Genomic DNA, 55,039 nt, shown 5'->3' on the forward strand with positions numbered 1-55,039 from the left:
TCGACATCGCTACCATCAACGAGGACCCGGCCAAGGTGGCCAATATCGGCGATGACTTCAGCAAGCTGTGTCAGGTCAACCCCGAGGTGCAGAGTTCAGCCTTTGGCGCTTACTGTGGCGGCGGCCAGACTATCGCCTCCGTGCTGGAGAGTCTGGATCCGCGTGGCGAACAGGCACAGTCGCTCTACGGCTATCTGCGTGGCGTCGACTCCTTCAACTGGGGTTATGATCCCTATCACTACACGGCGCCGGAAGGCTCATACGCCACCAATGCCGAGGGGAGCCAGCGTATCCTGGAGTTTCGCGAAATGGTCAAGGCCATCAAGCAGAACATCGGCATGAACGTGGTGATGGACGTGGTCTACAACCACACCAACGAGGCTGGCCTGGGTCCCAAGTCGGTGCTCGACAAGATAGTGCCCTGGTACTATCAGCGCCTCAATCCGGAGACCGGCTCGGTCGAGAACTCCACCTGCTGCTCCAACACGGCGCCGGAACACGCCATGTTCGCCAAGCTGGTGGATGACTCCCTGGTGACCTGGGCCCGCGACTACAAGATCGATGCCTTCCGCTTCGACCTGATGGGCCATCACCCGAAAGATCAGATAGTGCAGGCGCTGGCGGCGGTGAAGAAGGTCAACCCCGAGATCTACTTCTACGGCGAGGGGTGGAACTTCGGCGAAGTGCAGGATGACAAGCGCTTCGTGCAGGCGACCCAGAAGCACCTGGCCGGGACCGGCATCGGATCCTTCTCGGATCGGTTGCGGGATGCGGTGCGCGGCGGCAGTCCGTTCGACGGTGGCGACACCATTCGCAAGACCCAGGGCTTTGGCAATGGCGCCTTTGTGGATCCCAACGAGCTGGATGGCGTCGAGCTGGCCACCGCTTTGCATCAGGCCGATCTGGTGCGTCTCGGCATGGTCGGCAACCTCAAGGAGTTCGTGCTGACCGACAAGGATGGCATCCCGCTGAAGGGGGCCGAGATTGACTACAACGGTCAGCCTGCCGGCTATGCCCAGGATCCGACCGAGATCCAGAACTATGTCTCCAAGCATGACAACCAGACCCTGTTCGACAACCTGATCTACAAGGCGCCGGCAGGAGCCGATCTGGTACGGATGCAGGGGGTATCGTTGGCTACCGCCATGCTGGGGCAGGGCATTCCCTTCACCCACGCCGGCGTCGAGTTGCTGCGCTCCAAGTCCATGGAGCGGGACAGCTACGACTCGGGGGACTGGTACAACCGGGTCGATTACACCCTGGCTGACAACAACTTTGACAAGGGATTGCCGCGCAAGGATAAGGATGGCGACAACTATCCGCTGATCGATCAGGTGCTCGGTCAGCATGCCAAGCCGAGCGGTGCCGATATGGCGACCATGGTGGGCTTCTACCAGGAGCTGGCCAGGCTGCGTCAATCTTCTCGTCTGCTGCGTCTGGGCAGTGGGGCCGAAGTGATCAAGCGGGTTGATTTTCGCAATACCGGACCGGATCAGGTGCCCGGCCTCATCGTGATGACGGTGGATGACGGCATGGCCGCCGGTGCGGATCTGGATCCGGCCATCGACGGTCTGGTGGTGATGATCAACGCCACCAACCAGAGCCGGAGCATCGGTGATTTCCGCGACGGGGCGGATCAGCCCATCGATCTCGCCGCTCTGGTGCTGAGCCCGGCTCACGACAGCAGTGACAGCATAGCCCGCGGAGCCGCGGTGTCCGGTGGCCAGTTGACGCTGGGTGCCTGGTCTGCCGCCGTGTTCGTCAAGCCCCAGAGTGGGGCCCAGGGCACGGGGCTGCCAGTCGGCAAGAAGACGGACCTCAGTACGCTGCCACCCTTTGGCATGACCAATGTCTTCGTGCGTGGCTTCCTCGGCCAGTGGGATCCCGTCAACCAGCTGACCTTCAGTGGCAACTATGTGTATGAGTTGACCATGCCGGTTGCCGAGGCGCAACTGGGTGAGACGACCCTGAAGATTGCGGATGCCAGCTGGGGAGCGCTCAATTACGGCAAGTGTGAGGCCACCGATGTGCTGGCGACGGCGGCACCGCTTACCCTGTGCAAGGGAGGGGATGATATCGGCATGACGCTGGACAAGGCGGGCAGCTACCGGTTTGTCCTGAATGCCATGGACAAGGAGCATCCGACCCTGAGCGTCAGCGTGACCGAGTCCGCGGGGTAAGCAGACCCATAGAGCCCGGGGGATGGCTCGGCGTCCCCAGGTTGAATTCCACCTCGCCAAGGGTGGGATAATCCCGAGAGAGTAAGCAAAGCGCGACTGCCGACCGGCAGGCGCGCTTTTTCTATGTCGTCGTCCGATAAATGGGCAAAGAAAAGCCGCCCTGTCGGGGGCGGCTTGTGGATGTGGCGATTAATGCCTTGACGGGATCAGCGCTTGCGCAGCAGACGCAGGGCGTTGGCGGTGACCAGCGCGGTGGCGCCAGTGTCGGCCAGCACCGCGATCCAGAGCCCGGTGATGCCGAGCAGGCTGGTGACCAGGAAGATGGCCTTGAGCCCGAGCGACAGGGCGATATTCTGGTGGATGATGGCCAGCGCCGCACGGGAGAGGCGGATCATGGCGGCGATGCCACCGAGCTGGTTGTGAGTCAGCGCGGCGTCGGCGGTCTCCAGCGCCACGTCGGTACCGCCCCCCATGGCGATGCCGATGCTGGCGCGCTTCATGGCGGGAGCATCGTTGATGCCATCTCCTATCATGGCGACCTTCTGTCGGGTGGCCTGCTTGGCTATTTCCTGCACCTTGTCTTCCGGCAGCAGACCGGCGCGCCAGTCCATGCCGAGCTCGCCGGCAATGGCCTCGGCGGCGCGCGGGTTGTCCCCGGTCAACATGATGCCCTGCAGCCCCAGTACCCTGAGCTCCTGCAGCGCCGCCGCCGCATCCGGCCTGATCTGATCCCGCAGGGCCAGCAGGGCAACCGGTGTGGCCGCATCGTCACGGGTCTGGCAGAGCACCACCACCGTCTTGCCTTGCTGCTCCAGCGTGGCGATCCTTTCGTTCTGCTCGCGGCTCAGGGTGGCCACCCGGCTCGGTGCCAGCAGTTGCCAGAGGGTGCCGTCGATGCGCCCTTCAACCCCCATGCCTGGCAGGGCGCGCAGGTCCCGGGCTGCAGCCAGGGTCAGCACCTGTTCACTGGCCGCCGTCACCACGGCCTTGGCCAGCGGGTGATGGGACCCCTGTTCGATAGCCGCCGCCAGCGCCAGCAGCTCGCTCTCGGCCTGGCCATTGAGGCTCACCAGCTCGGTCAGTTGCGGCTTGCCCAGGGTCAGGGTGCCGGTCTTGTCGAAGGAGACGGTATCGATATGGGCCAGCCGTTCCAGCGCCGCCCCACCCTTGATCAGGGCCCCTTGCCGGGTCGCGGCCGCCAGGGCAGAGGTGACTGCCGCCGGGGTAGAGATCACCAGGGCGCAGGGGCAACCGATGAGCAGCAGCGCCAGCCCGCGATAGACCCACTCGTCCCAGGGCTGGCCATAGGCGAGGGGAGGGATGATCACCACCAGCAGGGCGACCAGCATGATGGCCGGGGTGTACCAGCGGCTGAAGCGGTCGATGAAGCGCTCGATGGGGGCGCGCTGGCTCTCTGCCTCCTCGATGAGGTGCAGAATGCGGTCGATGGCGTTGTTGCCCGGTTCCGAAACCACCTCGAGACGCACCACCCGATCCGCCGCCAGACTACCGGCGGGCACTTTTTCCCCCTTGCTGCGCTCTACCGGAATGGATTCCCCGGTCAGGGCGCTTTCGTCGAAGGTACCAAGGTCGTCGAGCAATCTGGCATCCGCGGGCAAACGGGCTCCGGGAGAAATTTCGATGATGTCGCCGGGGCGAAGATCTTCGGCCGCCACCTCTTCCCGGATTTCACCTTGTGGCTGACCCTGTAAACCGGTGCGGATGCGCACCGCCTTGTCAGGCACTAGCGCCATCAGGGCTGTGACCCCAGCACGGGCGCGGGCTGCGGCGTAGGACTCCAGGTGCTCGCCCAGCATAAACAGCAGCAGCACCATGGCGGCTTCGGCGGTTTCGCCGAGAAACAGGGCGCCAACGGCGGCGACCGTCATCAGGGTCTCGATGGCGAAGGGGGAGCCGCTCCTAGTCAGTGACCAGGCCTTGTGGGAGATGGGCCACAGGCCCCACAGGGTGGCCAGGGTAAAGAGAGGCTGACCGAATTCGTCCGGCAGCAGGGCTGCTACCAGCATCAGGCTTGCCAGCGACAGGGGTTGCCAATATTTACTGAGCAGGGTCATCAGGGGGCCGCGGCTCTGCTCATCTTGCTGCCTGGCCTGGGTGGCATCCCTGAGCTGGAAACCGGCGGCCAACACGGCGGCGGTGACGGGATCGGGGGAGAGGCCGGGGGCCAGATCCACCACCAGTTTTTCGGTGGCAAAGAGTACGCGGGCCTGCTGCACCCCCTCGACCCGACCGACGGCTGTCTCTATCTTGCGGGCACAGCTGGGGCAGTCCATCCCCAGTACCTGCCAGCTGTGGCGCTGGCTGTCGCCGACGGGGGCCGTCAGCGGCTCGCCCGAGTCGGTAGCCTCGCCGTGTTCATGATGCTCATGGTCATGATCATGGGATGAGGGCTGGCTACAGCAACCCTGGCCGTGACAGCTCCCTTGAGGAGGTTCGGCCTCGTCCGGTGACTCGCCGGTCGGGTGCGCCTGATGCTCGTGGGCGGCCTTGCCGGAGCAACTGCTGGCCGGCGCCACGTTGTCGCAGCAGTGGCTGTCGTGCCTATGTTCAGATTGGCCACTGGCCGTCTTGCTGACGGCCTTGATGGGAGAGGTAGCATGCTGATAGCTGCAGCAGGATTTGCTCATACAGGGTTCCTCTTGGCGGGAGCTCGCCCCAGCGGGCTCCTTGATGACTGGATTCAGTGTAAACCTTGGTGTTATATCCAAGGTCAATCCCCCTTTATTCTTCAGTCAGTTTCTGGCGGCAGTTTGTCGGCCCGGTACCTAGGCAAGAGTTCCCGATATCCCTGATGTTGGCGGGTGTTTGTCGGGCCCTCGCCCGCCTATACTGGCGATCCGGATAGTTACAACACCCATAAAGGACATAACACATGAGCCGTTCAGTCACTCTGCAAGGCAACCCCGTCGCCGTCGCCGGTCACTTCCCGGTTGCCGGTGAGCAGGCCAAGCCCTTCTCCCTAGTGGCCAAGGATCTCTCCGATGTGACCCTGGCGAACTTCGCCGGTCAGCGCAAGATCCTGAACATCTTTCCGAGCGTTGACACTCCGACCTGCGCCACCTCGGTACGCAAGTTCAACGAGCAAGCCAGCGCCCTGGACAATACAGTGGTGCTCTGCATCTCCGCCGATCTGCCGTTCGCCCAGTCCCGCTTCTGCGGCGCCGAAGGGCTGGACAAGGTGGTAACCCTCTCCACCCTGCGTGGTGCCGCCTTTATGGAAGATTACGGCGTGGCCTTCTCCTCCGGCCCGCTGGTGGGGCTGACTGCCCGCGCCATCGTGGTGCTGGATGCGGACAACAAGGTGCTGCACAGCGAGCTGGTGGCCGAAGTCGCCGACGAGCCGAACTACGCCGCTGCCCTGGCCGCCCTGTAATTCGACGTTCGTTCTGATGGCCGACGGCCTGCCCTGTCTGCTGACATGGCAGGCCGTTATTTTTATGGCCAGCTGCGGCGCCAGGGCGCCTGCACGGCGACCTTTCTTTTACTTCTCCCCTTGCGCTGGCTAGACTTCGCCTCCCACTTCTTCAACGACGTAGCGCCATGACCTTTCGCGAACTTGCCCTTCATCCTGCACTGCTGGCCGCTCTGCCCGAACAGTTGCGTACCCCGACCCGCATTCAGCAACTGACCATTCCGGCGGCGCTGGCGGGGCGGGATCTGCTGGCGCTGGCTCGTACCGGCAGCGGCAAGACCCTGGCGTTCGGTCTGCCGCTGTTGCAGCGGCTGGACCCCGCCGCCCGCCAAGTGCAGGGGTTGGTGCTGGTGCCGACTCGCGAGCTGGCCACCCAGGTGAGCGTTGCGCTGGCAGGCCTTGCCGGGGCACTTGGCGTGCGCATGGTGACATTGTGCGGCGGAGTGGCGCAGGAGCTGCAACAGAACGAACTGGCGCAGGGGCCGCAACTGCTGGTGGCGACGCCGGGGCGGCTGCGGGATCTGCTTAACCAGCAGCTGCTGGCGCTCGACGAGCTACGCAGCCTGGTGCTGGACGAGGCGGATCGCCTGCTGGAGATGGGTTTTTGGCCCGATATCCGGATGATCCTGGGGTTGACTCCTGCCACCCGCCAGACCCTGCTCTTCTCCGCCACCCTGCCTGCCGAGCTGGACGGGCTGGCCAGCGGCCTGCTGACGGATCCGCTGCGAGTCGAGGCGGATCCGCTCAACAGCGTGGCGAGCGATATCGAGGAGCGGCTCTATCTGGTCAACAAGAGCAGCAAGGTACCGGCGCTCATCAAGCTGCTCGGGGAGGAGGCGTGGCCTCAGGTGCTGGTGTTTATCAGCGCGCGGGACGATGCGGACGGGGTTGCCCGCAAGCTTGCCAAGGCGGGCATCGCGGTGGCAGCCCTCCATGGCGAGAAGGAGCAGGCGCAGCGAGAACAGGCGCTGGCAGATTTCAAGGCAGGCAAGGTTCGGGTGCTGGTGGCCACCGATCTGATGGCGCGCGGCATCCATGTGGAGGCGCTGCCCGTGGTGATCAACCTGGATCTGCCCGCCAGCGCCCCCGTCTATGTGCATCGCATCGGCCGCACCGCCCGGGCCGGGCGCAGCGGTCTGGCCATCTCGCTCACCTGCCACGGTGAGGCCGAAACCCTGGCCGCAATCCGAACCCTCACCGGGCGCGAGCTGCCACTGGCCGAGCTCGGCGATTTCCCGGTGACCGACAAGCCCGCGAGCGGCGAGGGCAAGCGGGCACCGCGGGACAAGCAGGCCAATCGCCGTACCCAGGCCAAGCGCAGCATCAAGCAGTTCAGGGGCAAGCCCCCGCGCGGCTGAGGTTCAGCGGGCCAGCGGGTAGGTAAACAAGGCCAGGTGGGCGAAGTTCAGTAGAAAGTGGACGACGATGGCGACGCTCAGACGCCCGCTGAAATGGAACGCCAGCCCGTAACAGGCCCCCGCTAGGGCGGCAAACAGTACCAGCAGTGGGCCACCGGCCAGGTGCGCCGCCCCGAACAGCAGGCTGGCCACCAGAATGCCCAGCCAGAGCCGGCCGCGCCGGGCGATCTCCTGCTGGATCACGCCGCGAAACAGCGCCTCTTCCGCTACGCAGGTGAACAGCAAGTTGTTGAAGGCAAACAGCCACCACCAGTGAGGCAGTCCCACCTCGGGCCTCAGCGCTCCCAGCTGCCAGGCGCAGATCAGCAGCGCCGCCAGCGGCAACACCAGCAGGGCGATCGCGCGCCAGCGGATGGCGCCGCCCGGGCCCAGCAAACCGGGCCAGGCCAGCAGCAGGCCAAAGAAGACCAGCGGCTTGTCCAGATTGAGATACATGTTGAACGGCACACTGTCCGGCCCGGCAAGTACCTGATCCAGCACCTTGAGATTGTGAAAGCCTGGGATGAGGTGCAGCATCAGGGCGATGGCCCACAACAGCACCAGCCCTTGCGCACCACTTCGCCAGGGAGCGGGCAGAGCCGGGGTGCGCCAAGCCAGCAGCAATCCAGCCAGGCTTGCCAGCAGGGCGACGGGGGTGATGCGTTCCAGCCAGAGCGCCAGCAGCAGGGAGATGCCGAGCAAGCTCAGGCCGGGCAAGCGTTGGCGGGCAAGACAGAGCAGCACGGCCAGCGCCAGCGCAGCCCAGATGAGGGAATCGGGTAGGGGCAAAATTGAATCTCCTTGGCAGCGGAAGGTCGCACCTTAACAACGGGGTCTCCCGTGACACAAGGCTCAATAAGCTGGTCGGATCCCCACCCGTCACGGCCGCGCCAACATAAAAAAAGCCGGAGCATGGGCTCCGGCTTTTGGCATTCAGGGACGTATCAACGGCCGGATTCGGCGATCACGCGGGCGATGATGTCGGCACGAGCGTTGGCGTCCAGCTCGCCCAGGGCGATGAGGCCGGCCTTGAAGATCACGTTCTTCGGCAGGCTCACGTCATCCAGGGTGGTGATGGCTTCGACGTGCAGACCGTTCAGGCGGCTGGCATCGCGCGGGCTCAGGTTGACCTGGGTGTTGAGCACCTGTTTGCCCTTCTTCTTGGGCTGGGCGGGTTTCTTCGGTTGATCCAGCTCGTCTTCCGGCAGTTCGTCATCAAAATCGTAAATAGACATAGTCAATCCTGTTGGTTAGGCAGAGGGCATGCTTGCCCGAAATGGGGTGATCAGCCCATATCCTCGTTGCGGATAAAGGCGCGCCAGGAGACCAGCACCTGGGCAAAATCTTCCAGCCCGCACATGGCCAGCTGTTCATCATCGTAGTAGGCGAGATCGTCGAGATCCTCGTCCAGCTCGATATTGAGGGCGTTGGCTTTCACCTCGGCCTCTTCGTGGGTCAGCAGCAGGGAGTAGTCGCCGCCAAGCAGCCGGTACTCGGTGCGGGTGCGGTTGGAGAGCTGATCGATAATGGCAAACAGTTCGTCGATCTTCTCTTCATCCTTGCCTACTTCGTCGATCAGCCACTGACCGATGGCCTCGTGGCCCATGGAGAACCGGGCGCGATAGCCACCGAACGGATCGCGGCGAAATTCATAATCCATAGCAGAGTCCATATCTCGGAGGGATGGGCCGGCCTGGGCAGAGGTGAAAGCACCAAATTCCTGCTCCATGGCGGGGCACACATCGGGTAAAGTGGCCTATTCTAGCGATCCCCCTCTCGCTTGTCTTGATGATGTGGCATCTTTGCCTTCCCGCTGCGGGTTGGCGGGCCACCAGTCGTCCCTTGTCCGGAGATGTTATGCAGCTAAATGACACACTCGCGCAGCAGATTGTCAGTCGGGCGATGAAGATCCTTTCGTTCTCGGTCAACGTGATGGATGAACACGGACTCATCATTGCCTCAGGTAATCCGGAGCGACTCCATCAGCGTCACGAGGGGGCCGTGCTGGCGCTGGCCGAGAACCGGGTGGTGGAGATCAGCGAAGCCACCGCTCGCGAGTTGAAAGGGGTGCGCCCCGGCATCAACCTGCCCATCGCCTATCAGGGGGAGCAGTTGGGGGTCATCGGTATCTCTGGCGATCCGGACATCGTTCGCGCTTACGCCGAGCTAGTGCGGATGACCGCCGAACTCATTCTGGAGCAGGCGGCGCTCACCGAGCAGCTGCAGTGGGACAAGCGCCACAAGGAGGAGCTGGTGCTGCAGCTGATCCGGGGGGAGGGCAAGGTCGACCAGCTGTTACAGGCGGCCCGCTTCCTCGGACTGGATCTGGCCCAGCCCAGAGTGGTAGCGGTACTGGCGCTGGAGGAGGCGGATCCGGCCCGCTTGCGGGAGCTGGTCCATCAGCTGGAACATCCGGAGCGGGACAATCTGGTGGCCATCCATGGGCTGGACGAGATAGTAGTGCTCAAACCGGCCCAGATCGTGGACGAGGTGTGGCAGTCGGAGCAGGAGCGGGGCCGCATCAAGCAGCTGCTGGCGCGTATTCCCCACTTCAAGGTGCGCATCGCGGTGGGCGATTACTTCGCCGGGATTGACGGGCTGGCGCGCTCCTACCAAACGGCGCGGGACACCTTGCGCCGCGGCATGCGCCAGGCCCCCCGCAAGCAGGTCTACTTCTTTGAGGATTATCGCTTGCCGGTGCTGCTCGGCAGTCTGGCGGACTCTTGGCAGGCGGATCAGCTGCGCGCCCCCCTGCAGAAGCTGGCGCGAGAGGATGCAAAGGGAACGCTACTGAAAACCTTGCGCCAATATTTCTTGCAGGATTGTGATCTTCATCGCTGTGCCGAAATCCTGTTCATTCACCCCAATACGCTGCGCTATCGCATTGGCCGGATAGAGCAGATAACTGGCTTGAATTTCAACAAGTTAGACGACAAGTTTCTGCTCTATCTCGGGCTCAATCTCGACAACTGATTTGTTTTATGTGACAAATAAATCCTTTTTAAATAGCTGATATTTGTCTTTTTGAACAAAGCTTTCCGGTTTCGGATCACCATAATGGCCACCATTCACTCACATGCAAGGTGTCCGTCATGATCCCGGTTACAGCCCTTGGCGCCATCGCGGCGCTCTCCATCGCCATCTTCCTCATCCTGAAGAAGGTTCCTCCCGCTTACGGCATGATCGTCGGCGCCCTGGCCGGTGGCCTGATCGGCGGCGCCGATCTGAGCCAGACTGTCGCCCTGATGATCGGCGGCGCCCAGGGGATCACCACCGCCGTGATGCGGATCCTGGCGGCCGGTGTGCTGGCAGGTGTGCTGATCGAATCGGGTGCGGCCACCACCATTGCCGAAACCATCGTCAAGAAGCTCGGTGAAACCCGTGCCCTGCTGGCGCTGGCGCTGGCCACCATGATCCTGACCGCGGTCGGCGTCTTCGTGGACGTGGCGGTCATCACGGTCGCCCCGATTGCCCTGGCCATCGCCCGTCGTGCCGACCTCTCCAAGGCGGCCATCCTGCTGGCGATGATCGGTGGTGGCAAGGCGGGCAACGTCATGTCCCCCAACCCCAACGCCATCGCGGCGGCCGATGCCTTTCATCTGCCCCTCACCTCCGTCATGGCTGCCGGCATCATCCCGGGCCTGTTCGGTCTGGTGATGGCCTACTGGCTCGCCAAGCGTTTGAACAACAAGGGCAGCAAGGTTGCCGCCGACGAAGTGGTGAGCTTTGACGGGGTCAAGTTGCCCGGTTTTGCCGCCGCCATCAGCGCCCCTCTGGTTGCCATCCTGCTGCTGGCCCTGCGCCCGGTGGCCGGTATCGTGGTGGATCCGCTGATTGCCCTGCCCCTCGGTGGCCTGGTCGGCGCCCTGATGATGGGCAAGTTCACCAAGGTGAACCAGTTTGCGGTCTCGGGTCTGGCCCGCATGGCACCGGTTGCCATCATGCTGCTGGGTACAGGTACCCTGGCCGGCATCATCGCCAACTCCGGCCTGAAGGATGTGCTGATCAGCGGCCTGACCGCCTCCGGTCTGCCCTCCTACCTGCTGGCCCCCATCTCCGGTGCCCTGATGTCGCTGGCGACCGCCTCGACCACCGCCGGTACCGTGGTGGCCTCCAACGTCTTCAGCTCCACCCTGCTTGAACTGGGTGTCAGCGGTCTGGCAGGCGCCGCCATGATCCACGCCGGTGCCACCGTGTTTGACCACATGCCGCACGGCTCCTTCTTCCATGCGACCGGTGGCAGCGTCCACATGGGGGTGAGCGAGCGTCTCAAGCTGATCCCTTACGAAACTGCCGTCGGTCTGACCATTGCTACCGTCTCCACCCTGATGTTTGGCGTGTTTGGCCTCGCCTAAGGAATTGATATGAAAATTGTGATCGCCCCCGATTCATTCAAGGAGAGCCTGAGCGCCATGGCGGTGGCCGATGCCATCGAGGCGGGTTTCAAGCAGGTGCTGCCGGAGGCCACCTACGTCAAATTGCCCATGGCCGATGGCGGCGAGGGCACGGTGCAATCCCTGGTGGATGCCACCGGGGGCCGCATCCTGCCGGTCGAGGTGACTGCACCGCTCGGCAACCGGGTGCAGGGTTTCCTCGGCCTGCTGGGGGACGGCAAGCGCGCCGTCATCGAGATGGCGGCCGCCTCCGGCCTGCATCTGGTGGAGCCGGAGCGGCGCAATCCGCTGCTGACCTCCAGCTTCGGTACCGGCGAGCTGATCCTGGCCGCGCTGGAGATGGGGGTGAACCACCTCATCCTCGGCATCGGTGGCAGCGCTACCAATGACGGCGGTGCCGGCATGATCCAGGCGCTCGGCGGCAAGCTCTTGAAAGCGGATGGCACCCCCATCGCCCTGGGGGGCGCCGGTCTGAAGGATCTGGCCAGCATCGACCTGAGCACGCTGGACTCGCGTCTGGCCGGGCTGACCATAGAAGTGGCCTGCGACGTGAACAACCCGCTGTGTGGGCCCAAGGGGGCTTCCGCCGTGTTTGGTCCGCAGAAGGGGGCCACGCCGGCGATGGTGGCGCAGCTGGATGCCAACCTCTCCCACTATGCCGACTGCATCGAGCAGGCCCTCGGCAAGCAGGTGAAGGAGATCCCGGGGGCGGGCGCTGCCGGTGGCATGGGGGCCGCGCTGGTGGGCCTGCTCGGCGCCGAGCTCAAGCCCGGCATCCAGATCGTCATTGAGGCGCTGAAACTGGCCGACGCGGTGGCCGATGCGGATCTCGTCATCACCGGCGAGGGACGGATCGACAGCCAGACCATCCACGGCAAAACTCCCATCGGGGTGGCCCGCTGCGCCAAGCAGTTTGGCAAGCCGGTGATCGGGATCTCCGGCTGCCTCACCGACGATTGCGGTGTGGTACATGAGCACGGGCTGGACGCGGTGTTTGCCGTGGTTAACCGCGCCATGTCCCTGCCGGAAGCCCTGGCGACCGCCAGCATCAATCTCGAGCTGACCGCTCGCAACGTGGCCGCTCTCTACCGGTTGCCGCGCTGATACTCCCGGGCCGATGCGCATGCATCGGCCCTACCTCGCCCCGTCAGGACGCCGCTCTCGGCTATCGAGATCATCAGGCGCCCTTGGCACCTCTTGGCCGATCCCCTGCGATCGGCATTTTTTATGGCGGTTAGTGGCGGGGTTGCGCGGTTTTGATAGGCGCTCCCGCCCCTTTGCGGCATAGTTGTTCACAACAACGACAAGGAGAGAGCCATGATCCTGCTGACCCTGGGGGTGGCGCTGTTCACTCTCATCCATCTCTATCCCTGTTACGGCGCGGAGCACCGGCACCATCTGCGCGAACGGCTGGGGGAGAACCGCTACAAGGGGCTCTTCTCCCTGCTGGTGTTTATCGCCATCGCCTTCATCATCGCCGGATGGCGCATGGCCAGCCCCTTGCCCCTCTATTTTCTGCCCGCCTGGGGGCCGTTGGCCATGATGGGGATGATGCCCATCGCCCTGATCCTGTTTTTCTCCGGCCAGGGACAAAACCATTTCCGGCGTTGGCTGGTGCATCCCCAACTGCTGGGCACCCTGATCTGGGCGCTGGCCCACTTGCTGGTCAACAGCGAGGCCCGCTCCCTGGTGCTGTTTGGCGGCATCGGCCTGTGGGCCCTGGTCAGCATCGTCTGGATTTCGTGGCGTGACTGGCAACAAGCGCCCCGTCCCGCCGCCAACTGGAAGGCGACCGGGATCAGCACGGGTGCCGGGCTGGGGGCGACGGCCCTGCTAATCTTCTGGGGACACGGCTGGCTGACCGGTATTGCGCTCCGCTGAGGGTGAACCGGGATGAATGTCAGACAATCCCCAAGGAGGTGCGATGATGAAATGGAGTGTTCTGTGGTTGCTGCTGGGGAGCGGGATGGCTTCCGCCACCTGCCCCGATTATTTCAACGTGGAGATGCGGGAGCTTAATAGCACCCAACGTCACAACCTCTGCCAGTTGACCGAAGGCAAGGTGGTGCTGGTGGTCAACACGGCCTCTTACTGCGGCTATAGCGGCCAGTTTCGCGATCTGGAGAAGCTCTACCAGAACTACAAGGACAAGGGGCTGATTATTCTGGGGTTCCCCTCCAACGATTTCAGGCAGGAGGATGCCAGCGAGGGCAAGACCGCCGAGGTGTGCCGCCGCGACTATGGTGTCACCTTTCCCATGTTCAACCGGGTCGCGGTGCGGGGCTCCGATGCGGTGCCCCTGTATCGGGGGCTGACCGAGGCGGCCGACGGGGATGCGCCGAACTGGAATTTTCACAAGTATCTGCTGGGGCGCGACGGCAAGCTCATTGGCAGTTATGGCGCCAACCAGAATCCGGCCAGAGATCCCCTCAGGCGTCAGCTGGTGCAGGCGCTGGGGAACTGAACCTACCCCTTGGCGGGCGGCTCTGGAATAATGGGCCCCTGCCTCCTCCAACTGGTTATCCCGTGCTGCAACGTCTTCCGCAAATGGTGATCTTCGATGCGCTGGTGCGCGAGCAGGGCATCTCTGCTGCCGCCCGGCGCCTTGGCGTCTCCAAATCCCATATCAGCAAGCAGCTGGCGCTGCTGGAAACCGCCCTCGGTGCCCAGCTGGTGCAGCGCACCACCCGTCGTTTCGCCCTGACCGAGCTGGGTCAGGAGTATGCCCGCCATTGCCATGCCCTGGTGGCGGTCGGACAGGAGGCGGAGTCGATGATCGCCGAGCGGCGCGGCAAGGTGAGCGGTGTGCTCCACCTCGGCGTCGGTCAGTCGTTCGGGCGGCTGCATGTCATCCCTCATCTGAAGGCGTTTCAGGATCGCTACCCTGAGCTGGAGCTGGAGGTTTCCCTGTTCGACCACAGAACCAATCTGGTGGATGAGGGGCTGGATCTCTGGATCACCACCTATGAGGACAAGCCGGAGGGGTTGGTGGGCCAGCGCCTGACCGACATCGGCTTCGTGCTGGCGGCCTCGCCGGATTACCTGTTGAGCCACAGCACGCCGCTGCATCCCAGGGATCTGGCCCAGCACAACTGCATCACCTATCAGAGCCGTGAGCGGCGCTATCACCAGTGGTCGTTCCGTCAGGGCAAGGAGCGCCAGACGGTGCAGGTGGCAGGCAACTATCGGGTCGATATGGCAGAGGCGGTGCGGGACGCGGCGCTGGCAGGACTCGGCATCGCCTATATCGCCAACTACTTGCTGGACAAGGAGTTGCAGTCCGGCCAGCTGATCCCCCTGTTGCCCGAATGGCGGCCGAACCAGCAGATGGCGGTCCACGCGGTTTATGCCAGACGCGAGCACCTGGATCCCAAGATCCGCCTCTTCATCGATTTCCTCAAGGAGTGCTTCGGCCAGCAACCCTATTGGGAGCAGCGGCTGGCCCCCTGGCTCGGGGGCAAATTGTCCGGCACCGAGGAATAATCGTTTCCATATAAAAATACTGGCTTTCTCGTGATACTAAAATCGAGCCAAATCAGCCAGTTGCCGCAACCGGTATCGTGCAAACGTTTTTTCTAACAGAGCTGTAACCAAGCGGACTTGCAGTGGCGGGGTTGTGGGCGCAGAATCCGCGGCCATCTTTTTGACCACCTGATGGAGTCCCTATGATTGCCCTGCTCGGCATACTGAGTATTCTGGCCCTGGCCGTGCTCTGCTCTGATAATCGCCGCCGTATCCCATTGCGAACAGTGGGCCTCGCCCTCGCCCTGCAAGTCATGTTTGCCGCCCTGGTGCTCTGGTTGCCTGCCGGCCAGCATGTGCTGAACGGGGTCAGCGAGAGTGTCAGCAGTGTGATCAACTATGGTCAGGAAGGGATCGCCTTCGTGTTTGGCGATCTGGCCAGATTCAAGCTGGGCTTTATCTTCGCCTTCAACGTGCTGCCGATCATCATCTTCTTCTCCGCGGTGATCGCCATCCTCTACCATATCGGCGTGATGCCGCGTGTCATCGGCCTGCTGGGCGGCGTGCTGCAAAAGCTGCTGGGTACCGGTCGTGCCGAGAGCCTCTCCGCCACCGCCAACATCTTCGTCGGCATGGTGGAAGCGCCGTTGGTGGTCAAACCCTACCTCTCCAAGATGTCCGACTCCCAGTTCTTCGCCGTGATGAGCTGCGGCCTCGCCTCCGTGGCTGGCGGCACCCTGGTGGGCTACGCCAGCATCGGAGTCGAGCTGAAATACCTGATCGCGGCCGCCTTCATGTCCGCGCCTGCCGGTCTGGCCATGGCCAAGATCCTGGTGCCGCCTGCGGCCGATGAGCAGGATCACCATCAGGATGTCGAACTGCCCCGCGCCACCAACGTCATCGAGGCGGCGGCCGACGGTGCCATGGGCGGTCTTAATATCGCGGTCGCGGTCGGTGCCACCCTGCTGGCCTTCGTCGGTGTCATCGCCATGCTCAACGGTTTGCTGGGCTGGGCCGGTGATCTGGTGGGGCTGGATCTGAGCTTCCAGATCATCCTGGGCTGGTTGTTTGCCCCTGTCTCCTGGTTGATCGGTGTGCCCTGGGATCAGGCCCAGGCCGCTGGCGCCCTGATCGGTACCAAGATAGTGGTCAACGAGTTCGTCGCCTTCATCGCCCTGGTCCAGGATCAAAGCCTGAGCGAGTCGAGCAAGGCCATCGTTACCTTCGCCCTGTGCGGTTTCGCCAACATCTCCTCCATGGCGATCCTGATCGGTGGTCTGGGCTCCATGGTGCCGGAGCGCAAGGCCTTCATCGCCCGTTACGGCATGCGAGCCATCATGTCCGGCGTGCTGGCCAACCTGATGAGTGCCTCCCTGGCCGGCCTGTTCCTCTCCCTGTAAGAGCAGGCTTCAATACGGATATCAGCAGGGGCGCCACCAGGCGCCCCTGCTGATATCCGGCGAAAAAAAGCCTCGGCCATGGCCGGGGCTTTTTGTGCGCTCGTATCAGTCGACGTAGAAGGTCTGCTGGAAACTGAGGGTCTGTTGCTGCCCTGCACCCATGATCTTCAGGGTGAACTGGTAGGTATCTTCGTTGCGGTAGGGGAGGGTGGCCAGATAGTAGATGGCGTTACCCTCCTTCACTTCCTGAAAGCTCAGGGTGCGGATGGTGCCGGTGAGGTTTTTCGCCTCGCCCGTGATGCCCACCGCCTGGGCTTTCCCCTGCTTGTCCAGTACCGAAATGTTGATGATGCCGTTGTAGCGGCTGCGCTCCAGTCCGTAGGTTTTCGCCACCTCGGGAGTGAGGAAGCTGGAGTTGAAGGCGCTGTAGTGCACCTGCCAGGGGCCCAGCTCCTTCATCTGTTCTGCCTTGAGCGGCAGTGTCATCAGCAGTGCCAGCAGGCAGCTTATCCAGGCTGTTTTCATGGTGTCGTCCCTCTCGTGTTCACTGTTGGCTCAAGTTCAAGTATCCAGCAAGGCGCTCACTTCCGGTGGCAATTGTTTGGGAGAATCGATGGCCACCGTCTTGTGGCGACCCAGTTCCCCCCGCACTATGTTCACCTGCCCCTTGGCCACCCTGAACTGTTTGGCCAGAAACTTGATCAAATGGCTGTTGGCCTGGCCATCCACCGGCGGCGCCGTGATGGCCACTTTCAACTCTTCTCCGTGCAGCCCGACGATCTGATCCCGACTCGCCTTGGGCTGGATCACCAGATGCAGTACCAGTTCATCCCCTTGTTGCTGGACGGCTGGCATCAAATCATCCACCACAGCTGACCGAACAGGTCACCCAGCAGGTAGTTGATGGCCTGCAGCCCGATGAAGGCGACCAGCACGGAGAGATCCAGCCCGCCCAGGGCCGGCAGCACGCGGCGGATGGGGGCCAGGAAGGGTTCGGTCAGCTGGTGCATCACGTATTCGATGGGGTTGCGACCCTGGCTGACCCAGCTCAGGATGGCGCGGATCAGCAGGATCCAGAAGATCATCGAACCCGCCTTCTTCAGCACGGTCAGGGCGGCAAACAGGCTGATGCTGAGCCAGTCGGCCAGCAGCACGTTCATGCTCTTGAGCAGGGCCAGCTTGAGGAAGGCCACCGCCAGCGCCAGCAGCACGGAGGCCATATCGATGCCGCCAAAGCCCGGAATGATGCGACGCAGCGGCACCACCAGCGGGTTGGTCAGCTTGACCACCATCTGGCTCATGGGGTTGTAGAAGTCGGCGCGGGCCCACTGCAGCCAGACCCGCAGCAGCACCACCATCAGGTAGAGATCGAAAACGGTATTAATCAGAAAGTAAGCGGTGTTCATCTGGGCTCCTGTTAGAAAAGGGTTTCCATTTCGGCGGCGCGAGCAACGGCCGCCTGCATGGCTTGAGCAGTCAGCGGCATCAGCCCCTGTTGCTGGAATGTCTTGATGGCCTCGGCCGTGGTGCCGCCCTTGCTGGTCACCTGTTCACGCAGGGTGGCGAGCGCGAGTGTTGGATTTTGTTCCACCATGGCGGCCGCGCCAAGGGCGGTCTGCTGCACCAGCAGACGGGCCTGCTCAGGGCGAAAGCCCATGGCTTCGGCCTCTTCGGCGATGGCCTGCATGAACAGGAAGAAGTAGGCGGGGGCACTGCCCGCGGCGGCAATGACGCCGTTGATGCCGGACTCTTGCTCGACCCAGAGGGTCTTGCCGACGGCCTGCATCATCTGCTCGGCAAAGTCGCGATCCTCCTGGCCAACCGTATCGGGGGCGTAGAGGCCCGTCATGCCGAGCCCCAGCAGGGCAGGGGTGTTGGGCATGGTGCGGATGATGCGTGCATGGCCACCGGCCATCTCACCCAGGCGCGCCACCTTGATGCCGGCAGCGATGGAGATGAGCAGCTTGCCGGCCAGGGAGCCCAGCTCACCGACCAGCGTCCCCAGCATATCGGCCATCAGCTGTGGTTTGACCGCCAGCACGATGACCTCGGCATGGCGGGCGGCTTCGGCGTTGTCCTGGGTGACATGGATGCCGTAGTCGCTGGCCAGGGTCTCCAGCTTGGGTAGGCTGGGGTTGGCGGCGGTGATCTTCTCTGCCGGATAACCCGCCTTGACCAGACCGGCAATGATACTGCGGCTCATGTTGCCTGCGCCGATGAAGGCGATGGTTTTATGCTGCATCAAACGCTCCTGTTGATGGGATGGTTGCAAGAGGGGAGGCTGCGGCCCCTTCCTGCCTATGAGTAGTCACGTGCGCCGAAGATGGCGGTGCCGACTCGCACCATGGTGCTGCCGTGGGCGATCGCCAGCTCGAGATCTTCCGTCATCCCCATCGAGAGGGTGTCGACGCTCGGGTATTGTCGTGCAAGTTCGGTGAACAGAGCCTGCATACGAGTCATCTGGGCGGCCAGCACGGCCTCGTCACTGGTGTGCTCCGGGATGGCCATCAGGCCTCTGAGCACCAGTCGTTCGCATTGGGCAACCCGTTCGGCCAGCTGGAAAATCTCTTGTTCAGACGTTCCGGATTTGCTGCTCTCTCCGCTAATATTGATTTGCAGACAAACATTTAGCGGTGCCATCGTGGCCGGGCGCTGATTGTTAAGACGCTCGATCAGCTTGTCCCTGTCGACACTTTGTACCCAGTCGAACCGTTCTGCCACCAGCTTGGATTTGTTTGATTGCAAAGGGCCGATAAAGTGCCACTCTATGTCGGCATAGCCCTCTTGCTGGCGCAGGGTATCGATCTTGGTCGCCGCTTCCTGGGCGTAGGACTCACCAAAACGGCGTTGACCCGCGGCATGAGCCGCCATGATCGCCTCAATGGGTTTGGTCTTGCTGACGGCAAGCAGGGGAATGCTTTCTGCATTGCGGCCTGCCCGCCCGGCGGCTTGGGCAATGCGCTCCTTTACCTGAAGCAGGTGCTGGGCAATCTGGTTCATATTTCGTAAGTGATCTTGTGATGGGAGAATGACAAATCTATGGATATCACAGAGTTATTGGCTTTCAGTGTAAAGCATAAAGCCTCGGATCTACACCTGTCGGCCGGGGTTCCCCCGATGATCAGGGTTGACGGGGAGGTTCGCAAGATCAATTTGCCCGCCCTGGAGCACAGGGAAGTTCACGCCCTCATCTATGACATCATGAACGACCACCAGCGCAAGGAGCTGGAGGAAAATTTCGAGGTCGACTTCTCGTTCGAGGTGCCCAATCTGGCGCGTTTCCGGGTCAACGCCTTTCAGCAGGCGCGTGGATCCGGCGCCGTGTTTCGTACCATCCCCAGTACGGTACTGAGCCTTGAGGATCTTGATGCCCCCGAGATATTTCGCAAGATTGCCGAATTCCCACGGGGTCTGGTGCTGGTGACGGGCCCGACCGGCTCGGGCAAATCCACCACTCTGGCGGCCATGGTCAACTACATCAACGAGAACTTTCATCACCACATCCTCACCATCGAGGATCCCATCGAATTCGTGCACGAGAACAAGCGCTGTCTGGTCAACCAGCGGGAAGTGCACCGCGATACCAAGAGTTTCAGCGCCGCCCTGCGTTCGGCCCTGCGTGAAGACCCGGACATCATTCTGGTGGGCGAGATGCGGGACCTCGAGACCATCCGACTCGCCATGACCGCGGCCGAGACCGGTCACCTGGTGTTCGGCACCTTGCACACCTCGTCGGCGGCTAAGACCATAGACCGTATCATCGACGTCTTCCCCGGCGCGGAGAAGGACATGGTGCGCTCCATGCTGTCCGAATCCCTGCGGGCTGTCATCTCCCAGACTCTGCTCAAGCGGATCGGCGGCGGCCGGGTGGCGGCCCACGAGATCATGATGGGCATTCCGGCGGTGCGAAACCTCATTCGGGAAGACAAGATCGCCCAGCTTTACTCGGTGATCCAGACCGGGATGACCCACGGCATGCAGACCATGGATCAGAGCCTCAAACAGCTGGTCAGCCGGGGTGTGGTGGCGTCCCTCGATGCCAAGGCCAAGGCCGTCGATCCCAACAGCGTATAACAACAACGAATCCAGGGAAGGAGACATCATGAATCTGGATCAGATGCTGGCCGAGCTGGTCAGCCGCAAGGGCTCGGATCTGTTTGTGACGGTGGGCTCGCCTCCCACCCTCAAGGTCAATGGTCACCTGGTGGCGCTGGGCAACGAGCCCCTCGACAAGAAGGAGGCGCTGACCCTGGTCAGGGAGACCCTCAGCTCGGACCATTTTGAACGCTACATCCGAACCAAGGAGGCCAACTACGCCATCCATCGTGAGGAGCTGGGCCGTTTTCGGGTCAGTGCCTTCTGGCAGCAAGAGCTGCCTGGCATGGTGCTGCGCCGCATCGAGACTCGCATTCCCACCTTCGATGATCTGAGCCTGCCTCCCATATTGCAGGACGTGGCGATGGCCAAGCGGGGACTGGTGTTGTTCGTCGGGGCCACGGGGGCGGGCAAGTCCACCACCCAGGCGGCCATGATCGGCTATCGCAACCAGCATGCGGATGGGCACATACTGACGGTGGAAGATCCGGTGGAGTTCGTGCACCAACACGGCCGCAGCCTGGTGACCCAGCGCGAGGTGGGGATAGACACCGAATCGTTCGACGTGGCGCTGAAGAGCTCTCTGCGCCAGGCGCCGGATGTGATCCTGATCGGCGAAATCCGCAGCCAGGAGACCATGGAGTTTGCCCTGCAGTTTGCCGAGACTGGTCACCTCTGTCTGGCAACTCTGCATGCCAACAACGCCAACCAGGCGCTGGATCGCATCCTGCATCTGGTCCCCCAGGAGAAACACCGCCAGTTTCTGTTCGATCTCTCGTTCAACCTGCGTGGCATCGTTGCCCAGCAACTGGTGCCCAGTATCGACGGACGGCGACGTTTTGCCGCCTTCGAGATCCTGCTCAACACCCCGCTCATCACCGACATCATCCGCAAGGGAGAGATGCACCGGCTCAAGGAAGTGATGACCAAATCCTCAGAGCTTGGCATGCAGACCTTCGATCAGGCGCTGTTTGCCCTGTTCTGTGCCGGCCAGATTGGCTACAGTGAGGCCCTCGCCCATGCCGACTCGGCCAATGACCTGCGACTGCTGATCAAGCTTTCGGGTCATGAACAGCTGGGATCCGGCATGCTGGACAATGTGACGCTAGACGAATAACGGGACCGCCCGGGCGGGCGGTTCCTCGCCATAGAGGATCCTTATGCTGATTGTGGTATCTCCGGCCAAGACGCTGGATTACGAGTCACCCTTGGTGACGTCCCGTTTCACCCAACCCGAACTGCTAGATCACTCTGCCGAGCTGATTGCCCGGGCCCGCCAGTTGAGCCCGGATCAGATCGCCAGCCTGATGAAGATCAGCGACAAGCTGGCTGGTCTGAATGCCGCCCGTTTCGCCGAGTGGCAGCCGGCATTTACCCCGGACAATGCCCGTCAGGCCCTGCTGGCCTTCAAGGGGGATGTCTACACCGGGCTCGCGGTGGAAGATTTCAGCGACGAGGATTTTGAGTTTGCCCAGCAACATCTGCGCATGCTGTCCGGGCTTTACGGTGTGCTGCGCCCGCTCGATCTGATGATGGCCTACCGGCTGGAGATGGGGATTCGCCTCGACAATCCGCGTGGCAAGGATCTCTACCAGTTCTGGGGGGACATCATCACCGAGCACCTGAACAAGGCGCTGGCAGCCCAAGGGGATGAGGTACTGGTGAACCTGGCTTCCGACGAGTATTTCAAATCCGTGCGTCCCAAGGCTCTGAAGGGGCGGATTGTTACTCCGGTATTCAAGGACGAGAAAAACGGTCAGTTCAAGATCATTAGTTTCTACGCCAAAAAGGCGCGGGGCATGATGGCTCGTCATATCATCAAAAACAAACTGACCAGTGTGGAACAGCTGACCGGTTTCAACGCCGATGGCTACTACTTCGTGCCGGAAGAGTCAGATGCCGCCACCCTGATGTTTAAACGTGCAGAAAATTAATTACAAAAAGAGGGAACCAATCTTCCTAGTGATGGGTCTGATTATATGAATCCTCTGTTGTAAGCACTTTTTTATTCGCCGACGTTTGATACGTCGGCTTTTTTATTGTCTATCAATTGCTTTCGGTGAACCCATGTGGTTCAGATAGACTCAAGAAAGGGTGTTGTCGTCACAAGCTGGAGGTGGATGATGGAACAGAAAAATGCCATTCGGCAGGTGGCCGTCCCTTGGGCGCCTTCCCGCCAGCTACCGCCCGGCCTGGTTGTCGCCGAGCTGCATCAGGATCTCTGGAGCGACTCCCTGACCATCATGCTGGGACGGGCTCGCAGCATAGATTTGCCGCCCCAGTTGCTGTGCCGGGTTCACTTTCGTCATATCTACGCCCTGCGGGTGATGGAGGATTGCGATCTGGCGGAGGGGAAGGATAGTCATGCCATTGAGGAGCAGATCCAGATCATTACGCCGTCCCGTTTTGCCAGCTGGTTTCATCAGGAATCCGATGGCCTGCATCTGGACGAGGACTTGCAGCACTACCGCATCTCGACCTGGGACTACTGCGCCGATGTGTTGACCTCCTCCGCGCCCGAACTCTCTTTTCTTGCCCAGAGTGAATGATGGAAGTGTGCTACTAGAGGCGAAGGAGCTCCTTCGCCTCATTTTTTTTGTGTCGACTGACCCCCAGTAGTGGGGGGGCTTGGCACAAAAAAAGCGCCTCAAAGGAGGCGCGGGGGAAAAAGACAGATTGGAAGCGTCACATGGGTGCTACTTGAATCGGCGATGAGCCATGCCAATCAAGTATGGGTTCATATTGCCAGGGGCTATCTGAAGTAGTGCTGAGATGATTCTTCATCCTCTGTTCATATTCTCGGCAACTATTTCCGGCCGCCGTGCCAGTTGCCAGCCAATGCTTTCGGGTATCCTGCCAGCCTGTTTCCATCTTCAGCCCGAGTCTCCATCAGCGCGGTTTTGTCAGGGGAGCAACTCGAATGTTCCCGTCGTCTGTTCCAAAGCCAGTAACCAGCGTTTGATCGGGATGCCGCCGGCATAGCCGGTCAGATCGCCGCTGCGTCCGATCACCCGGTGGCAGGGGACTATGATGCTGAGGGGATTACGGCCATTGGCGGCGCCGACCGCTCGTACCGCCTTTGGATTGCCGATGGCGGTGGCGATATCGAGGTAACTGACGGTGTCGCCATAGGGTATGTCGCACAGTGCCTGCCACACCGTTTGCTGAAACTGTGTCCCCCTGGCTGCGAGTGGCAGATCGAACTGCCGCAGGCGACCTGCAAAGTAGGCGGCAAACTGCTCTTTGTAGGGGGCGAGTGCGGCATCGTCCCGTTGCCACTCTGGCTGTGGCATGACGGGGCGTTCGCCCTGGATGAACTCCACATGGCGCAGGCCATCACCGTCGATGGCGATGAGCAGGGGGCCGCGGGCGCTTTCGCAAAAACTGTATCTCATCTTCTTTCGCTCTCGCTGTGAAGGGGGGCATCACTCCAGTACCGGCTTGCCACGGGCTGACTTGATCTCCCCCTTGCGTTTCTTGGCATCGACCCGCTTGCGCTGGGAGCTGCGGGTCGGCTTGGTGGCATGGCGAGTCTTGGGGCGCCAGGCTGCTTTTTTCAGCAGTTCCACCAGGCGGTGCATCGCCTCCTTGCGGTTCATGTCCTGGCTGCGATGGGTCTCGACCCGGATCAGGATGAAGCCATCGTGGATCCGGCTGTCGCTCAGCTTGTCGAGCCCCTCTATGTAGAGCGGCGGCAGGCTCGGTGAGTGGCGGTAATCGAAGCGCAGCCAGACGGCGGAGTCGGTCTTGTTAACGTGTTGTCCGCCGGCTCCCTGGGCCCGCATGGTCTGGAATTGCAGCTCATGCCAGGGGAGGGTGACGCTATTGGAAATCACTAACATGCTGTGGTGCTCTTGTTTGGTGCAGGCGTGCAGGTCGCTGCACCTTGGTGCCTCATTATGGGGCGCGCAGATCGGTTACGGGGGCGGCTCAGGTCAAGGGGACTGCAATTAGACGCTATCTACATGAGATAACACAGTAAAAATTTTTGGCACAAGAATTGATTGCTGGTTCATGACACACCATGGATTGGGAGCAACCAGATGAAGCTGATTACTGCGATTATCAAACCATTCAAGTTGGACGATGTCCGTGAGGCGATTGCCAACCTGGGGGTGGAAGGGTTGACCGTGTCCGAGGTCAAGGGATTTGGCCGCCAGAAGGGACACACAGAATTATACCGGGGGGCCGAATATCAGGTCGACTTCCTGCCCAAGGTCAAGCTGGAGATCGCGACCGCCGACGACAACGTGGAAGGGGTGATCGAAGCCATCTGCAAGGCGGCTTATACCGGCAAGATCGGTGACGGCAAAATTTTTGTCTACGACCTGCTGCAGGCGGTGCGTATCCGGACCGGTGAAGGGGATGAAGAGGCGCTGTGATACATCCGCTGGGTAGTGAAGGCTGGTCCTTGACCATCAGCGGATGACGTATGGCTTCGTCATGAGGCCGCGCCGACCGCCTGTCTCGCTATCAACAATAAGGCCGGATGGCATGCCATCCGGCCTTATTGTCATGCCCCCTATTCGGTGAGAGGTCTCACGCTCAGCACGGGGGCCGCATCTATTTCATCGGCATTCATCATCGACGAGATGCGCTGCAGGGAGGAGAGCAGCAGAGTCTGCTCCCAGGGCTCCAGTGCCTGAAAACGCTGGATGAAGCACTCCTGAAGCGGTCTGGGGGCCTGGTTCAGCAGGGCCCGACCGGCGTCGGTCAGAGTTGCATGTACCTTGCGCTTGTCGGTTTCGCTGCGAATGCGCTGCACCAGCTGGCGGCTCTCCAGTCGATCCATGATGGTGGTGGCCGTCGCCTGGCTCATGTTGGTGTGATTGGCCAGTTGGCGCATGGAGATCTGGCCAAGCTCGTCAATCCCTTTGAGCAACAGCAGTTGTGGCGACGTGAGACCCGCCTCCTTGATCAAGCGCTTGGAGTGCATGTCGATGGCACGAATGATCTGGCGCAGCGCTATCAGCACTTCATCATGTTTTTCCATGGGGAACCGGGTCGTCAGGAGGATTTAAGGGGGCAAATTCTGCTCTTGCCAGAGGAAAACGTCAATATGGTTACGACTCTAATGGTTTATGTTCAAAGTATTTTTGTGTTAGTTTAGCCCCCTCTTTGCAGAATTAGCGCTGACATTTGAGGAGTGAAGATGACCAATGAACTGGATATCAAGACCCTGGTAAGTGGGTTGAGAGTGGTGCGTGTACGCTATGAACTGCCGGATACATCGGCTTTTGTACGCTACCAGCCCGCCTACGACGAAGACCCCAACAACCTGAAGGTACATCACTATGATGGTGAGCTTCCCCTCTCTTGTAGTGAGACAGGTACTTTCAACCTAAAGGAGTTGGTCAACGAGTTGCGCTATGCCTATGTGCTGGTTCACCTCTTCCCCGACGAGAGTGCCATGAACTTCTACCTGACTGGCCTGGATACCGGTCTGGCGCAGCTGGAGTTCATCGGCGGCTCCTATGACTTCAACCGTCTCTGGATCACCAGTGGTATCTCCAACCTCGGCGTGCCCATGGCCATCTTCCTTGGCAAGCGTCATGCAGTGAATGGCCAACCGTCGGTTTCCCTGGTGGATCATCGCGAGCAGGCGGCCGGCAAGCTGGTCTATCGCGCCATCGGCGGCGCCGGCGAGCACGTTGGCGAAGACTTTTTCAACCACGACTAAGGAGGCTGGATGCGAGCAAGCAAAGGGCTGTTGAAAGGCCTCAATCCCACCATGGCCATGACGGCACTCACCGTCATCACCCTGTTTCTGTTGTTCGGGGTCTTTGTTCCCGATACGGCCGCAGCCTGGTTTACCGGTGCCAAGGATCAGATCATTGCCGGGTTCAAGTGGTACTACATTCTGGTGGTCGCCCTGTTCCTGTTCTTCGCTGTCTATCTGATGTTCAGCCGTTTTGGCAACATCCGGCTGGGTGACGACGACCAGGTACCGGAGTTCGGTTATTTCGCCTGGTTTTCCATGCTGTTCAGTGCAGGCATGGGGATCGGTCTGGTGTTCTGGAGCATCGCCGAGCCCATGTATCACCTGCAGGGCAACCCCTTCATCACCGAAGGCATGACTCCCGAGGCGGCTCAGGTCGCCATGCGCCTCACCTTCTTCCACTGGGGCCTGCACCCCTGGGCCATCTATGTGATCGTCGGCCTGTCGCTGGCCTTCTTCAGTTACCGCCGCAAGTTGCCGCTGGCGATCCGTTCCGTGCTCTATCCCATTCTCGGTGATCGCATCTACGGTTTCTGGGGCCATGCCGCCGACGTGCTGGCGGTGTTCGGCACCGTGTTCGGGGTGGCGACTTCCCTCGGTCTTGGCGTCTCCCAGATGAATACCGGCCTCAACCAGATGTTCGGGATGGAAGTCTCGCAGGCCAATCAGCTGTGGCTCATTGGCGGCATAAGCCTGGTGGCCACCTTGTCGGCCGTCTCCGGTGTGGGGCGCGGGGTCAAGTTGCTCTCCGAGCTCAACATCTGGCTGAGTGTTTTCATTCTCGGCCTCTTCCTGGTGCTGGGCCCGACCACCTATATTCTCAACGCCTATGTGCAGAATATCGGTGACTACCTGCAGAACATCATTCAGCTGAGCTTCTGGACCAACACCGAAGCCAATGGCACCTCGGCCTGGCAGTCGAGCTGGACCGCCTTTTACTGGGGGTGGTGGATCGCCTGGGCACCGTTTGTCGGCATGTTCATCGCCCGCATCTCCAAGGGCCGAACCATTCGCGAGTTCGTACTCGGCGTCCTGCTGGTGCCCTCCCTGCTCGGCATGCTGTGGCTCACCGTGTTTGGTGGCACCGCCATGAATCTGGAGCTGTTTGGCGATGGTGGCGTGGTGGCGGCCGTCAATCAGGACGTGACCCTGGCGCTTTACAAGACGGTGGAGCTGCTGCACTGGGAGACCTTCGGCTGGATTGCCAAGGGGGTGCTGACCCTGCTGATCTGCACCTACTTCATCACCTCCAGTGACTCGGGCACCCTGGTCATCACGACTCTGCTCTCCATCGGGGATCAGGATCCTCCCGTGATGCACCGCGCCATCTGGGGGCTGGGTGAGGGCTTGGTAGCCGCCATCCTGCTGGTATCGGGCGGACTGGCTGCCCTGCAGGCGGCCAGCATCATAGCCGCGCTGCCGTTCTCGGTGATCATGCTGGCTATGTGCTATTCGCTGATGCTGGGGCTCAAGCAGGAGAGTCAGCGCCAGTTCGAGTATCGTCAAAACCTCAAGCGCCACGATGGCTCAACCCATATGAGCCTGCTGGACCGGATTGGTCCAGCCTAACGGGCAGATATGACAAAGGGGGCTCAGGCCCCCTTTGCATCGGCAGCGGCCGTACCGACGATGTTTTCCCTGTGGGAATTTACCGTCGGTGCGGCCGCTTTTTATTGGGTGGTTGTGGCCGGGAGCCTTACTCCTCGATAAAGGTCCACTCATCCTTGACCCGGCTGATGGCGTCGGTACGCCGCTTGGCCAGCTGGGCCCTGATCTCCTCTCCCTTGAAGCCTGCCGCGACAATCTCTTTCACCGGCACGGCTTGCGCGGCGGCCAGCGCCTCGGCCACATAATCCGGCTCGGCATAGACCCGTTCCTCGAAGCCGGTGCGACCATGAAAATCGGCGCGGCAGGCATCGAGCAACTGGGCGAAACGCTCCGGTCTGCGCCAGGCGTCGGCCTTGTCGAACACCTTGAGCAAGGTGGCGGGCTTGAGTTCAAACGCGATATGGATGTGGGTGTGCAGATCGCTCACCAGCAGCGCCAGATCCCGGCACTCATTGGGGACCCGAAAGCGCTGGCAGAAGTCGCGGATGAGGGGTAGCCCCTTCTGGCCATGGCCGTGATGGCTCGGCCAGAACTCCTTGGGCGTCAGCCCCTTGCCAAAGTCGTGGCAGAGGGCGGCGAAGCGCACTGTCAGTTCGGGGGAGAGACGACAGGCCTGTGCCAGCACCATCATGGTGTGGATGCCGGTGTCGATCTCCGGGTGCCACTTGGCGGGGGCGGGCACTCCGAACAGGGCGTCAAGTTCGGGAAACAGCGCCTTGAGGGCGCCGCACTCGCGCAATACCTCGAAGAACACCTGCGGTGTCGGGCCCAGCAACACCTTCTCCAGCTCCTTCCAGACCCGCTCCGGGGTGAGGTGGGCCAGCTCGCCGGCGGCCGTCATCTCGCTCATCAGGGCCAGGGTCTCGGGGGCAATCACGAATTCCTGGGCGTGGAAGCGGGCGGCAAATCGGGCCACCCGCAGGATGCGCAGGGGATCTTCGGCAAAGGCGGGGGAGACGTGGCGCAGCAGCCGATTTTCCAGATCCCGGATACCGCCGTAGGGATCGTGGAGCTGGCCCTCTTCATCCTCGGCGATGGCATTGATAGTGAGATCCCGACGCAGCAGATCCTGCTCCAGGGTCACATCGGGGGCCGCATGGCAGACGAAGCCGGTGTAGCCCTGGCCCTGCTTGCGCTCGGTCCGGGCCAGAGCGTACTCCTGCTGGGTCTTGGGGTGGAGAAACACGGGGAAGTCGCGACCAACCTGGGTAAACCCCAGCGCCAGCATCTGTTCCACGGTGGCGCCCACCACCAGATGATCCCTGTCGCCCTGCGCCAGTCCCAGCAGCCGATCCCGTACTGCGCCCCCAACCAGATAAGTCTGCAAACCCTGTACCTCTTCAGCAATGATGGGGCCGAGTATATCGTCTTTGCGGCGGCTTTGCTGCCAGGGGCGAGGGAGGGAAAAAATCCCTCTGCGGTGCTTTGACTTCATCTGGGGGAGGCCTTACCCTGCCGCACACATGAGCGCTCGCCATACCCTCCGTCGCCTGTTGCAGGGCATGTCGGTATATGGTGAACCGAAGGAGCCGGAGAGTTCCTTTTCATATCAGATACATGAGAACAATGTGAACCAATCAACCTTCGCTAGCCGGGTGCTGGACTGGTACCAGCTCCACGGCCGCAAGACCTTGCCCTGGCAGCAGGAGAAGACCCCCTATCGGGTCTGGGTCTCCGAAATCATGCTGCAGCAGACCCAGGTCGCCACTGTTATCCCCTATTACCAGCGTTTCATGGCGCGCTTTCCCGATGTGGTCGCGCTGGCAGATGCCCCCGTAGACGAAGTGCTGCACCACTGGACCGGTCTTGGCTATTACGCCCGGGCCCGCAATCTGCACAAGGCGGCCCGGCAGATCCGCGATCAGCATCAGGGAGTCTTCCCGGAGCAGTTTGACGAGGTAGTGGCCCTACCGGGCATTGGTCGCTCCACCGCTGGCGCCGTGCTCTCCCTCTCCCTCGGACAACCCCACGCCATTCTCGATGGCAACGTGAAGCGGGTGCTCACCCGCTGGCTTGCCCTGCCGGGCTGGCCTGGCCAGAAACAGGTGGAAAACGAGCTGTGGGAGATAGCGACCCGCCTCACCCCCAGGTTGGGGGTGGCCCAATACAACCAGGCCATGATGGACATGGGGGCCACCATCTGTACCCGCAGCAAGCCCGCTTGCGAGCGCTGTCCGGTACGGGATGATTGCCAGGGGCTGTCGCAGGGCAAGCCCACCGACTACCCCAACAGCAAGCCCAAGAAGAGCATTCCGGCGCGCACCGGCATCATGCTGCTGATCCGCCACGGTGACGAACTGCTGCTGGAAAAGCGTCCGCCACAGGGGATCTGGGGCGGGCTCTATTGCTTCCCTCAGGTAGCATCGCTGGCCGAGGTCAACGGGGTGTTGCAGGGGCTGGGCCTCAATGGCAGCAGTTATCGGGAACTGGCGGGTTTTCGTCACACGTTCAGCCACTTCCATCTCGATATACAGCCGCTGCTGATAGAGACGGACAAGGCGCCGGCCCTGCGTCTCATGGAAGCGGATAACCGACTCTGGTATAACTTACGCCATCCTGCACAGGTGGGGCTGGCAGCCGCCACGGCCCGCCTGCTCGCCTATCCGGACTTACAACCACAGAGGTCAACATGAGCCGTACCGTATTTTGCCAACGTCTGAAGAAAGAGGCGCCGGGTCTCGATTTCCAACTCTACCCGGGCGAGCTCGGCAAGCGGATTTTCGACAACATCAGCAAGGAAGCCTGGGCCGAATGGCAGAAGAAGCAGGTGATGCTGATCAACGAGAAGAAGCTCAACATGATGAATCTCGAGCATCGCCAGTTGCTGGAGACAGAGATGGTCAGCTACCTGTTTGACGCGGGTGAAGTCCAGATCGACGGTTATACCCCTCCCAGCCAGTGAGCTGAGAGAGCGTAAAACGGTTATCCCCTCCTGGTACAAGCCAATAAGTGACGGGCGGCCCGGCCGCCCGGTTTGAGGATCCTATGGGCCGAATTCTTTGGCTGCTGTGTGCCTTGCTGTTTCTCTCTGCCTGCTCATCTTCTCCCAAGCCCAGCGGGAGCGACGATGATGATCTGGTCAACGGCAAGGACATTCGCGGTTTTGAACACATGATCAGCGCGCTTTCCCATAACGTGAACGAGATATGGGGGCGGGAGGCGCTGTTTGCGGGCAAGTTTGACTACGTCAAATACACGGATCAGTACAAGAGCCGGGCCCACATCGACTTTTCCACCGGTCACATCATGGTGGAGACGGTCTCCGGGATTGAGCCCCGTGCCCACCTGCGCCGCGCCATCATCGAAACCCTGCTGACGCCGGACGATCCGGCGGAAGTTGATCTCTACTCGGATCGGGAGATCATGCCTGGTGGCGAGCCTTTTCTCTATGGGCAGGTGCTGGACAACCAGGGGCAACCGATCCGCTCCACTTGGCGGGCAGAGCGCTATGCCGACTATCTGCTCAACACGGCGATGAAGAAACGCACCCTGGGGATCCGCAACATCTTCTTCATCGATATCCCCATGGTGGCCAACCATGAGGATAAACGGGGCTACAAGTACGCCAGCATCATCCGGGAGGCATCCCGCAAGTACGGTGTTGCCGAGAGCCTGATCTACGCGGTGATCAAGACGGAGAGCAGCTTCAACCCCTATGCGGTGAGCCATGCCAATGCTTATGGCCTGATGCAGGTGATCCCGGCCACCGCCGGACGCGATGTCTATGTGCGGGTCAAGGGCAAGAGCGGTCAGCCGACCCGGGAAGACCTGTTCAACCCCGCCTACAACATAGACGTGGGGACGGCCTATCTGCACCTGCTGCAGACCGTCTATCTGGCGGATATTCAGGATCCCCAGTCCCGTCGCTATGCGGTGATCTCCGCCTACAACGGTGGCGCCGGCGGTGTGCTCAACACCTTCTCCAGCGATCGCAAGGCGGCGCCGGGCCGGATCAACCAGCTTTCCCCCGAGGCTGTCTATCAGGTACTGACCGAGCAGCATCCCAAGGCGGAGGCGCGCCGTTACCTCTACAAGGTCAATCAGGCCGAGAAGGGGTTCAAACGCTCCTTTGCCAGGCAGGCGGGATAACCGGCAATAACGACAAAGGGCGCTTGATATCAAGCGCCCTTGTTGGTTCTGACTGGCATGGTGTTGCCATTATTTACCGATGAAGCCACCTTTGGCCTGGGGAGCCGCGCCCACTTTCTCCAGTGATTCCACTTCTACCTCGGTCTTGTTCCAGCTGTGGTCCACTTCACCGCGGATGCGGATCAGATCGTCCGGACCCACTTCGACGCCACGCCATACGTCCTGATCCACTTCGACTTCTACCTCGCCGCTGGCATCGCGGAACAGGTAGTTTTCGTCGCCCAGGTGTTTGACCAGCTTGCCTTCGAGGGTGGCCCAGCTGTCATCAGCCAAGTCTTTCAGTTGCGCGACGGAAACCTTGTTCTGCTCCTGGGGGCCGGTGTAGGCCGCCATGGCGAAAGAAGAGACAGACATCAGGGCCACCAGTCCGATTACGCTTGCTTTGTTCATTTTTATGCTCCTGTCGTTGGTATGGGGCCATTTTGGCGAGGCAGGTGTGAAACAAGCGTGAAAGAACGGCACTTTTTGCCGACGAATGAGAGCGCAATCGATTTAATCGCACAGCTCGGCGTGTTCAATTTCATTTGAATCTGTAATCTGTCGTCTGGTTAGTAAGGGGCTGGTTCGACGCATTCCCGACGTCGTTGCGGCTTGAGGACGAGTTGCGGGCTCTGCCTGCTCAATCAATGAGAATAACAATATGAAAAAATGGCTTGTTTGTTTATTGGGGTTACTGGCGCTGACCGCTCAGGCGGTGGAGCGCCCGAGCTTTTCCCGGATCGTGATGTTTGGTGACAGCCTCTCGGACACCGGCAAGATGTACAAGAAGATGAAGGGGTATCTCCCCTCCAGCCCTCCCTATTATGAGGGGCGTTTCAGCAATGGCCCGGTCTGGTTGGAACGGTTGCGAGACGAACACTTCCCCGGGCTTCAGCTGGCTAACGAGGCTGAAGGTGGGGCGACGGCGGTGGCCTACAACAAGCTGGGCTGGCTCAACTTCTGGGCCTGGGATCCCAAGTATCAGGTGATCAACAACCTCGACTACGAGATCGATCAGTTCCTGGCGAAGGACAGCTTGCGTCCCGACGATCTGGTGGTGATCTGGGTGGGGGCCAACGACTATCTGGCCTATGGCTGGAATCAGGAGAAGGATGCCGATCGGGTGATCGAGACCATCCGCTTGGCATCCAACCGACTGGTGCTCAACGGGGCGCAGCAGATCCTGCTGTTCAACATCCCGGATCTGGGCAGAACTCCATCCGCCAACAGCATGAAGGTAGTGGATCAGGTACGCCACGTAGCCAGCTATCACAACCAGCGGCTGCTCAATCTCTCGCGCGAGCTGGCCCCCCTTGGCATCGTCAAGATGTTCGAAGTGGACAAGCAGTTTGACGAGATGGTCGGTGATCCCCAGAAATTCGGGCTGAGCGACATCGAGCACGCCTGCTATGGCGGCGGGTATCTATGGAAGCCCTTCTCCGATGCGAGCGAGGCGCCAGCCTTGAGCGTCCCAGAGCGTCTGGCGGTGGCCGGCAACCCGATCCTGGCCCAGGCTGTTGTGAGCCCGCAAGCGGCCCGCAGTGCGGCAGCCCGGAACTGCGATGAACACATGTTCTGGGATCAGGTGCACCCGACCGCGACAGTGCACAAGGCGATGGGGGAGCGGGTCGCCGCCTTCATCGAACAGCATTACGAGTTTATTCGTCGCTGATCCGCGATCTGTAAACACCGGTGCGGGGCCAACATCATGTTGGCCCCGCATTTTTATGGCTCCCTTTCCTGTGCCGTTTACATGTCACAACTTTGTCTAAAAATCAGACGCTTGTGCTGTGTTTGTGAACGTTTCTGGGTTATGGTGTTTTTTGTTAATTGGTATCAAGCACTTGAAAATGGACTAACGTTAATATGCTGCGATCGCAGTCGATGTGGTCGTGCCCATAAGATGGGGTGGTATCAAGCAACCCCTCCTACATAAAGTTGCAGAGGCTAAAACATGAAAAAGTCATTGATTACCTTGTTGGTTACCGGCTTGCTCGCGGCCAATGCCCAGGCAGCAGGCCAAGACAACACCTGGTATGGCGGTGCCAAGCTGGGTTGGTCCAACTTCTACGGCATTGATGAAAGCAACAATTTTACCCTTGGCGATGAAACCAACGATGCACTGGGTGCCGGTGCTTTTGCCGGTTATCAGGTGAACCAGAATCTGGGTATCGAGCTGGGTTATGACTACCTGGGCAAATACAAGTATGACGCTACCACTGCCGCCGGTACTGCCTTCGGCGATAGCGTGAAGTCCCAGTTGGCTCAGCTGACCCTGAAGCTGGGTTTCCCGGTCACCGAGAGCCTGGATCTCTACGGTCGTATCGGTGGTGGTTATGGTTGGGCTGACAGTGAACGTTTCGACAGTGACAGCCGCTTCGTCGTCGTCGGTGCCTTGGGTGCCGAGTACGCTTTCAACCGTGACTGGGCCGCACGCCTCGAATATCAATACTCAACACCTTATGGCAGCCGTGAAGACACGGGTGTGCGCATGGACAACGGCCTGCTCTCGCTGGGTGCCGTTTACCGCTTCGGTCAGGTCGCTCCCGTGGTTGCTGCACCCGCTCCCGAGCCGGCTCCCGAGCCCGTGATGGTCGAGAAGCAGTTCACCCTGAGCTCCGATGTGCTGTTTGACTTCAATAAAGCTACTCTGAAGCCGGAAGCGGGCCAGGCGCTGGACTCCCTCTATAGCCAGATTGAAGAGGCCCGACCCAAGGATGGGGTGGCAACCGTGATCGGTTACACCGACCGTATCGGCTCCGATGCCTATAACCAGAAGCTCTCCGAGCAGCGTGCCCAGAGCGTAGCCAACTACCTGGTCGGCAAGGGTATTCCCGCCTCCAAGGTCAATGTGGAAGGTCGTGGCGAGTCCTCACCGGTCACCGGGGACAGCTGCGTCAGCAAGTCCAAGCGTGAGTTGATCGTCTGTCTGGCACCGGATCGTCGTGTTGAAGTGAAGGTGGAAGGGGTGGCCGAAGTTCAGGAGTAATTTCCTGATCCTGACCCGAACTAGGGGGCTGTGCGAGCAGCCTCATATTGAATAGCCAAAAGCCAGTCAATTCAATTGACTGGCTTTTTTGTTGATGGTGACGAGCAGATGGCAAGACATCAGGACGGGAGTGGCATCACCCGGTTGCGGCCCAGATCCTTGGCCTTGTAGAGCATCTTGTCGGTGCGCTCGACCAGGCTGTCGACACCTTCCTGGCCGTTGTGCTCCGCCACTCCGAATGAGGCGGTGATGTGGTCGATGCGACGGCCAGATTTGCGGTCCAGTACCGACATACGCTCGATGGCTCGGCGGATACTTTCCGCCATCTGCCTGCTGAGTGCCAGATTGCGATGGGGCACCAGCAGGGCAAACTCCTCGCCGCCGAGGCGATAGGCCGTCACCCCCTCCTTGCAGGCATCGCGCAGCCGCTTGCTGAAAGCCCGCAGCACCTGATCCCCCAGCAAGTGACCATACTCGTCATTGAAGTTCTTGAACCTGTCGATATCGGCCAGGATCAGCGAGAAGGGGTGCTTGCTGCGAATCAATCCTTCCAGTTCGAAATCGAAGGCGCGCCGGTTGAGCAGGTTGGTGAGGGCGTCCTCGTTGGCCAGTTTTCGAGTCTCGTTGAGCGCCTCACGCAGCTCCTTGATCTCTTTCTCGGCATTGCTGAGCTGGTTGCGAAAGTGCATGGTGGACATGCGCACATCGCGGGATTCGCGCACCAGATCCCGCAGGATCCCCATGGTGTCCTCCAGACTCAACCCCTCGTCGTCGATCTTGCTCAGCTTGTCGAAGCTCTTGTCGAGCATCTCCTGAAACAGGCCGGTATCAGAAATGGCATCCTGCATCGAGTGACCCAGCTCGTTGGCCATGGCGGCGAGGCTGAGTTTCATCGCCTCCATCTGCTGCTCATCCTGGGCGGCGAGGTGCTGGTGATAGAGGCGCTCGCAGGTGGTCAGCGAGCAGGTGCCCTGAAGCTTGATGGCCTGATCGATGGCCTGGTTGAGCTCGGGCATGCTGGCCGATACATAGTTGTACCAGAGATGATAATTGTCAGGTGTGGTGGGGATTTGGTACTTGATCATCAGGGGAACCGCCTGTTTGAGATAGGCGGCTGACTGGGCAAAAGTGTCCTTACTCATGAGTTCTGTGTCTCACATACCGGCAAACTGAGGAGAGTATGACAGAGAGAGTGGCCAAAAGGCAGCCGATGGATGCCATTCGCCCCCCCCTCCGATATAATGGCACCGTTACCACCAATCCTAAGGCCTGCTTATGTCTCAAAAAGATCCTTTCCTCGAACGCGAGGCCGAAAAATACGAGAATCCCATCGCCAGCCGAGAGCTAATTCTTGACCTCATCAAGGGCCATGAAAAGCCCATGTCCCGTGAAGAGTTGGCCAAGGTCCTCAAGCTGACCGATGAAGAGCCGTTGGAAGCCTTGCGTCGTCGCCTGCGCGCCATGGAGCGCGACGGGCAACTGGTATTCACCCGCAACCAATGTTACGCCCTGCCGGATCGCCTGAATCTGGTCAAAGGATATGTGCTCGGCCACAAGGATGGCTTCGGTTTTCTGCGTCCGGAAGGTGGTGGTCCGGATCTGTTCCTGAATAACCGCGAGATGCAGCGTCTGATGCATGGCGACTACGCCCTGGTGCAGCCGACCGAGATCGACCGCAAGGGCCGCCAGGAGGCGCGTCTGGTGCGCCTGCTCAAGGCCCGCGAGGCGGACATCGTCGGGCGTTACTTCGTCGAGAACGGCGTCGGTTTCGTGGTACCCGACGACAGCCGCATCGGCCAGGACATCATCATCCCGGAAGGGGAGAACAAGGGCGCGCGTCAGAGCCAGGTCGTGGTCGTGCGCATCAACCAGCGCGCCACCGCCCGTTTCAACGCGGTCGGTACCGTATTGGAAGTGCTGGGTGAGAACATGGCCCCCGGCATGGAGATCGAGATTGCCCTGCGTACCCACGGCATTCCCCACACCTGGCCGGAAGAGGTGACCAAAGAGGTCGCCGGTCTGGGTGAAGAGGTGCCGGAGAAGGCCAAAGAGGGACGCATCGACCTGCGCGCCCTGCCGCTGGTCACCATCGACGGGGAAGATGCCCGCGACTTCGATGACGCCGTCTTCTGTGAAGCCAAGCGCGGCGGCGGCTGGCGCCTGTGGGTCGCCATTGCCGACGTGTCCGCCTACGTGAAGCCGGGCACCGCCCTCGATACCGAGGCCTACCAGCGCGGCAACTCCGTCTACTTCCCCGAGTTCGTGGTGCCCATGCTGCCGGAGGTGCTCTCCAACGGCCTGTGTTCCCTGAACCCGCAGGTCGACCGCCTCTGCATGGTGTGCGAGATGACCATCTCCGCCGCCGGCCGCATGTCCGGCTACAAGTTCTACGAAGCGGTGATGAACTCCCATGCCCGCATGACCTACACCAAGGTGGCGGCGATCCTGGATGGCGATCCCAAGCTGCGCCAGCAGTACGAGCCGCTGGTGGGCCACATCGAGGAGCTCAACAACCTCTACAAGGCGCTCAAGCATGCCCGCCATCAGCGCGGTGCGGTGGAGTTCGAGAGCGAAGAGACCCGCTTCATCTTCAACGCCCAGCGCAAGATCGACCGCATCGTGCCGCTGGTGCGCAACGACGCCCACAAGATCATCGAAGAGTGCATGATCCAGGCGAACGTGGCTGCCGCCCGTTATATCGAGAAGAACGAGGCTGCTGCCCTGTTCCGGGTGCACGACCGTCCGGGTGAAGAGCGCCTTACCGGCTTCCGTGACTTCCTGGCCGAGCTGGGCCTGGAGCTCAAGGGGGGCCTGGAGCCCGAGCCGAAAGACTTTGCCGAGCTGGCCGCCAAGTTTGAAGGGCGCCCGGATGCGGAGCTGCTCTCCACCATGTTGCTGCGCTCCATGCGTCAGGCCATCTATCAGGCCGACAACATCGGCCACTTCGGTCTGGCGCTGAAGTCCTACGCTCACTTCACCTCGCCGATCCGTCGCTATCCCGACCTCATCCTGCACCGGGCGATCAAGTATCAGACCGCCAAGGAGCAGCAGGCCAACCTGCGCCACAAGTGGACCCCGAGCGGTGGCTACCACTACCAGCTGGAAGAAGTGGATCCGATGGGCGAGCACTGCTCCATGACCGAGCGCCGCGCCGATGACGCCACTCGCGACGTGGCCGACTGGCTCAAGTGCGAGTACATGCTGGATCACGTGGGTGACGAGTTCGACGGCGTCATCGCCAGCGTCACCGGCTTTGGCTTCTTCGTGCGTCTGGCCGAGATCCACATCGACGGTCTGGTGCACGTCAGCACCCTCACCAACGACTACTACCAGTTCGACCCGCTGCACCAGCAGCTGATCGGCGAGAACTTCCGCCGCCGCTACCGTCTGGGTGACAAGGTGCGGGTCAAGGTGATGGGCGTGAACCTGGACGATCGCAAGATCGACTTCGTGATGGTGGAAGAGCCCCTCAAGATCACCGGCAAGAACGCCAAGCAGGCGGTGCGCAAGATGGCCGAGATCAAGAAGGAGAAGGCCAAGAGCGCCGAGCGCCACGAAAAGCGCAAAGAGAAAGAGGGCAAGGATAGCGGCAAACCCGCCAAGGGCGGCCGTGCCAAACCCAGCAACAGACGACCGGGCAAGAAGGCTCGCGACAAGGCCAAGAGCACTAAATGAGTACTGAACTGATCTACGGCATTCACGCTGTATCCGCGCTGCTGGAGCGCACCCCCGAGCGCTTCATCGAGGTGTGGGCCCTCAAGGGTCGCGACGATGAGCGGCTGCAGCCCCTGCTGGCCGAGCTGGATGCGCTCGGCCTCAAGGTGCAGAGCGTGAACCGCAAGACGCTTGACGACAAGGCAGAGGGCAACAATCACCAGGGCATCATGGCCCGGGTGAAAGAGGCACCCAAGCTGGCCGAGCACGATCTGGCCAGCCTGCTGGACAAGCTGGCCGAGCAAAAAACCGCCCCCTTCCTGCTGGTGCTGGACGGGGTGACCGATCCGCACAACCTGGGTGCCTGCCTGCGCAGCGCCGATGCGGCCGGAGTGCATGCGGTGATCGTGCCGCGCGACAAGGCCACCGGGCTGACCCCGATCGTGCGCAAGGTCGCCTGTGGCGCCGCCGAAGTGGTGCCGCTCATTCAGGTCACCAACCTGGCCCGCAGCCTGCGCGAGCTGCAAGAGCGTGGCGTCTGGATCGTCGGTACCGCCGGCGAGGCGGATCACGACCTCTATCAGGCGAAACTCACTGGTCCCATGGCGCTGGTGATGGGCGCAGAGGGCAAGGGTATGCGCCGTCTCACCCGCGAGCATTGCGATGAGCTGGTGAGTATCCCGATGGCGGGGGCGGTTTCCAGCCTCAACGTCTCGGTGGCGACCGGCGTCTGCCTGTTTGAAGCCGTGCGTCAGCGCCGCGCCTGACATGATGGACAGACCTCCCTTTCGCTGGGAGCAGGTCATGAATGAGCAGGAGGCCGCGCGCCTCCTCTCTTTTGCTCGCTCGCTGACGCTTGCCACCAAAAACTACCTCTGGCATGCAGGGGACAACCCGGATCTGCTGGTCAGGGTGGAACAGGGGCTGCTGCGTGCCCGAGTGGTGCTGGCGGATGGCCGCGAGTACATCAAGGAGTTCTACTGGGAGGGGGACGAGTTTCTCGACTTTCACCACCTGCTGAGCGGTGAGCCGGCCCGCTACAGCGTGGAAGCGCTGGAGCCCTGTCGGTTGCAGCTGTTCCAGCTGGCCGATCTGCGCCAGCTCTCCTGTTGGCCTTCCTGGTACCGGCATCTGCTGGAAGTGCAATTGCGCATCAAGGAGGAGAAAGAGCTGCTGCTCCTGACCGAGGGCCCCCAGGCCCGCTACCAGCATTTCCTCGCAAGCTTCCCCGGATTGGATGCCAGGGTGCCGGATCACCTGATCGCCGCCTACCTCGGCATCACCCCCATCAGCCTGAGCCGCATTCGCAAACGGCTGAAAGCAATTAACAAAGGTTAATGCCGGCTGGCCGTGCCCGGATTATGCTGGCCGTTCGAATCGAGATGGAGTCGCCGATGAACTGGATCCTGAAGCCCTGGTCTGAACTGACCACTGACGAGTTGTACGAGTTGCTGGCCCTGCGCGCCGAGGTGTTCGTGGTGGAGCAGACCTGCCCCTTCCAGGATTTGGATGGATTGGATCGCCGCGAGGGAGTGTGGCACCTGCTCGGTTATCGCGGGGATCTGCTGGCCGCCTATGCCCGGATCATGGCGCCCGGGATCGGGGATGACAGCGGCGCCGCCATCGGCCGGGTCGTTACGTCGCCGAGGGCAAGGGGCGATGGCCTCGGCCATCAGCTGATCGGCGAGGCGGTGAAGGCATGTGAGACGCGCTGGCCGGCCCACAGCATCTGGCTGGGGGCACAGGCCCATCTGCAGGGCTTCTATGGCCAACACGGTTTCTTGGCCGAGGGAGAGGGGTATCTGGAGGACGATATTCCCCATATGGGGATGCGCAAGTCAGTCGCGTAACAGCGCCCTTGTCAGAGAACATAGAATGCAGAAGGGCCATCCTGCGGGATGGCCCTTCTCTTTTATCTGGCAGAGATCACTTCTTCTTTTTCTTCTTGGCTGCTTTTTTCTTGGCATCGGCCGGCTTTTTCTTCTTCACCGGTACCCGCGCCTCTTTGTGCTTGGGGCGTAGCTCATCGATCACCCGGCGCTTGAGGCGCTCCTCGGTGTAGCGCTCGATCTTGGCGACCATGGCCATGTCGTGGGCTTCCACCAGGCTGATGGCGCAGCCACGGTTGCCGGCGCGACCGGTACGGCCGATGCGGTGCACGTAGACATCGGCGCCATAGGGCATGTCGTAGTTGATGACATGGCTGACGTTTGGCAGGTCGATGCCGCGGGCGGCCACGTCAGTAGCGATGAGGAAGGGCACTTCCCCTTCATGGAACTTGCGGATCGACTCGATGCGCTTGCTCTGCTCCATCTCGCCGCGGATCCAGGCACAGGAGACACCGGCTGCCTGCAGCTGGCCGGAGAGCTCCGCCAGCCGCTCACGAGTCTTGACGAAGATGATGGCCTTCTGGGTTTCCGGGTTTTTCAGGATGTGCACCAGCAGGGCCAGCTTGTGGGCGGCGTCATCGGCCAGATGGATCCACTGGGTGATGGGGCGACGCTCGCTGCGCGGCGGTTCGGCATGCAGCTCTACCGGATCCTTGAGGATCTCGCTGGCGAACTTCTCAAGGCCAGCCCCTTCCAGGGTGGCGGAGAACAGCATGGTGTGCTTGCGATAGCGCGCCTCTTCCACGATGCGGTTCACATCCTTGATAAAGCCCATGTCCAGCATGCGATCCGCTTCGTCCAGCACCAGTACCTCAATGTCGTGGCTCTCGAACTCCTCTTTCTCGATGTACTCGAGCAGGCGGCCTGGAGTGGCCACGACGATGTCGGTGGTCTTGGTCAGGGCCGGCAGCTGCTCTTCATGGCTGACGCCACCGATGATGGTTTCGATGCTGAGGCTGGTGTGGGCCGCCAGCGCCTTGGCGTGGGCGGTCACCTGCAGGGCCAGTTCGCGGGTCGGGGTCAGCACCAGCATGCGGCAGGGACCCGGCTTGCGGCGCGGGAAGTCCAGCAGGTGCTGGAGTGCCGGCAGCAGGAATGAAGCCGTCTTGCCGGTGCCGGTTGGTGCGGATGCCAGAATATCGCGGCCGTCCAGGGCTGGCTCCAGCACCATCTGCTGGATGGTGGTGGGGCGGGTGAATCCCATCTCGGCCAAGGCCCGGTTGAGGGCGGGATGCAGGTCGAAATCATCAAAGGACTGGCTCATGGCAATACTCGGTCATTTAAGGAAACGGCAGATTATAGGCGATTATCTCGTCGGCTCCTATGGCGAGAGTGGGTTAGCCGCTATAATCCCCCACCATTTTTTCGGATGACGGGGGCCAGATGGGGCGTAGCCGCGGATTTACCTTCAAGCAATTCCATGTCGATCATGACCGCTGTGCCATGAAAGTCGGTACGGACGGCATCTTGCTGGGAGCCTGGGCCCCGGTTGCCAACGTCCACCGGGTGCTGGATATCGGGACCGGCAGCGGTCTGATCGCACTGATGCTGGCCCAGCGCAGCAGATCTGACTGCGTCATCGATGCGGTAGAGCTGGATAATAATGCGGTGAACCAGGCCAGGGACAATGTGACTGCCTCCCCCTGGGCGGTGCGCATCAAGGTCATTGAGAGCGCCATTCAGGAGTATCAGGCCGCGCCTTATGATCTCATCGTCTCGAACCCCCCCTACTTCGTGGCAGGCCAGGCATTCAGCGATCCGGCGCGGGCGCTGGCCCGTCATACCGGCGCCCTCGACAGCCATGGATTGCTGGCAGCAAGCAACCGTCTGCTGGCGCCTTCCGGTGAATTGGCGCTGATTGTGCCGACCGCCATGGCGGATGAAATTTTATGCATTTCGGGAGATTATGATCTGCATGCCGTTTGTTATACAGCTGTTATCACCAGGGCTGGAAAAGAGGCAAATCGTGTTTTATTGCGGCTTGGTAGAGGATTAAACAGGTGTGACAGGGGTGAAATTGTGATCCATTCTGCTGATGGAACCTATTCCGACAGATACATCCAACTGACCAGCCCCTTCTATTTGAAGATGTAAATTTCGTCTTGAACTATTTTTTCACGCCATTATGCTGGTTGCAGATCGAGCGCCCGCTCCAGACCAGCGAAAATCACTGGTTGTGATGAAAAAACACGCGGCGCTCTTTTTTTTACCCACCTGAACACACCCGGTCAGCGACCGATAAAAACTATAACAAGCAATAAGTTACAAGACAGACGAGGTTGAACTTGACGAAATCACTCACATTGTCCGATGTACTCGGATTGGGGTTTATGACCTTCGCCTTCTATCTGGGCGCCGGTAATATCATCTTCCCGCCGTTGGCCGGTTACATGGCCGGTGAGCATCTCTCTCTGGCGATGCTGGGCTTCCTGGTGACCGCGGTCGGTCTGCCGCTCATCACCATCATTGCCGTGGCCAAGGCCGGCAACGGCTGGGCCGGCATGACCAAGCTGCTGCCTGCCGGCGTGGCGACCGCGCTGGCCGTCGCCATCTACATCATCATCGGTCCGGCCTTTGCTGCACCCCGTACTGGCCTGGTAGCCTACGAGATGGGTCTCAAGCCCTTCATCGGTGACATGGGTCAGGCCGGTCTTGCCGCCTATACCGTGATCTTCTTCGGGCTGGCCATCGTGGTTTCCCTCAACCAGGGCAAGCTGATGGATGCCATCGGCAAGTTCCTGACTCCGGTGCTGATGGTGCTGCTGCTGGCGCTGGCCATCGGTGTCTTTGCCGCCCCGCAAGGCGCCATGCCGGATGCGACCGGTGACTACCAGAACAGCCCCTTCGTGAAGGGGATCCTAGAAGGCTACAACACCATGGATACCCTGGCTTCCCTGATGTTCGGTGCGCTGATCGTGGATCTGCTGCGCCAGAAGGGCATCAATGACTATCAGGGTCAGTTCAAGTATCTGGCCATCGCCGGCCTGATCTCGGCCGTGGGTCTGTCCGTGGTGTATGTCTCCCTGTTCCAGCTGGGTAATACCGCTGCGGGCGTGGCGACTGACGTCAGCAACGGCGGCGCCATCGTCAACGCCTACGTGCTGAGCCTGTTCGGCCAGCCGGGTCAGTTCATTCTGGCAGCCATCATCACTCTGGCGTGTTTCACCACTGCGGTCGGCCTCATCTCCGCCTGCTCCGATTTCTTCCATAACCTGACCGGTATGGCTTACAAGAAACTGGTGGTGTTGCTGGGTGCCATCTGTGCCGTGGTAGCCAACGTGGGTCTGAGCCAGCTCATCAGCCTCTCCATCCCCGTACTGGTTGCCATCTATCCGGTGGCTGTGGCCCTGGTGCTGGTCACCTTCCTGAAAGGTTACTTCGGTCGTCCCCGCCTGGTGTTCCGCGGTGTGCTGATCGTCGCCTTCCTGTTCGGCTGCCTGGATGGCTTGGGTGCTGCCGGCATGAAGATGGATGCTTTTGCCTTCCTGCCGCTGTTCGACAAGGGCCTGGCCTGGTTGATGCCGACCCTGCTGGCCTGCGTGGTGGGCATGGTGGTACGTCCGAGCGAGAAGCTGGCTGCCGAAGCCGCCTGAACCTCGTCACTGAAATAAACAAAAAGGCCAGCATCAGCTGGCCTTTTTGTTGTCTGGTTTTTGAATCTGACCGGTTGGGAGGGTCAGATCCTTGGGCCCGTTTCGGGCTTGCCATCCATGCCATACCAGTGGGCCGCCACCCGTCCGGCGTGCCACTCGAAAGTGCCCCAGGGTTTTTGGGCCTGCCAGCGGGGGAAGTTGATCACCACCCGGTTATCCTCGTACTTGTAGAGCGAGGTGCTGATCTGGATATCGGAGAGGATCAGCAGCAGGGCCCAGCAGATGAAAATCCATTTCAGTACTTTCCACATAGAGGTTACTCGAAGCAGATTTCGATGGTGGCACGGCCATATTCGGATTCGAAGGGCATCATGATCTTGGTGCCGTCGGCGCGGTGGGAGATGGTGTGGTTGGGACCCGAGACGATGATGGGGGTGGCCATGTCGAACTCGTAACCCTTCTCACCCAGCATGCGCTTGGCGCCACCGGTGACCATGTTGGTGATCTCGCCCACCATGTCGGTCACTTCCTCGTTGATGTTGGCAGGGGCTTCACCCAGCATGCGGCGCATGATCTCCAGCGCCAGCCCCTTCTCGAAGCTGATGGAGAGGGAGCCGCGGGTCTGCGGACCCACCATGCCGATGAGGCCGGAAACGTCGCCACGGGCCAGTTCATCCATCTTGCGTTTCGGTTTGCCCGGTTTGAGTTCCAGCTGTGCCATGGTCGAGAGCACATTGAGCAGAGAGAGCAGGAACGGGTTTACAAAATCAGCCTTCATGATGACTTCCTACAGTGGGCGTACAGCGGGCACATTGGCCATGTGCCTCAATTGTCTTATTGGTAATAGTAAAGCCATGCTGGTGGGCCTGCTCTGAAAACGCGCTGTCGATGGCCGCATCATGCAGCTCCACCACATCCCCGCACTGGTCGCAGATGAGCAACTGCATCGGATGGGCGTGATCGAAGTGACAGCAGAAGATAAAGGCGTTGAGCGACTCCACCTTGTGGGCAAACCCCTGTTCGAGCAGAAAATCGAGTGCCCGGTAGACGGTGGGGGGCTTGGCATTGGCTTCCGTCTGTTGCAGCTGGGCCAGCAGGTCGTAGGCGCTGATGGCATTGCCGTGGGCCGCCAGCAGGCGAAACACCTGGCGACGGGTCGGGGTGAAGCGGATCCCTCTTTGTATACAGAGTCGTTCGGCCCGTTGTAAAAGTTGGTCTTGATTCATGATCGCGCAAATACCCTTTCTATTAGGCGGATACTATCACAGGGCCCCGCATGGCGCGGCGACAAAATTCATTTTCTGGGGCTGCTTCACGTTGTGATAATATCCGCCCCTTTGTTAAGCCAACCCGGATAATTCTTATGCAGGCGCAGCGTTTTTCCATCGCCCCCATGCTGGACTGGACCGATCGGCATTGCCGTTATTTTCATCGACTGATGAGCCGTCAGACCTTGCTCTATACCGAAATGGTGACCACGGGCGCCATCATCCACGGCAAGGGAGATTATCTGGGCTACAGCGAGCAGGAGCACCCCATCTCCCTGCAACTGGGAGGCAGCAATCCGGCCGATCTCGCCCACTGTGCCAAGCTGGCCCAAGAGCGCGGCTATGACGAGGTGAACATCAACGTTGGCTGCCCCTCCGATCGGGTACAGAACGGCCGCTTCGGCGCCTGCCTGATGGGGGAGCCCGCACTGGTGGCCGACTGCGTCAAGGCGATGCGTGACGTGGTGGATATTCCGGTGACGGTGAAAACCCGCATCGGCATCGACGATCAGGACTCCTACGAATTTTTGCAGGCCTTCATCGAGCAGGTGCGCGACGCCGGCTGTGACACCTTCATCGTGCACGCCCGCAAGGCATGGCTGAGTGGCCTGAGTCCGCGGGAGAACCGCGAGATCCCGCCCCTCGACTACCCCCGTGTCTATCGACTCAAGCAGGAGTATCCCGAGTTGACCATCGCCATCAATGGTGGTGTGACCTCCATGGAGCAGACCCTTGAGCATCTGCAGCATGTGGATGGTGTCATGATGGGACGCGAGGCTTACCAGAACCCTTATATTCTGGCGCAGGTGGACAACCGGGTGTTTGGCCTGGCGGGCGAGGTGCCAAGCCGCCACGAGGTGGTGCGCATGATGCTGCCCTACATGGAGCAGGAGCTGGCCAAGGGTAACTACCTCTCCCACATGACCCGTCACATGCTGGGTCTGTTCCAGAACATGCCGGGGGCTCGCGCCTGGCGTCGCCATCTCAGCGAGAATGCCTGCCGGCCGGGAGCCGATACCCAGGTGGTGCTGGATGCCATGGCCAAGGTGCCGGAGTTTGCCGACGCAGATGCCGCCGAGTAACCCTCGGTCTGCGAGTGGCTCAAAGAGAAAGCGCGTCCATGGACGCGCTTTTTTTATGCCTGACGAATAGCCTCAATGCCTGAACTGGTTGATCAGACGGGAGAGATCCTGCAACCGCTCCACCAGCAGGGTGATGCCGTCGAGGGCCTGTTTGCTGTTGTCGGCGGTATGGCTGGCCAGCTGGTGGATCTGGTGCACCCCCTGATCCAGGGTCGATGTCACATCCGCCTGCTGGCTCACGGCCTGGGCTATTTCGTCGCTGGTGCGCGTCACCTGACCCAGCATACGGTTGATCCGATCCAGCACATCGGCCGTGGTGCCGGCATGCTGCTGGCAGCGCTCCGAGGTTTGTGCCCCCTGGGTCATGCCGTCCGAGAGCTGGCTGGTGGTCTGTTGCAGCGCTTGGATCATCTCGTGGATCTCGCCGGTGGAGGCGCGGGTTTTCTGGGCCAGGGCCCGTACCTCGTCGGCCACCACGGCAAAGCCGCGCCCCTGTTCCCCGGCGCGGGCCGCCTCGATGGCTGCGTTGAGGGCGAGCAGGTTGGTCTGATCGGCGATCTGGCCTATCACCTCCAGGATGCCGCTGATCTTCTGGCTGTCATGGGTCAGTTGCGCCAGCACGGCGTGGTTGGCGTCCAGCTCCCGATGCAACTGATTGACGGCATCCCGGGTGGTGGCCAGCGCCTGCCGCCCTTCGGTGGAGACTTGCTGCACCTCGGCTACCAGCTCGCTTGCCTCCTGGGCACTGTGGGCGACGTCCCGGATCGAGTGGCTCAGTTCCGTGATGGCGCTGGCCATCTGTTCACTCTGGGCACGCTGTTGCTGCAGGTGGGTGTCAATGGTCTGGATATTGCCCCTGTCATCCTCCGCCGCCTGCAGGATCTGCTGGTTGGTATCGGCAGAGCGCCCGACCACGGCTTTCAGCTCCGCCTGTTTCATCTTAAGGGCCAGCTCTATGATAGCCAGAGAGTCCCGACGCCGGGTGTAAAGTACCTGGCAGAGCCGGGTGCCCTGGGCATCACCGGCCAGTGTTTGCAGATGGCCGAGGCGGCGCTGCAGATGCCAGCCATAGCCGGCCAGCGCCAGTAACGACGCCAAAAGCGGGCATAGCCAGAACGGATTGCCTGTGACGGCGGTAGCCAGGGTGGCGAGCAGGGCAGTGGTGGTGAGACCGAGCATGATCTGGCCGGGTTCGATCTGTATCCGGCTCAGCCAGGGAAGCGTCTTGCCGGTGCGCAGCTGGCGATACAGCCGCTCTGCCCAGGCAACCTCGGCCTGCGCCGGTTTGGTGCGGACCGACTGGTACTCAATGGTCTCCCCACTGGCGTTGAGGATCGGGGTGACATAGGCATTCACCCAGTAAAACCGGCCCTGCTTGGTGCGGTTTTTGACCAGTCCCATCCAGCTTTTGCCCTGGCGCAACCGTTGCCACATGTCGGCAAAGGCAGCCTTGGGCATGTCGGGGTGGCGCACCAGGTTGTGGGGGACTCCCTCCATCTCCTCCACCGTGTACCCGGCCACGTCACAAAAGTGCTGGTTGGCGTAGGTGATATAGCTGGCGGGATCCGTGGTCGAGATCAGCGCAATGTTGTCGGGGAAGTGGATCTCCCCTTCCTGAACGGGTTGGCTCATGGGTCGCTCCGAGTGTAGTTAACTTATTGATAAAATAGTGTTTTATCTGCGCTGTTTAGCTAACTATTCTAGGGGCATCATAGGGGCCAACTTTGGCCTGGGTCAATGAACAGACCCGCTTGCAGGCAAAAGAAACGGGTATTAGCTGGCGGGGGTGAAATCGTGGACCTCTCCGGCTCTCGGTTTGAGGCGAGGGTCTTCATCCTGATAACCGCGGACGAGTTGCATGGTTTTGCAGAAGCTGGCCAGTTTCTCGTAATCCTGGCGGGCGAGATCGATGGCGCGCTCGGCCCGGCGCCGCTCTATCTTGTCTGACTTGCGATTGCTGAACAGCTGCTGCTGGTGCAGCATCCACTCGACAAACTCCTGCTGGCATTGGGATTCGGTATCGCTCTGGGCCTGGGCTGACAGGGTCCACAGCAGGGGCAGCAGTAACAGATAACGCATGGCAAACCGGAGTGACAGGAAGGGGATTAACAGGAAAGGCGGCATTCTATGCCTAAAAATCGGGAGTGAACAGTATCAATAAGCGAGGGCCGCCCGGTGCGGCCCTCGCTGTGCATGGCTGGATCAGTGCTTGATCAGATAGAGCTGGCGGCTGTAGGCCACATCTTCCGGGTTGTTGATGGGATATCCCTTGAGCCAGGGCTTGATCAGCCTGGCGTTGGTGTACTGGTAGATGGGGGCGATGGGGGCCTGCTCCTGCAAGATAGCCTCCGCCTTGTCGAACAGCTGGCTGCGCGCTGCCGTGACCCGGGTCTTGGCCGCCTTGGCCAGCAGTTTGTCATAGTCCGCATTGGCGAACCCGGCCATGTTGCCGCTGTGGCCCGAGCCCCACAGGCCGAGGAAGGCGGAAGGGTCGTTGTAGTCGGCGACCCAGGAGGAGCGGATCACCTCGAACTGGCCACTCTGGCGACTGTCGAGATAGGTCTTCCACTCCTGGTTGGTGAGTTCGACCTGTACCCCCAGCTTCTGCTTCCACATGCTGGCGATGGCCAGTGCCATCTTCTTGTGGATCTCCGCCGTGTTGTAGAGCAGGGTCAGCTTGAGCGGCTTGTCCGGGCCGTAACCGGCCTCCTTGATCAGGGCCTTTGCCTTGTCATCCAGCGCCTGCTGACTGCTTTGCGAGAGCAGATTGTCCTTGGGAGTGAAGCCCGCCGTCACGTCCGGGGTGAAGTGGTAGGCCGGTTTCTCTCCGGTGCCGAGGACCTTGTCGGCAATCAGGCCGCGATCGATGGCGTAGGAGAGCGCCTTGCGCACTCGCACATCGTCGAGGGGGGGCTTGCGGGTGTTGAAGGCGTAGTAGTAGGTCCCCAGCTGCTCCGGGGTGTAGACCTCACTCGGGATCTGCGCCATCAGCTTGGCGTACTGCTCCTTGGGGAAGGATTCGGTGATGTGCAGATCGCCAGCCAGATAACGGTTGGTTGCCGTGCTCTCCTGATTGATGGGCATGAAGATGACCTTGGTCAGCACCGTATGGGCTCGGTCCCAGTAATAGGGGTTGGGGGTCAGTTCCAGCTTCTCGTTGACCACCCGCTTGCCGAGCACGAAGGCGCCGTTGCCCACCAGCTTGCCGGGCTGGGTCCACTGCTCGCCATATTGCGCCATGCTGGCCTGGTGGAGCGGTGACAGGCTGGGATGGGTCAGCAGGCTCAGGAAATAGGGCACGGGCTGGGAGAGGGTTACCTGCAGAGTGCTGTCATCGAGGGCCTTCACTCCCAGCTCGTCTGGGGGCAGCGTGCCGGCCAGGATCTCGTCCACCTTGTCAAAGCGGGCCAGCTGGGCGAACCAGGCGAAGGTGGCCGCCTCTTTCGGGTCGACCAGCTTGCGCCAGCCGTAGACGAAGTCACCGGCCTTGACCGGATCGCCGTTGGACCAGCGGGCATCGGGCCGCAGGTGGAAGGTAAAGGTCTGGTTGTCCCGGTTCTCCCAGCGTGCGGCGACGCCCGGCACCGGCTTCCCGTCCGGCCCCTGGGTCAAGAGCCCCTCGAACAGATCCCGCAAAACCTGCAGCTCGGGCAGGCCGACCAGTTTGAGCGGGCTCAGGCTGGCAGGTTCATCTTTCAGGTGACGAACCACCACCTGTTCGGTCGCAAGTTCGGTGCCGGCGGGAATGTCGGCCGCCTGGACAGCGGCGCAGCCCAGCAGGGCCAGCAGTGGGCTCCATCCTTTCATGGGTCGGATCCTTCAAATAGTGTGAAGCGGGGAGAAAACTCGACGAGAAACTATCGCCGGCAGATGGGAAGTCATGATATCTCGTTTGCAGCTCTGACCGCCAGCGTGTGACTCTCATGCTCGGGGTTGCATCCCTCCTTCATCTGGTGGCCGGCATGAGCGCGTGATTGAGGAGTGTGGGACGATGAAATCATGGTTATTGCTGGTCTGCGCCCTGAGTTCGAGCGCCTGGGCGCTGGCGCCGTGCCAGGGTGGCACCGCCGTAGGATCCTGGTGCGAGGCTGGGATAGCCGCGCTGCACCCGACCCAGGGCGGTGTGGGCCAGCTCCAGGTCGACGCAATCCAGCGCAAGCTGGCGGGCAAGAGTGCAAAGCAGCTCGACAACTTGATGAAAAAGAAAGAGATCCCCGTGGTGATCGCCCCGGATGGCGGTTACTGGCTGGTGGACAGGCATCACCTGACCAAGGCGCTGTGGCAGCAGGGGGTGAAGCAGGTCCGGGTCAAGGTGATCGCCCGCCTGCAGGATCGGGCCAACTTCTGGAGCCAGATGCAGAACAACCACTGGGCCTGGCTCAAGGATGAAAAAGGGCAGCCACTGACCCCGGAACAGCTGCCGCCCCGTATCGATCAGCTGCCTGACTACCCGTACCGCACCCTGGCGGGTCTGCTGCAGGATGCCGGCTATTTCAGCAAGGATGGGCAGGTCTATTTCGTCGAATTTGCCTGGGCCAGCTGGCTTGGCCAGCAGATGGAGTGGCGGCCAATCGATAGCGCCAACCTGAGGGTGAGGTTGCAGCAGGCCAAGCGGCTGGCCTGTCGCCAGGAGGCCAGCGCTCTGCCCGGCTACCCGGGCCGGCAATGCAGCCTGAACCGGACAAAGTAAGGTTTGAGTGACGCCCTGACAACAGGGAAAGGAAGCAAAGAAGGCGACCCTTGGGTCGCCTTCTTTGTATGCACATCTTTTGCCTCACCCGTCTCAGGGGCTGGCGGGCAGGCTCTTGCCGTCGAGGTATTCGGGCAGGAACATCGACACCTGCGGCACATAGGTGATCAGCATCAGGAACAGCAGCAGGAAGCCGACCCAGGGCAGGCAGGCCCGGATCACCCAACCCATGCTCTGGCCGGTGATCCCGGCGGTCACGAACAGATTGAGACCGACCGGCGGGGTCAGCATGCCGATCTCCATGTTGACCACCATGATGATCCCCAGGTGGATCGGGTCTATGCCGAGCTGCATGGCGATGGGGAACAGGATGGGGGCCATGATCAGCACGATGGCGGAGGGCTCCATGAAGTTGCCCGCCAGCAGCAGCAGTATGTTGACCACGATCAGGAAGCCCCAGGCCGGGAGGCCCCAGGTCACGATCGTCTCGGCGATGGCGTGGGGGATACGCTCAGAAGTGAGTACGTGGGCGAACAGCATGGCGTTGCTGATGATGAACAGCAGCATGATGCTCACCTTGGCGGCATCCCGTACCACATGACCCACCTCGCCGTTGAAGGGCGATTTGATCATGGAGAGGGGCAGCAGCCAGAGGTTGCGCAGTGCGGCGGCGGAGATGGACTCCCCCTCGTGGCGCCAGGGGATCCCCTTGAGGGGCCCGATGTCGCGATAGCCATACACGGCGATGAAGAAGGCGTAGACGGCGGCGACGGCGGCCGCCTCGGTCGGGCTGGCGATGCCGCCATAGATGGAGCCCAGCACCAGGATGATCAGGAACAGGCCGCCGAGCGCCTTGCCACCGCTGGCCAGCAGGGTCAGCACGCCGGGGAAGGGCTGGCTCGGCAGTCCCTTGATGCGGGCCACCACATAGATGACCACCATGATGCAGACCCCCATCAGCAGTCCCGGCAGGAAACCGGCCATGAACATGCGCGAGGCGGAGACCTCGGTGGCGGCAGCGTAGACCAGCATGACGATGGAGGGGGGGATCAGGATCCCCAAGGTACCCGCATTGGCGATAACGCCGGCGGCAAAGGCGCGGGGATAGCCGGAACGCACCATGCCGGCGATGACGATGCTGCCGATGGCCGCCACCGTGGCCGGGCTGGAGCCGCACACGGCGGCAAACAGCATGCACGCCATGACCGAGGCCATGGCGAGACCGCCGCGAATATGGCCGACCGAATCCATAGCGAAGTGGATGATCCGCTTCGCCACCCCACCGGTCGACAGGAAGGCCGATGACAGCACGAAGAAGGGGATGGCAAGCAGGGTATAGTGCTCCGAGGTGGCCTCGAACAGCTTGAGCGCCAGGGAGGCCAGGGAGTCGTTGGAAAAGAGCAGTATGGTGGTGACGCTGGAGAGGCCGAGCGCCACCGCAATGGGCATGCCGAGCAGCATGGCGCCGATCAGCAGGGTAAACAGGGTCAGGGTCGCCATGATGGTTATGCCTTCTGATTCGGATCGTTGTCGATAAGGTGCATGCTCTCTTTGGCCTCATCGGCCAGGGCAAAGCCGCTCATCTGGCCACGCCAGACCATGATGCCCACGTTGAGGAAGCGCAGGAACAGCAGGGCCAGCCCGATCGGCAGTATGCTCATGGCTTGCCAGCGGGGGATGGGCAGATCCTCCATCTCGATGCCGATCATCTTGAGCTTGCTCAGATAGATCCAGGCGCCATAGAAGTAGAGGGCGCAGTAGATAAGGCAGAGCGCCACCGCCAGCAGGGTGAGGCGTTGCTGCCAGACCCCCGGCAGGATCTTGATGAAGGCGTCCACGCCGATGTGGGCCCCGACTCGCACCCCCCATGAGGCGCCGAACAGCACCATCCAGGCACAGAGGTTCAGGGTCAGCTCCTGGGCCCAGAGCAGACCGGTATCGAAGAAGAAGCGCATCACCACTTCGAGGAAGACCAGCAGGGCCGTGCTGACCAGGAGCAGGCCTATGATGGCCTCTTCCAGCTGATGCATGAGTTTTTTCATTGGACTATCCCTGTGAGTAGGCCCGCCTCGCGGCGGGCTCATCCTGACGGCTTAGGGTTGATTGGCGGCGACGGCTGCGTCGATCAGCTCCTTGCCTATGGTGCCTTCGAACTGCTTCCAGACCGGCTTCATCGACTCGACCCACTGGTTGCGCTCGGCATCGGTCAGGGTCACCAGCTGGCTCTTGCCGGAGGCAAAGATGGCGGCCTTGTCTTCGCTGTCCTTGGCGGCCGCGATCTCGTTGCCGAAGGCGACCGACTCATCCAGCGCGCGCTTGAGCTCGTTGCGAACCTGCTCCGGCAGGCCGTTCCAGAAATCCGCATTGGTGACGATGAGGTAATCCAGCACCCCGTGGTTGGTCTCTGTGATGTAGGGCTGCACTTCGAAGAACTTCTGGGAGTAGATGTTGGACCAGGTGTTCTCCTGCCCGTCGATGGCCTTGGTTTGCAGCAGGGTGAATACCTCGGCGAAGGGCTTCTTCACCGGCACGGCATTGATTGCTTCGAACTGGGCGGCCAGCACATCCGAGGTCTGGATGCGGAATTTCTTGCCCTTGGCATCGGCCAGGGTCTTGAGGGGCTGGCTGGCGGAGAGCTGTTTCATGCCGTTGTGCAGGTAGCCGAGGCCAATCAGGCCGTATTTCTCGAGGGAGCCCAGCATGGCCTGCCCCTCCTTGCCCTGCTGGAAGCGATCCACCGCCGCCATGTCATCGAACAGGAAGGGGAGATCGAAGATCTGCAGCTGATCGGTGAACTTCTGGAACTTGGAGAGAGAGGGGGCGATCATCTGCACATCCCCGAGCATCATGGCCTCCAGCTCCTTGCCGTCACCAAACAGCTGGGAGTTGGGGTAGACCTTGACCTCGACCTGGCCTTTCAGGCGCTCATCCACCAGCTGCTTGAAGTGGATGGCCATCTGCCCCTTGGGGGTGTTCTCTGCCACCACGTGGGAGAACTTGAGTTCGACGGGGGCAGCAAAGGCGGAGGAGAGGCCGAGGGCCAGGGTAAAGGCGGCGGTCAGGGCGCGGAGCTTGAGTGTCATTGTTGTCATCCTTGAGTGGGTTCAGGTAAATCACCCATAGCAAGGCAACTTGTGTGCCATCTCCCTTATTTTTGAAACAAGCCATTAACAATGGGCGCTGGCGCCAGGCAGGGGAAGACGGTGCGGGTCAAAAATGGGGGGAAATCCCCCCATGTAGTCGGACAGGCGGGGGGAATGCCGCCCATGACGGCAAGGTTAACCGGAGTAGCCGGGGGAGGAGGAGCCGAGCCTGCCCCGGCTCACTCGCCCCCGTCGTCGAGCTTGTAGTCCTGCTTGTCGAGGCCGTACTTGCGCATCTTGTCGTAGAGGGTCTTGCGCGGAAGGCCGAGGGCCTCCTGCACCTCTTTCAGTCGCCCCCTGTGCTGGCTCAGGGTGTCGGTCAGCAGGATGCGCTCGAACCGATCGACCTGCTCGGCCAAGGTCAGTGCCTCCCGCCCCAGGGTGAGATCGGCAAAGGCGCCCTCTTCGCCCATCAGCACGCAGCGCTCCGCCAGGTTGCGCAGCTCGCGTACATTGCCGGGCCAGTCGTGGGCCAGCAGCCAGGCGCGCTGCTCGGCACCGAGCCGCGGCGGCGCCAGCTGGTAGCGGGTGGCGGCCACCCGCAGGAAATTCTCGAACAGCAGGGGCACATCCTCCTTGCGATCCCGCAATGGGGGGATATCCACCCGCACCACGTTGAGCCGGTAGTAGAGGTCGGCGCGAAAGCTGCCCTGCTCGACCAGGGTCTTGAGCTCGACCTTGCTGGCGGTCAGCACCCGGATGTCGAGCGCTATCTTCTGGTTGGTGCCGAGCGGCTCGACCTCCCTGTCCTCCAGCACCCGCAGCAGCTTGATCTGCAGCGCCATCGGCATGCTCTCTATCTCGTCGAGGAAGAGGGTGCCCTTGTTGGCCCAGGCTATCTTGCCCACCCGGCGTTTCTGGGCGCCGGTAAAGGCTCCCGCCTCGTGGCCGAACAGCTCGCTCTCCATCATGGTT

Annotated in this window: 56 protein-coding genes (2 of these 56 cut by a window edge); 30 read left to right on the plus strand and 26 right to left on the minus strand. The window is 61.2% G+C overall.

The window, feature by feature from the left end; all coding sequences use genetic code 11:
- On the plus strand, positions 1–2,180 hold the 3' portion of the coding sequence (gene pulA / locus MRK42_RS02880; protein ID WP_354688893.1) for a pullulanase-type alpha-1,6-glucosidase. It extends 1,504 nt beyond the left edge of the window; 2,180 of the gene's 3,684 nt are visible here — the last part of the coding sequence; its start codon lies off the left edge, out of view; its stop codon occupies positions 2,178–2,180.
- 206 nt (positions 2,181–2,386) lie between these two features.
- Here pulA and MRK42_RS02885 read toward each other — a convergent pair whose 3' ends face one another.
- On the minus strand, positions 2,387–4,828 hold the full coding sequence (locus MRK42_RS02885; RefSeq protein WP_338611751.1) for a zinc/cadmium/mercury/lead-transporting ATPase: 2,442 nt from the start codon (positions 4,826–4,828) through the stop codon (positions 2,387–2,389).
- 245 nt (positions 4,829–5,073) lie between these two features.
- Here MRK42_RS02885 and tpx point away from each other — a divergent pair, with 245 nt between their 5' ends.
- Both tpx and MRK42_RS02895 read left to right on the plus strand, forming a co-directional pair.
- Positions 5,074–5,574, plus strand: coding sequence for a thiol peroxidase (tpx, locus tag MRK42_RS02890; RefSeq protein WP_026458391.1), 501 nt, complete (start codon positions 5,074–5,076; stop codon positions 5,572–5,574).
- Positions 5,575–5,741: 167 nt separating this feature from the next.
- Positions 5,742–6,971 carry a DEAD/DEAH box helicase gene (locus tag MRK42_RS02895; RefSeq protein WP_338611752.1) on the plus strand — a complete coding sequence of 410 codons (1,230 nt, stop codon included), beginning with the start codon at positions 5,742–5,744 and terminating at the stop codon, positions 6,969–6,971.
- A gap of 3 nt (positions 6,972–6,974) precedes the next feature.
- Here the strand turns inward: MRK42_RS02895 and MRK42_RS02900 are convergent, their stop codons facing one another.
- From MRK42_RS02900 to MRK42_RS02910, 3 genes are all read right to left on the minus strand, one after another.
- Positions 6,975–7,802, minus strand: a complete 828-nt coding sequence (locus MRK42_RS02900) for a CPBP family intramembrane glutamic endopeptidase (RefSeq protein ID WP_338612419.1) — start codon at positions 7,800–7,802, stop codon at positions 6,975–6,977.
- A gap of 152 nt (positions 7,803–7,954) precedes the next feature.
- Positions 7,955–8,245, minus strand: a complete 291-nt coding sequence (locus tag MRK42_RS02905; RefSeq protein WP_026457862.1) for a hypothetical protein — start codon at positions 8,243–8,245, stop codon at positions 7,955–7,957.
- Between the two features lie 50 nt (positions 8,246–8,295).
- Positions 8,296–8,670 (minus strand): YacL family protein, encoded by a 375-nt coding sequence (locus MRK42_RS02910; RefSeq protein ID WP_026457863.1) that lies wholly within the window; start codon positions 8,668–8,670, stop codon positions 8,296–8,298.
- Positions 8,671–8,867: 197 nt separating this feature from the next.
- On the opposite strand from MRK42_RS02910, the gene MRK42_RS02915 reads away from it, so the two are divergent.
- The 7 genes from MRK42_RS02915 (at position 8,868) to MRK42_RS02945 (ending at position 16,266) form a co-directional block, all read left to right on the plus strand.
- The gene (locus tag MRK42_RS02915; protein WP_223379872.1) at positions 8,868–9,983 is read left to right on the plus strand and encodes a sugar diacid recognition domain-containing protein; all 1,116 of its coding nucleotides are present in this window, start codon (positions 8,868–8,870) and stop codon (positions 9,981–9,983) included.
- A gap of 119 nt (positions 9,984–10,102) precedes the next feature.
- Positions 10,103–11,365 carry a GntP family permease gene (locus MRK42_RS02920; RefSeq protein ID WP_042026662.1) on the plus strand — a complete coding sequence of 421 codons (1,263 nt, stop codon included), beginning with the start codon at positions 10,103–10,105 and terminating at the stop codon, positions 11,363–11,365.
- A gap of 9 nt (positions 11,366–11,374) precedes the next feature.
- Complete coding sequence (locus MRK42_RS02925; RefSeq protein ID WP_338611753.1) at positions 11,375–12,508, plus strand: glycerate kinase; 1,134 nt, start codon at positions 11,375–11,377, stop codon at positions 12,506–12,508.
- Positions 12,509–12,721: 213 nt separating this feature from the next.
- Positions 12,722–13,285, plus strand: coding sequence for an NnrU family protein (locus MRK42_RS02930; RefSeq protein WP_338611754.1), 564 nt, complete (start codon positions 12,722–12,724; stop codon positions 13,283–13,285).
- A 46-nt stretch (positions 13,286–13,331) separates the two neighbouring features.
- A complete protein-coding gene (locus tag MRK42_RS02935; RefSeq protein ID WP_338612420.1) occupies positions 13,332–13,868 on the plus strand; it encodes a glutathione peroxidase in 537 nt (178 codons plus the stop codon).
- Between the two features lie 83 nt (positions 13,869–13,951).
- On the plus strand, positions 13,952–14,887 hold the full coding sequence (locus tag MRK42_RS02940) for a LysR family transcriptional regulator (protein ID WP_338612421.1): 936 nt from the start codon (positions 13,952–13,954) through the stop codon (positions 14,885–14,887).
- A 182-nt stretch (positions 14,888–15,069) separates the two neighbouring features.
- Positions 15,070–16,266, plus strand: coding sequence for a NupC/NupG family nucleoside CNT transporter (locus tag MRK42_RS02945; protein ID WP_026457680.1), 1,197 nt, complete (start codon positions 15,070–15,072; stop codon positions 16,264–16,266).
- Positions 16,267–16,371: 105 nt separating this feature from the next.
- On the opposite strand, the gene MRK42_RS02950 is transcribed toward MRK42_RS02945, so the two are convergent.
- Genes MRK42_RS02950 through MRK42_RS02970 form a run of 5 tightly spaced genes read right to left on the minus strand, consistent with a single transcriptional unit; the run spans position 16,372 to position 19,266 of the window.
- Entirely contained in the window at positions 16,372–16,791 is a 420-nt protein-coding gene (locus MRK42_RS02950; protein ID WP_026457681.1) for a DUF4426 domain-containing protein, read from the minus strand.
- Between the two features lie 36 nt (positions 16,792–16,827).
- Entirely contained in the window at positions 16,828–17,121 is a 294-nt protein-coding gene (yggU, locus tag MRK42_RS02955) for a DUF167 family protein YggU (RefSeq protein WP_042026655.1), read from the minus strand.
- A complete protein-coding gene (locus MRK42_RS02960) occupies positions 17,121–17,672 on the minus strand; it encodes a YggT family protein (RefSeq protein ID WP_026457844.1) in 552 nt (183 codons plus the stop codon). The genes yggU and MRK42_RS02960 overlap by 1 nt, the downstream gene beginning before the upstream one ends.
- Positions 17,673–17,683: 11 nt before the next feature.
- A complete protein-coding gene (proC, locus tag MRK42_RS02965; protein WP_338611755.1) occupies positions 17,684–18,508 on the minus strand; it encodes a pyrroline-5-carboxylate reductase in 825 nt (274 codons plus the stop codon).
- Between the two features lie 56 nt (positions 18,509–18,564).
- Positions 18,565–19,266, minus strand: a complete 702-nt coding sequence (locus MRK42_RS02970) for a YggS family pyridoxal phosphate-dependent enzyme (protein WP_338611756.1) — start codon at positions 19,264–19,266, stop codon at positions 18,565–18,567.
- Between the two features lie 39 nt (positions 19,267–19,305).
- On the opposite strand from MRK42_RS02970, the gene tapT reads away from it, so the two are divergent.
- From tapT to MRK42_RS02990, 4 genes are all read left to right on the plus strand, one after another.
- Positions 19,306–20,340 carry a type IVa pilus ATPase TapT gene (gene tapT / locus MRK42_RS02975; RefSeq protein WP_026457847.1) on the plus strand — a complete coding sequence of 345 codons (1,035 nt, stop codon included), beginning with the start codon at positions 19,306–19,308 and terminating at the stop codon, positions 20,338–20,340.
- A gap of 28 nt (positions 20,341–20,368) precedes the next feature.
- Positions 20,369–21,478: a type IVa pilus ATPase TapU gene (gene tapU / locus MRK42_RS02980; protein WP_042026652.1), complete on the plus strand. Its 1,110-nt coding sequence runs from the start codon at positions 20,369–20,371 to the stop codon at positions 21,476–21,478.
- Positions 21,479–21,521: 43 nt separating this feature from the next.
- Entirely contained in the window at positions 21,522–22,295 is a 774-nt protein-coding gene (yaaA, locus tag MRK42_RS02985) for a peroxide stress protein YaaA (RefSeq protein WP_042026651.1), read from the plus strand.
- A 189-nt stretch (positions 22,296–22,484) separates the two neighbouring features.
- Complete coding sequence (locus MRK42_RS02990) at positions 22,485–22,910, plus strand: hypothetical protein (RefSeq protein ID WP_042026650.1); 426 nt, start codon at positions 22,485–22,487, stop codon at positions 22,908–22,910.
- Between the two features lie 354 nt (positions 22,911–23,264).
- On the opposite strand, the gene MRK42_RS02995 is transcribed toward MRK42_RS02990, so the two are convergent.
- Positions 23,265–23,756 (minus strand): methylated-DNA--[protein]-cysteine S-methyltransferase, encoded by a 492-nt coding sequence (locus MRK42_RS02995; protein WP_026456193.1) that lies wholly within the window; start codon positions 23,754–23,756, stop codon positions 23,265–23,267.
- Between the two features lie 30 nt (positions 23,757–23,786).
- Positions 23,787–24,203, minus strand: coding sequence for an alternative ribosome rescue aminoacyl-tRNA hydrolase ArfB (arfB, locus tag MRK42_RS03000; protein WP_026456194.1), 417 nt, complete (start codon positions 24,201–24,203; stop codon positions 23,787–23,789).
- A 201-nt stretch (positions 24,204–24,404) separates the two neighbouring features.
- Here arfB and glnK point away from each other — a divergent pair, with 201 nt between their 5' ends.
- On the plus strand, positions 24,405–24,743 hold the full coding sequence (gene glnK / locus MRK42_RS03005) for a P-II family nitrogen regulator (protein WP_026456195.1): 339 nt from the start codon (positions 24,405–24,407) through the stop codon (positions 24,741–24,743).
- A gap of 140 nt (positions 24,744–24,883) precedes the next feature.
- Here the strand turns inward: glnK and MRK42_RS03010 are convergent, their stop codons facing one another.
- A complete protein-coding gene (locus MRK42_RS03010) occupies positions 24,884–25,354 on the minus strand; it encodes a MarR family transcriptional regulator (protein ID WP_026456196.1) in 471 nt (156 codons plus the stop codon).
- Positions 25,355–25,513: 159 nt separating this feature from the next.
- Between MRK42_RS03010 and MRK42_RS03015 the strand changes: the two genes are divergently transcribed.
- Positions 25,514–26,041 (plus strand): hypothetical protein, encoded by a 528-nt coding sequence (locus MRK42_RS03015; RefSeq protein WP_354688894.1) that lies wholly within the window; start codon positions 25,514–25,516, stop codon positions 26,039–26,041.
- Between the two features lie 9 nt (positions 26,042–26,050).
- A complete protein-coding gene (locus tag MRK42_RS03020) occupies positions 26,051–27,649 on the plus strand; it encodes a BCCT family transporter (RefSeq protein ID WP_354688895.1) in 1,599 nt (532 codons plus the stop codon).
- Between the two features lie 127 nt (positions 27,650–27,776).
- Here the strand turns inward: MRK42_RS03020 and MRK42_RS03025 are convergent, their stop codons facing one another.
- Positions 27,777–29,015 (minus strand): multifunctional CCA addition/repair protein, encoded by a 1,239-nt coding sequence (locus tag MRK42_RS03025; RefSeq protein ID WP_354689040.1) that lies wholly within the window; start codon positions 29,013–29,015, stop codon positions 27,777–27,779.
- Positions 29,016–29,256: 241 nt separating this feature from the next.
- Between MRK42_RS03025 and mutY the strand changes: the two genes are divergently transcribed.
- The 3 genes from mutY to mltC all read left to right on the plus strand — a co-directional run bounded on the left by mutY (position 29,257) and on the right by mltC (position 31,777).
- A complete protein-coding gene (gene mutY, locus MRK42_RS03030) occupies positions 29,257–30,321 on the plus strand; it encodes an A/G-specific adenine glycosylase (RefSeq protein WP_354688896.1) in 1,065 nt (354 codons plus the stop codon).
- Positions 30,318–30,590 carry an oxidative damage protection protein gene (locus MRK42_RS03035; protein WP_354688897.1) on the plus strand — a complete coding sequence of 91 codons (273 nt, stop codon included), beginning with the start codon at positions 30,318–30,320 and terminating at the stop codon, positions 30,588–30,590. Before mutY ends, MRK42_RS03035 begins: the two co-directional genes overlap by 4 nt.
- 83 nt (positions 30,591–30,673) lie before the next feature.
- On the plus strand, positions 30,674–31,777 hold the full coding sequence (gene mltC / locus MRK42_RS03040) for a membrane-bound lytic murein transglycosylase MltC (RefSeq protein WP_026456201.1): 1,104 nt from the start codon (positions 30,674–30,676) through the stop codon (positions 31,775–31,777).
- 69 nt (positions 31,778–31,846) lie between these two features.
- On the opposite strand, the gene MRK42_RS03045 is transcribed toward mltC, so the two are convergent.
- Positions 31,847–32,227, minus strand: coding sequence for a NirD/YgiW/YdeI family stress tolerance protein (locus tag MRK42_RS03045; protein WP_042070422.1), 381 nt, complete (start codon positions 32,225–32,227; stop codon positions 31,847–31,849).
- 250 nt (positions 32,228–32,477) lie between these two features.
- Here MRK42_RS03045 and MRK42_RS03050 point away from each other — a divergent pair, with 250 nt between their 5' ends.
- Positions 32,478–33,488 carry an SGNH/GDSL hydrolase family protein gene (locus MRK42_RS03050; protein WP_026456202.1) on the plus strand — a complete coding sequence of 337 codons (1,011 nt, stop codon included), beginning with the start codon at positions 32,478–32,480 and terminating at the stop codon, positions 33,486–33,488.
- A 282-nt stretch (positions 33,489–33,770) separates the two neighbouring features.
- Positions 33,771–34,805 (plus strand): porin OmpA, encoded by a 1,035-nt coding sequence (gene ompA, locus MRK42_RS03055; RefSeq protein WP_042026642.1) that lies wholly within the window; start codon positions 33,771–33,773, stop codon positions 34,803–34,805.
- A gap of 119 nt (positions 34,806–34,924) precedes the next feature.
- Here ompA and MRK42_RS03060 read toward each other — a convergent pair whose 3' ends face one another.
- Entirely contained in the window at positions 34,925–35,947 is a 1,023-nt protein-coding gene (locus tag MRK42_RS03060; RefSeq protein WP_042026641.1) for a GGDEF domain-containing protein, read from the minus strand.
- A 133-nt stretch (positions 35,948–36,080) separates the two neighbouring features.
- Here MRK42_RS03060 and rnr point away from each other — a divergent pair, with 133 nt between their 5' ends.
- From rnr to MRK42_RS03080, 4 genes are read left to right on the plus strand one after another with little or no spacing between them, the layout of a single operon-like run.
- On the plus strand, positions 36,081–38,480 hold the full coding sequence (gene rnr / locus MRK42_RS03065; RefSeq protein WP_042070418.1) for a ribonuclease R: 2,400 nt from the start codon (positions 36,081–36,083) through the stop codon (positions 38,478–38,480).
- Positions 38,477–39,226 (plus strand): 23S rRNA (guanosine(2251)-2'-O)-methyltransferase RlmB, encoded by a 750-nt coding sequence (rlmB, locus tag MRK42_RS03070; protein WP_042070417.1) that lies wholly within the window; start codon positions 38,477–38,479, stop codon positions 39,224–39,226. Before rnr ends, rlmB begins: the two co-directional genes overlap by 4 nt.
- A gap of 4 nt (positions 39,227–39,230) precedes the next feature.
- On the plus strand, positions 39,231–39,797 hold the full coding sequence (locus tag MRK42_RS03075) for a Crp/Fnr family transcriptional regulator (RefSeq protein WP_042070540.1): 567 nt from the start codon (positions 39,231–39,233) through the stop codon (positions 39,795–39,797).
- Positions 39,798–39,853: 56 nt separating this feature from the next.
- On the plus strand, positions 39,854–40,309 hold the full coding sequence (locus MRK42_RS03080; RefSeq protein ID WP_042070416.1) for a GNAT family N-acetyltransferase: 456 nt from the start codon (positions 39,854–39,856) through the stop codon (positions 40,307–40,309).
- 76 nt (positions 40,310–40,385) lie between these two features.
- Here the strand turns inward: MRK42_RS03080 and srmB are convergent, their stop codons facing one another.
- Positions 40,386–41,612 carry an ATP-dependent RNA helicase SrmB gene (gene srmB / locus MRK42_RS03085; protein ID WP_026456887.1) on the minus strand — a complete coding sequence of 409 codons (1,227 nt, stop codon included), beginning with the start codon at positions 41,610–41,612 and terminating at the stop codon, positions 40,386–40,388.
- Between the two features lie 119 nt (positions 41,613–41,731).
- On the opposite strand from srmB, the gene MRK42_RS03090 reads away from it, so the two are divergent.
- Positions 41,732–42,442 carry a methyltransferase gene (locus MRK42_RS03090; RefSeq protein WP_042070415.1) on the plus strand — a complete coding sequence of 237 codons (711 nt, stop codon included), beginning with the start codon at positions 41,732–41,734 and terminating at the stop codon, positions 42,440–42,442.
- Between the two features lie 236 nt (positions 42,443–42,678).
- Positions 42,679–43,941, plus strand: coding sequence for a branched-chain amino acid transport system II carrier protein (brnQ, locus tag MRK42_RS03095; RefSeq protein ID WP_061476443.1), 1,263 nt, complete (start codon positions 42,679–42,681; stop codon positions 43,939–43,941).
- 83 nt (positions 43,942–44,024) lie between these two features.
- Here brnQ and MRK42_RS03100 read toward each other — a convergent pair whose 3' ends face one another.
- The 3 genes from MRK42_RS03100 to zur are packed head-to-tail and all read right to left on the minus strand — an operon-like array spanning position 44,025 to position 45,167.
- Entirely contained in the window at positions 44,025–44,252 is a 228-nt protein-coding gene (locus MRK42_RS03100) for a hypothetical protein (protein WP_338611758.1), read from the minus strand.
- 5 nt (positions 44,253–44,257) lie between these two features.
- Complete coding sequence (locus MRK42_RS03105) at positions 44,258–44,719, minus strand: chemotaxis protein CheX (RefSeq protein WP_026457367.1); 462 nt, start codon at positions 44,717–44,719, stop codon at positions 44,258–44,260.
- Positions 44,709–45,167: a zinc uptake transcriptional repressor Zur gene (zur, locus tag MRK42_RS03110; RefSeq protein WP_026457366.1), complete on the minus strand. Its 459-nt coding sequence runs from the start codon at positions 45,165–45,167 to the stop codon at positions 44,709–44,711. The genes MRK42_RS03105 and zur overlap by 11 nt, the downstream gene beginning before the upstream one ends.
- Positions 45,168–45,304: 137 nt before the next feature.
- Here zur and dusA point away from each other — a divergent pair, with 137 nt between their 5' ends.
- Entirely contained in the window at positions 45,305–46,291 is a 987-nt protein-coding gene (gene dusA / locus MRK42_RS03115; RefSeq protein ID WP_026457365.1) for a tRNA dihydrouridine(20/20a) synthase DusA, read from the plus strand.
- A 72-nt stretch (positions 46,292–46,363) separates the two neighbouring features.
- On the opposite strand, the gene MRK42_RS03120 is transcribed toward dusA, so the two are convergent.
- From MRK42_RS03120 to MRK42_RS03130, 3 genes are all read right to left on the minus strand, one after another.
- Positions 46,364–47,923, minus strand: a complete 1,560-nt coding sequence (locus MRK42_RS03120) for a PAS domain-containing methyl-accepting chemotaxis protein (RefSeq protein ID WP_042026623.1) — start codon at positions 47,921–47,923, stop codon at positions 46,364–46,366.
- A 141-nt stretch (positions 47,924–48,064) separates the two neighbouring features.
- Complete coding sequence (locus MRK42_RS03125) at positions 48,065–48,370, minus strand: hypothetical protein (protein WP_026457363.1); 306 nt, start codon at positions 48,368–48,370, stop codon at positions 48,065–48,067.
- A gap of 123 nt (positions 48,371–48,493) precedes the next feature.
- Complete coding sequence (locus MRK42_RS03130) at positions 48,494–50,098, minus strand: peptide ABC transporter substrate-binding protein (RefSeq protein ID WP_338611759.1); 1,605 nt, start codon at positions 50,096–50,098, stop codon at positions 48,494–48,496.
- A gap of 184 nt (positions 50,099–50,282) precedes the next feature.
- On the opposite strand from MRK42_RS03130, the gene MRK42_RS03135 reads away from it, so the two are divergent.
- Entirely contained in the window at positions 50,283–50,981 is a 699-nt protein-coding gene (locus MRK42_RS03135; RefSeq protein ID WP_042026620.1) for a ParB-like protein, read from the plus strand.
- Between the two features lie 93 nt (positions 50,982–51,074).
- Here the strand turns inward: MRK42_RS03135 and MRK42_RS03140 are convergent, their stop codons facing one another.
- From MRK42_RS03140 to MRK42_RS03155, 4 genes are all read right to left on the minus strand, one after another.
- Positions 51,075–52,481: a TRAP transporter large permease subunit gene (locus tag MRK42_RS03140; RefSeq protein ID WP_223379889.1), complete on the minus strand. Its 1,407-nt coding sequence runs from the start codon at positions 52,479–52,481 to the stop codon at positions 51,075–51,077.
- Positions 52,482–52,486: 5 nt separating this feature from the next.
- A complete protein-coding gene (locus MRK42_RS03145; protein WP_026457283.1) occupies positions 52,487–53,023 on the minus strand; it encodes a TRAP transporter small permease in 537 nt (178 codons plus the stop codon).
- Positions 53,024–53,074: 51 nt separating this feature from the next.
- Positions 53,075–54,064 carry a TRAP transporter substrate-binding protein gene (locus tag MRK42_RS03150; protein ID WP_338611760.1) on the minus strand — a complete coding sequence of 330 codons (990 nt, stop codon included), beginning with the start codon at positions 54,062–54,064 and terminating at the stop codon, positions 53,075–53,077.
- A gap of 239 nt (positions 54,065–54,303) precedes the next feature.
- Positions 54,304–55,039: the 3' portion of a sigma-54 dependent transcriptional regulator gene (locus MRK42_RS03155; protein ID WP_338611761.1), read on the minus strand. Its footprint extends 614 nt past the window's final position; 736 of the gene's 1,350 nt are visible here — the last part of the coding sequence; its start codon lies beyond the right edge, outside the window; its stop codon occupies positions 54,304–54,306.

The sequence above is a fragment of the Aeromonas sp. 19NY04SH05-1 genome (genome assembly GCF_040581895.1).
GTDB classification, from domain to species: domain Bacteria; phylum Pseudomonadota; class Gammaproteobacteria; order Enterobacterales; family Aeromonadaceae; genus Aeromonas; species Aeromonas enteropelogenes.

What these genes read in the sequence shown, in the direction of transcription:
- ompA (WP_042026642.1), top strand. Translation starts at nt 33,771, where the DNA reads ATGAAAAAGTCATTGATTACCTTGTTGGTTACCGGCTTGCTCGCGGCC.
- MRK42_RS03090 (WP_042070415.1), top strand. Translation starts at nt 41,732, where the DNA reads ATGGGGCGTAGCCGCGGATTTACCTTCAAGCAATTCCATGTCGATCAT.
- MRK42_RS03080 (WP_042070416.1), top strand. Translation starts at nt 39,854, where the DNA reads ATGAACTGGATCCTGAAGCCCTGGTCTGAACTGACCACTGACGAGTTG.
- MRK42_RS03060 (WP_042026641.1), bottom strand. Translation starts at nt 35,947, where the DNA reads ATGAGTAAGGACACTTTTGCCCAGTCAGCCGCCTATCTCAAACAGGCG.
- MRK42_RS03045 (WP_042070422.1), bottom strand. Translation starts at nt 32,227, where the DNA reads ATGAACAAAGCAAGCGTAATCGGACTGGTGGCCCTGATGTCTGTCTCT.
- MRK42_RS03150 (WP_338611760.1), bottom strand. Translation starts at nt 54,064, where the DNA reads ATGACACTCAAGCTCCGCGCCCTGACCGCCGCCTTTACCCTGGCCCTC.
- arfB (WP_026456194.1), bottom strand. Translation starts at nt 24,203, where the DNA reads ATGTTAGTGATTTCCAATAGCGTCACCCTCCCCTGGCATGAGCTGCAA.
- rlmB (WP_042070417.1), top strand. Translation starts at nt 38,477, where the DNA reads ATGAGTACTGAACTGATCTACGGCATTCACGCTGTATCCGCGCTGCTG.
- MRK42_RS02925 (WP_338611753.1), top strand. Translation starts at nt 11,375, where the DNA reads ATGAAAATTGTGATCGCCCCCGATTCATTCAAGGAGAGCCTGAGCGCC.
- MRK42_RS03140 (WP_223379889.1), bottom strand. Translation starts at nt 52,481, where the DNA reads ATGGCGACCCTGACCCTGTTTACCCTGCTGATCGGCGCCATGCTGCTC.
- MRK42_RS03075 (WP_042070540.1), top strand. Translation starts at nt 39,231, where the DNA reads ATGGACAGACCTCCCTTTCGCTGGGAGCAGGTCATGAATGAGCAGGAG.
- MRK42_RS02910 (WP_026457863.1), bottom strand. Translation starts at nt 8,670, where the DNA reads ATGGATTATGAATTTCGCCGCGATCCGTTCGGTGGCTATCGCGCCCGG.
- MRK42_RS02995 (WP_026456193.1), bottom strand. Translation starts at nt 23,756, where the DNA reads ATGAGATACAGTTTTTGCGAAAGCGCCCGCGGCCCCCTGCTCATCGCC.
- MRK42_RS02930 (WP_338611754.1), top strand. Translation starts at nt 12,722, where the DNA reads ATGATCCTGCTGACCCTGGGGGTGGCGCTGTTCACTCTCATCCATCTC.
- MRK42_RS03135 (WP_042026620.1), top strand. Translation starts at nt 50,283, where the DNA reads ATGAAATCATGGTTATTGCTGGTCTGCGCCCTGAGTTCGAGCGCCTGG.
- rnr (WP_042070418.1), top strand. Translation starts at nt 36,081, where the DNA reads ATGTCTCAAAAAGATCCTTTCCTCGAACGCGAGGCCGAAAAATACGAG.
- brnQ (WP_061476443.1), top strand. Translation starts at nt 42,679, where the DNA reads ATGACCTTCGCCTTCTATCTGGGCGCCGGTAATATCATCTTCCCGCCG.
- proC (WP_338611755.1), bottom strand. Translation starts at nt 18,508, where the DNA reads ATGCAGCATAAAACCATCGCCTTCATCGGCGCAGGCAACATGAGCCGC.
- zur (WP_026457366.1), bottom strand. Translation starts at nt 45,167, where the DNA reads ATGAATCAAGACCAACTTTTACAACGGGCCGAACGACTCTGTATACAA.
- MRK42_RS02950 (WP_026457681.1), bottom strand. Translation starts at nt 16,791, where the DNA reads ATGAAAACAGCCTGGATAAGCTGCCTGCTGGCACTGCTGATGACACTG.
- dusA (WP_026457365.1), top strand. Translation starts at nt 45,305, where the DNA reads ATGCAGGCGCAGCGTTTTTCCATCGCCCCCATGCTGGACTGGACCGAT.
- MRK42_RS02920 (WP_042026662.1), top strand. Translation starts at nt 10,103, where the DNA reads ATGATCCCGGTTACAGCCCTTGGCGCCATCGCGGCGCTCTCCATCGCC.
- MRK42_RS03105 (WP_026457367.1), bottom strand. Translation starts at nt 44,719, where the DNA reads ATGAAGGCTGATTTTGTAAACCCGTTCCTGCTCTCTCTGCTCAATGTG.
- MRK42_RS03125 (WP_026457363.1), bottom strand. Translation starts at nt 48,370, where the DNA reads ATGCGTTATCTGTTACTGCTGCCCCTGCTGTGGACCCTGTCAGCCCAG.
- MRK42_RS02895 (WP_338611752.1), top strand. Translation starts at nt 5,742, where the DNA reads ATGACCTTTCGCGAACTTGCCCTTCATCCTGCACTGCTGGCCGCTCTG.
- MRK42_RS02970 (WP_338611756.1), bottom strand. Translation starts at nt 19,266, where the DNA reads ATGAACCAGATTGCCCAGCACCTGCTTCAGGTAAAGGAGCGCATTGCC.
- MRK42_RS03035 (WP_354688897.1), top strand. Translation starts at nt 30,318, where the DNA reads ATGAGCCGTACCGTATTTTGCCAACGTCTGAAGAAAGAGGCGCCGGGT.
- MRK42_RS03050 (WP_026456202.1), top strand. Translation starts at nt 32,478, where the DNA reads ATGAAAAAATGGCTTGTTTGTTTATTGGGGTTACTGGCGCTGACCGCT.
- MRK42_RS02885 (WP_338611751.1), bottom strand. Translation starts at nt 4,828, where the DNA reads ATGAGCAAATCCTGCTGCAGCTATCAGCATGCTACCTCTCCCATCAAG.
- MRK42_RS02915 (WP_223379872.1), top strand. Translation starts at nt 8,868, where the DNA reads ATGCAGCTAAATGACACACTCGCGCAGCAGATTGTCAGTCGGGCGATG.
- srmB (WP_026456887.1), bottom strand. Translation starts at nt 41,612, where the DNA reads ATGAGCCAGTCCTTTGATGATTTCGACCTGCATCCCGCCCTCAACCGG.
- mltC (WP_026456201.1), top strand. Translation starts at nt 30,674, where the DNA reads ATGGGCCGAATTCTTTGGCTGCTGTGTGCCTTGCTGTTTCTCTCTGCC.
- MRK42_RS02945 (WP_026457680.1), top strand. Translation starts at nt 15,070, where the DNA reads ATGATTGCCCTGCTCGGCATACTGAGTATTCTGGCCCTGGCCGTGCTC.
- MRK42_RS03120 (WP_042026623.1), bottom strand. Translation starts at nt 47,923, where the DNA reads ATGAGCCAACCCGTTCAGGAAGGGGAGATCCACTTCCCCGACAACATT.
- yggU (WP_042026655.1), bottom strand. Translation starts at nt 17,121, where the DNA reads ATGCCAGCCGTCCAGCAACAAGGGGATGAACTGGTACTGCATCTGGTG.
- MRK42_RS03015 (WP_354688894.1), top strand. Translation starts at nt 25,514, where the DNA reads ATGACCAATGAACTGGATATCAAGACCCTGGTAAGTGGGTTGAGAGTG.
- glnK (WP_026456195.1), top strand. Translation starts at nt 24,405, where the DNA reads ATGAAGCTGATTACTGCGATTATCAAACCATTCAAGTTGGACGATGTC.
- MRK42_RS03145 (WP_026457283.1), bottom strand. Translation starts at nt 53,023, where the DNA reads ATGAAAAAACTCATGCATCAGCTGGAAGAGGCCATCATAGGCCTGCTC.
- MRK42_RS03130 (WP_338611759.1), bottom strand. Translation starts at nt 50,098, where the DNA reads ATGAAAGGATGGAGCCCACTGCTGGCCCTGCTGGGCTGCGCCGCTGTC.
- MRK42_RS03020 (WP_354688895.1), top strand. Translation starts at nt 26,051, where the DNA reads ATGCGAGCAAGCAAAGGGCTGTTGAAAGGCCTCAATCCCACCATGGCC.
- MRK42_RS02990 (WP_042026650.1), top strand. Translation starts at nt 22,485, where the DNA reads ATGGAACAGAAAAATGCCATTCGGCAGGTGGCCGTCCCTTGGGCGCCT.
- tpx (WP_026458391.1), top strand. Translation starts at nt 5,074, where the DNA reads ATGAGCCGTTCAGTCACTCTGCAAGGCAACCCCGTCGCCGTCGCCGGT.
- MRK42_RS03100 (WP_338611758.1), bottom strand. Translation starts at nt 44,252, where the DNA reads ATGTGGAAAGTACTGAAATGGATTTTCATCTGCTGGGCCCTGCTGCTG.
- yaaA (WP_042026651.1), top strand. Translation starts at nt 21,522, where the DNA reads ATGCTGATTGTGGTATCTCCGGCCAAGACGCTGGATTACGAGTCACCC.
- tapT (WP_026457847.1), top strand. Translation starts at nt 19,306, where the DNA reads ATGGATATCACAGAGTTATTGGCTTTCAGTGTAAAGCATAAAGCCTCG.
- MRK42_RS03010 (WP_026456196.1), bottom strand. Translation starts at nt 25,354, where the DNA reads ATGGAAAAACATGATGAAGTGCTGATAGCGCTGCGCCAGATCATTCGT.
- tapU (WP_042026652.1), top strand. Translation starts at nt 20,369, where the DNA reads ATGAATCTGGATCAGATGCTGGCCGAGCTGGTCAGCCGCAAGGGCTCG.
- MRK42_RS02905 (WP_026457862.1), bottom strand. Translation starts at nt 8,245, where the DNA reads ATGTCTATTTACGATTTTGATGACGAACTGCCGGAAGACGAGCTGGAT.
- MRK42_RS02935 (WP_338612420.1), top strand. Translation starts at nt 13,332, where the DNA reads ATGAAATGGAGTGTTCTGTGGTTGCTGCTGGGGAGCGGGATGGCTTCC.
- MRK42_RS02940 (WP_338612421.1), top strand. Translation starts at nt 13,952, where the DNA reads ATGGTGATCTTCGATGCGCTGGTGCGCGAGCAGGGCATCTCTGCTGCC.
- MRK42_RS02960 (WP_026457844.1), bottom strand. Translation starts at nt 17,672, where the DNA reads ATGAACACCGCTTACTTTCTGATTAATACCGTTTTCGATCTCTACCTG.